The organism is Kitasatospora sp. NPDC041988, from assembly GCF_055588525.1.
Genome location: NZ_JBVJCO010000004.1, coordinates 182,778 through 238,240, shown reverse-complemented (window position 1 = coordinate 238,240; position 55,463 = coordinate 182,778). Strand labels below are relative to the sequence as shown.

50 protein-coding genes and 1 pseudogene are annotated in these 55,463 nt (G+C 73.5%); 22 read left to right on the top strand and 29 right to left on the bottom strand.

Going from position 1 to position 55,463, the window contains the following annotated elements; all coding sequences use genetic code 11:
• Nucleotides 1-71: 71 nt before the first annotated feature.
• Complete coding sequence (locus tag ACZ6NC_RS07075) at nt 72-1,166, bottom strand: C40 family peptidase (RefSeq protein WP_465729776.1); 1,095 nt, start codon at nt 1,164-1,166, stop codon at nt 72-74.
• A 483-nt stretch (nt 1,167-1,649) separates the two neighbouring features.
• On the opposite strand from ACZ6NC_RS07075, the gene ACZ6NC_RS07070 reads away from it, so the two are divergent.
• The 3 genes from ACZ6NC_RS07070 to meaB are packed head-to-tail and all read left to right on the top strand — an operon-like array spanning nt 1,650 to nt 6,805.
• On the top strand, nt 1,650-3,599 hold the full coding sequence (locus ACZ6NC_RS07070) for a methylmalonyl-CoA mutase family protein (protein ID WP_465729774.1): 1,950 nt from the start codon (nt 1,650-1,652) through the stop codon (nt 3,597-3,599).
• Entirely contained in the window at nt 3,599-5,803 is a 2,205-nt protein-coding gene (gene scpA, locus ACZ6NC_RS07065; RefSeq protein ID WP_465729772.1) for a methylmalonyl-CoA mutase, read from the top strand. Before ACZ6NC_RS07070 ends, scpA begins: the two co-directional genes overlap by 1 nt.
• Nucleotides 5,804-5,815: 12 nt before the next feature.
• Nucleotides 5,816-6,805, top strand: a complete 990-nt coding sequence (meaB, locus tag ACZ6NC_RS07060; protein WP_465729770.1) for a methylmalonyl Co-A mutase-associated GTPase MeaB — start codon at nt 5,816-5,818, stop codon at nt 6,803-6,805.
• A 135-nt stretch (nt 6,806-6,940) separates the two neighbouring features.
• On the opposite strand, the gene ACZ6NC_RS07055 is transcribed toward meaB, so the two are convergent.
• The gene (locus tag ACZ6NC_RS07055; RefSeq protein ID WP_465729768.1) at nt 6,941-7,543 is read right to left on the bottom strand and encodes a superoxide dismutase; all 603 of its coding nucleotides are present in this window, start codon (nt 7,541-7,543) and stop codon (nt 6,941-6,943) included.
• A 163-nt stretch (nt 7,544-7,706) separates the two neighbouring features.
• Between ACZ6NC_RS07055 and tsaD the strand changes: the two genes are divergently transcribed.
• Nucleotides 7,707-8,768, top strand: a complete 1,062-nt coding sequence (tsaD, locus tag ACZ6NC_RS07050) for a tRNA (adenosine(37)-N6)-threonylcarbamoyltransferase complex transferase subunit TsaD (RefSeq protein ID WP_465729766.1) — start codon at nt 7,707-7,709, stop codon at nt 8,766-8,768.
• A 186-nt stretch (nt 8,769-8,954) separates the two neighbouring features.
• Complete coding sequence (locus ACZ6NC_RS07045) at nt 8,955-11,249, top strand: M9 family metallopeptidase (protein ID WP_465729764.1); 2,295 nt, start codon at nt 8,955-8,957, stop codon at nt 11,247-11,249.
• Nucleotides 11,250-11,393: 144 nt separating this feature from the next.
• On the opposite strand, the gene ACZ6NC_RS07040 is transcribed toward ACZ6NC_RS07045, so the two are convergent.
• The 8 genes from ACZ6NC_RS07040 to paaK form a co-directional block, all read right to left on the bottom strand.
• Entirely contained in the window at nt 11,394-11,861 is a 468-nt protein-coding gene (locus ACZ6NC_RS07040) for a DUF5990 family protein (protein WP_465729762.1), read from the bottom strand.
• A gap of 112 nt (nt 11,862-11,973) precedes the next feature.
• Nucleotides 11,974-12,825 carry a helix-turn-helix domain-containing protein gene (locus tag ACZ6NC_RS07035; RefSeq protein WP_465729760.1) on the bottom strand — a complete coding sequence of 284 codons (852 nt, stop codon included), beginning with the start codon at nt 12,823-12,825 and terminating at the stop codon, nt 11,974-11,976.
• A gap of 42 nt (nt 12,826-12,867) precedes the next feature.
• On the bottom strand, nt 12,868-13,230 hold the full coding sequence (locus tag ACZ6NC_RS07030; protein WP_465729758.1) for an SDR family NAD(P)-dependent oxidoreductase: 363 nt from the start codon (nt 13,228-13,230) through the stop codon (nt 12,868-12,870).
• Between the two features lie 153 nt (nt 13,231-13,383).
• The gene (locus ACZ6NC_RS07025; protein WP_465729756.1) at nt 13,384-14,577 is read right to left on the bottom strand and encodes a serine hydrolase domain-containing protein; all 1,194 of its coding nucleotides are present in this window, start codon (nt 14,575-14,577) and stop codon (nt 13,384-13,386) included.
• Nucleotides 14,578-14,978: 401 nt separating this feature from the next.
• On the bottom strand, nt 14,979-16,253 hold the full coding sequence (locus tag ACZ6NC_RS07020; RefSeq protein WP_465729754.1) for an MFS transporter: 1,275 nt from the start codon (nt 16,251-16,253) through the stop codon (nt 14,979-14,981).
• A 178-nt stretch (nt 16,254-16,431) separates the two neighbouring features.
• Complete coding sequence (locus tag ACZ6NC_RS07015; protein ID WP_465729752.1) at nt 16,432-16,806, bottom strand: ArsR/SmtB family transcription factor; 375 nt, start codon at nt 16,804-16,806, stop codon at nt 16,432-16,434.
• A gap of 413 nt (nt 16,807-17,219) precedes the next feature.
• Nucleotides 17,220-17,825: a mycothiol-dependent nitroreductase Rv2466c family protein gene (locus tag ACZ6NC_RS07010; protein WP_465729750.1), complete on the bottom strand. Its 606-nt coding sequence runs from the start codon at nt 17,823-17,825 to the stop codon at nt 17,220-17,222.
• Nucleotides 17,826-17,972: 147 nt separating this feature from the next.
• Nucleotides 17,973-19,319, bottom strand: coding sequence for a phenylacetate--CoA ligase PaaK (paaK, locus tag ACZ6NC_RS07005; protein WP_465729748.1), 1,347 nt, complete (start codon nt 19,317-19,319; stop codon nt 17,973-17,975).
• 336 nt (nt 19,320-19,655) lie between these two features.
• Between paaK and ACZ6NC_RS07000 the strand changes: the two genes are divergently transcribed.
• Both ACZ6NC_RS07000 and ACZ6NC_RS06995 read left to right on the top strand, forming a co-directional pair.
• Complete coding sequence (locus ACZ6NC_RS07000; RefSeq protein ID WP_465729746.1) at nt 19,656-20,573, top strand: ABC transporter ATP-binding protein; 918 nt, start codon at nt 19,656-19,658, stop codon at nt 20,571-20,573.
• Nucleotides 20,570-22,156: a hypothetical protein gene (locus ACZ6NC_RS06995; RefSeq protein ID WP_465729743.1), complete on the top strand. Its 1,587-nt coding sequence runs from the start codon at nt 20,570-20,572 to the stop codon at nt 22,154-22,156. Before ACZ6NC_RS07000 ends, ACZ6NC_RS06995 begins: the two co-directional genes overlap by 4 nt.
• A gap of 84 nt (nt 22,157-22,240) precedes the next feature.
• Here the strand turns inward: ACZ6NC_RS06995 and ACZ6NC_RS06990 are convergent, their stop codons facing one another.
• Complete coding sequence (locus ACZ6NC_RS06990; protein ID WP_465729741.1) at nt 22,241-23,194, bottom strand: LysR family transcriptional regulator; 954 nt, start codon at nt 23,192-23,194, stop codon at nt 22,241-22,243.
• 144 nt (nt 23,195-23,338) lie between these two features.
• Between ACZ6NC_RS06990 and ACZ6NC_RS06985 the strand changes: the two genes are divergently transcribed.
• Nucleotides 23,339-24,034, top strand: a complete 696-nt coding sequence (locus ACZ6NC_RS06985) for a type 1 glutamine amidotransferase domain-containing protein (RefSeq protein ID WP_465729739.1) — start codon at nt 23,339-23,341, stop codon at nt 24,032-24,034.
• Nucleotides 24,035-24,158: 124 nt separating this feature from the next.
• On the opposite strand, the gene ACZ6NC_RS06980 is transcribed toward ACZ6NC_RS06985, so the two are convergent.
• The 5 genes from ACZ6NC_RS06980 to ACZ6NC_RS06960 form a co-directional block, all read right to left on the bottom strand.
• On the bottom strand, nt 24,159-25,676 hold the full coding sequence (locus tag ACZ6NC_RS06980; RefSeq protein WP_465729737.1) for an MBL fold metallo-hydrolase: 1,518 nt from the start codon (nt 25,674-25,676) through the stop codon (nt 24,159-24,161).
• Between the two features lie 5 nt (nt 25,677-25,681).
• Entirely contained in the window at nt 25,682-26,824 is a 1,143-nt protein-coding gene (locus ACZ6NC_RS06975; RefSeq protein WP_465729735.1) for a molybdopterin-dependent oxidoreductase, read from the bottom strand.
• A 173-nt stretch (nt 26,825-26,997) separates the two neighbouring features.
• Nucleotides 26,998-29,199 (bottom strand): BTAD domain-containing putative transcriptional regulator, encoded by a 2,202-nt coding sequence (locus tag ACZ6NC_RS06970; protein ID WP_465729733.1) that lies wholly within the window; start codon nt 29,197-29,199, stop codon nt 26,998-27,000.
• Between the two features lie 196 nt (nt 29,200-29,395).
• Nucleotides 29,396-30,136: a Mut7-C RNAse domain-containing protein gene (locus ACZ6NC_RS06965; RefSeq protein ID WP_465729731.1), complete on the bottom strand. Its 741-nt coding sequence runs from the start codon at nt 30,134-30,136 to the stop codon at nt 29,396-29,398.
• A gap of 57 nt (nt 30,137-30,193) precedes the next feature.
• Nucleotides 30,194-31,234 (bottom strand): GlxA family transcriptional regulator, encoded by a 1,041-nt coding sequence (locus ACZ6NC_RS06960; protein WP_465729729.1) that lies wholly within the window; start codon nt 31,232-31,234, stop codon nt 30,194-30,196.
• Nucleotides 31,235-31,471: 237 nt separating this feature from the next.
• Between ACZ6NC_RS06960 and ACZ6NC_RS06955 the strand changes: the two genes are divergently transcribed.
• Together ACZ6NC_RS06955 and ACZ6NC_RS06950 are read left to right on the top strand one after the other, a co-directional pair.
• Nucleotides 31,472-32,350 (top strand): NAD(P)-dependent oxidoreductase, encoded by an 879-nt coding sequence (locus ACZ6NC_RS06955; RefSeq protein ID WP_465729727.1) that lies wholly within the window; start codon nt 31,472-31,474, stop codon nt 32,348-32,350.
• Nucleotides 32,347-32,964: a maleylpyruvate isomerase N-terminal domain-containing protein gene (locus ACZ6NC_RS06950; protein WP_465729725.1), complete on the top strand. Its 618-nt coding sequence runs from the start codon at nt 32,347-32,349 to the stop codon at nt 32,962-32,964. The genes ACZ6NC_RS06955 and ACZ6NC_RS06950 overlap by 4 nt, the downstream gene beginning before the upstream one ends.
• A gap of 6 nt (nt 32,965-32,970) precedes the next feature.
• Here ACZ6NC_RS06950 and ACZ6NC_RS06945 read toward each other — a convergent pair whose 3' ends face one another.
• The 3 genes from ACZ6NC_RS06945 to ACZ6NC_RS06935 form a co-directional block, all read right to left on the bottom strand.
• On the bottom strand, nt 32,971-33,516 hold the full coding sequence (locus ACZ6NC_RS06945; protein ID WP_465729723.1) for a SixA phosphatase family protein: 546 nt from the start codon (nt 33,514-33,516) through the stop codon (nt 32,971-32,973).
• A gap of 96 nt (nt 33,517-33,612) precedes the next feature.
• Nucleotides 33,613-35,856: a heavy metal translocating P-type ATPase gene (locus tag ACZ6NC_RS06940; protein ID WP_465729721.1), complete on the bottom strand. Its 2,244-nt coding sequence runs from the start codon at nt 35,854-35,856 to the stop codon at nt 33,613-33,615.
• A gap of 122 nt (nt 35,857-35,978) precedes the next feature.
• Nucleotides 35,979-36,254 carry a heavy-metal-associated domain-containing protein gene (locus ACZ6NC_RS06935; protein WP_465729719.1) on the bottom strand — a complete coding sequence of 92 codons (276 nt, stop codon included), beginning with the start codon at nt 36,252-36,254 and terminating at the stop codon, nt 35,979-35,981.
• 217 nt (nt 36,255-36,471) lie between these two features.
• On the opposite strand from ACZ6NC_RS06935, the gene ACZ6NC_RS06930 reads away from it, so the two are divergent.
• Nucleotides 36,472-37,395: a hypothetical protein gene (locus ACZ6NC_RS06930; RefSeq protein WP_465729717.1), complete on the top strand. Its 924-nt coding sequence runs from the start codon at nt 36,472-36,474 to the stop codon at nt 37,393-37,395.
• 66 nt (nt 37,396-37,461) lie between these two features.
• Here ACZ6NC_RS06930 and ACZ6NC_RS06925 read toward each other — a convergent pair whose 3' ends face one another.
• Both ACZ6NC_RS06925 and ACZ6NC_RS06920 read right to left on the bottom strand, forming a co-directional pair.
• The gene (locus ACZ6NC_RS06925; RefSeq protein WP_465729715.1) at nt 37,462-38,460 is read right to left on the bottom strand and encodes a phosphotransferase family protein; all 999 of its coding nucleotides are present in this window, start codon (nt 38,458-38,460) and stop codon (nt 37,462-37,464) included.
• Nucleotides 38,461-38,523: 63 nt separating this feature from the next.
• Nucleotides 38,524-39,372 (bottom strand): LysR family substrate-binding domain-containing protein, encoded by an 849-nt coding sequence (locus ACZ6NC_RS06920; RefSeq protein ID WP_465729713.1) that lies wholly within the window; start codon nt 39,370-39,372, stop codon nt 38,524-38,526.
• Between the two features lie 57 nt (nt 39,373-39,429).
• On the opposite strand from ACZ6NC_RS06920, the gene ACZ6NC_RS06915 reads away from it, so the two are divergent.
• From ACZ6NC_RS06915 to ACZ6NC_RS06900, 4 genes and pseudogenes are all read left to right on the top strand, one after another.
• Nucleotides 39,430-39,870 (top strand): DUF5997 family protein, encoded by a 441-nt coding sequence (locus ACZ6NC_RS06915; RefSeq protein WP_465729711.1) that lies wholly within the window; start codon nt 39,430-39,432, stop codon nt 39,868-39,870.
• Between the two features lie 605 nt (nt 39,871-40,475).
• Nucleotides 40,476-40,880 (top strand): annotated as a pseudogene (locus tag ACZ6NC_RS06910) (permease); the annotation flags it as partial.
• Between the two features lie 82 nt (nt 40,881-40,962).
• Nucleotides 40,963-41,487 carry an Imm50 family immunity protein gene (locus tag ACZ6NC_RS06905; protein WP_465729824.1) on the top strand — a complete coding sequence of 175 codons (525 nt, stop codon included), beginning with the start codon at nt 40,963-40,965 and terminating at the stop codon, nt 41,485-41,487.
• Nucleotides 41,474-41,872, top strand: a complete 399-nt coding sequence (locus ACZ6NC_RS06900) for an Imm50 family immunity protein (protein WP_465729709.1) — start codon at nt 41,474-41,476, stop codon at nt 41,870-41,872. The genes ACZ6NC_RS06905 and ACZ6NC_RS06900 overlap by 14 nt, the downstream gene beginning before the upstream one ends.
• A gap of 128 nt (nt 41,873-42,000) precedes the next feature.
• Here the strand turns inward: ACZ6NC_RS06900 and ACZ6NC_RS06895 are convergent, their stop codons facing one another.
• Together ACZ6NC_RS06895 and ACZ6NC_RS06890 are read right to left on the bottom strand one after the other, a co-directional pair.
• Entirely contained in the window at nt 42,001-42,399 is a 399-nt protein-coding gene (locus tag ACZ6NC_RS06895; RefSeq protein WP_465729707.1) for a nuclear transport factor 2 family protein, read from the bottom strand.
• A gap of 242 nt (nt 42,400-42,641) precedes the next feature.
• Entirely contained in the window at nt 42,642-43,205 is a 564-nt protein-coding gene (locus tag ACZ6NC_RS06890; protein WP_465729705.1) for a GNAT family N-acetyltransferase, read from the bottom strand.
• Between the two features lie 86 nt (nt 43,206-43,291).
• Between ACZ6NC_RS06890 and ACZ6NC_RS06885 the strand changes: the two genes are divergently transcribed.
• The gene (locus ACZ6NC_RS06885) at nt 43,292-44,044 is read left to right on the top strand and encodes a class I SAM-dependent methyltransferase (RefSeq protein WP_465729703.1); all 753 of its coding nucleotides are present in this window, start codon (nt 43,292-43,294) and stop codon (nt 44,042-44,044) included.
• A gap of 100 nt (nt 44,045-44,144) precedes the next feature.
• On the opposite strand, the gene ACZ6NC_RS06880 is transcribed toward ACZ6NC_RS06885, so the two are convergent.
• Complete coding sequence (locus ACZ6NC_RS06880) at nt 44,145-44,870, bottom strand: dienelactone hydrolase family protein (RefSeq protein ID WP_465729702.1); 726 nt, start codon at nt 44,868-44,870, stop codon at nt 44,145-44,147.
• 295 nt (nt 44,871-45,165) lie between these two features.
• The gene (locus tag ACZ6NC_RS06875) at nt 45,166-45,978 is read right to left on the bottom strand and encodes a leucine-rich repeat domain-containing protein (protein ID WP_465729700.1); all 813 of its coding nucleotides are present in this window, start codon (nt 45,976-45,978) and stop codon (nt 45,166-45,168) included.
• A gap of 192 nt (nt 45,979-46,170) precedes the next feature.
• Between ACZ6NC_RS06875 and ACZ6NC_RS06870 the strand changes: the two genes are divergently transcribed.
• Together ACZ6NC_RS06870 and ACZ6NC_RS06865 are read left to right on the top strand one after the other, a co-directional pair.
• Nucleotides 46,171-46,545, top strand: a complete 375-nt coding sequence (locus ACZ6NC_RS06870; protein ID WP_465729698.1) for a hypothetical protein — start codon at nt 46,171-46,173, stop codon at nt 46,543-46,545.
• A 243-nt stretch (nt 46,546-46,788) separates the two neighbouring features.
• On the top strand, nt 46,789-47,286 hold the full coding sequence (locus tag ACZ6NC_RS06865) for an LGFP repeat-containing protein (RefSeq protein WP_465729696.1): 498 nt from the start codon (nt 46,789-46,791) through the stop codon (nt 47,284-47,286).
• 76 nt (nt 47,287-47,362) lie between these two features.
• On the opposite strand, the gene ACZ6NC_RS06860 is transcribed toward ACZ6NC_RS06865, so the two are convergent.
• A complete protein-coding gene (locus tag ACZ6NC_RS06860; RefSeq protein WP_465729694.1) occupies nt 47,363-47,569 on the bottom strand; it encodes a DUF397 domain-containing protein in 207 nt (68 codons plus the stop codon).
• Nucleotides 47,566-48,399, bottom strand: a complete 834-nt coding sequence (locus ACZ6NC_RS06855; protein WP_465729692.1) for a helix-turn-helix domain-containing protein — start codon at nt 48,397-48,399, stop codon at nt 47,566-47,568. The genes ACZ6NC_RS06860 and ACZ6NC_RS06855 overlap by 4 nt, the downstream gene beginning before the upstream one ends.
• A gap of 126 nt (nt 48,400-48,525) precedes the next feature.
• Here ACZ6NC_RS06855 and ACZ6NC_RS06850 point away from each other — a divergent pair, with 126 nt between their 5' ends.
• Together ACZ6NC_RS06850 and ACZ6NC_RS06845 are read left to right on the top strand one after the other, a co-directional pair.
• Nucleotides 48,526-48,780 (top strand): hypothetical protein, encoded by a 255-nt coding sequence (locus ACZ6NC_RS06850; protein ID WP_465729690.1) that lies wholly within the window; start codon nt 48,526-48,528, stop codon nt 48,778-48,780.
• Entirely contained in the window at nt 48,777-49,556 is a 780-nt protein-coding gene (locus ACZ6NC_RS06845; protein WP_465729688.1) for an NUDIX domain-containing protein, read from the top strand. The genes ACZ6NC_RS06850 and ACZ6NC_RS06845 overlap by 4 nt, the downstream gene beginning before the upstream one ends.
• A gap of 45 nt (nt 49,557-49,601) precedes the next feature.
• On the opposite strand, the gene ACZ6NC_RS06840 is transcribed toward ACZ6NC_RS06845, so the two are convergent.
• Both ACZ6NC_RS06840 and ACZ6NC_RS06835 read right to left on the bottom strand, forming a co-directional pair.
• Nucleotides 49,602-50,420 (bottom strand): class I SAM-dependent methyltransferase, encoded by an 819-nt coding sequence (locus ACZ6NC_RS06840; protein WP_465729686.1) that lies wholly within the window; start codon nt 50,418-50,420, stop codon nt 49,602-49,604.
• 180 nt (nt 50,421-50,600) lie between these two features.
• Nucleotides 50,601-51,467 (bottom strand): S-methyl-5'-thioadenosine phosphorylase, encoded by an 867-nt coding sequence (locus ACZ6NC_RS06835; RefSeq protein ID WP_465729684.1) that lies wholly within the window; start codon nt 51,465-51,467, stop codon nt 50,601-50,603.
• 310 nt (nt 51,468-51,777) lie between these two features.
• Here ACZ6NC_RS06835 and ACZ6NC_RS06830 point away from each other — a divergent pair, with 310 nt between their 5' ends.
• Nucleotides 51,778-52,569, top strand: coding sequence for an ABC transporter ATP-binding protein (locus tag ACZ6NC_RS06830; protein ID WP_465729682.1), 792 nt, complete (start codon nt 51,778-51,780; stop codon nt 52,567-52,569).
• Nucleotides 52,566-55,307: an FtsX-like permease family protein gene (locus ACZ6NC_RS06825; protein ID WP_465729680.1), complete on the top strand. Its 2,742-nt coding sequence runs from the start codon at nt 52,566-52,568 to the stop codon at nt 55,305-55,307. Before ACZ6NC_RS06830 ends, ACZ6NC_RS06825 begins: the two co-directional genes overlap by 4 nt.
• The last annotated feature ends 156 nt before the right edge of the window (nt 55,308-55,463 follow it).

Below are 55,463 nucleotides of genomic sequence, written 5' to 3'. Positions count from 1 at the left end.
GGGCTCCACCTCGCGCCGGTCGGTGTCCTCCTGCGACGGATCCGGTTGGAAACCACACGTCGCGTACGCGGTCAGGCCGGGCGGACGGCGCCCATGTACTTCATCGCGGAGATCGGGAGCACCTCGATGTTCTTGCCGGTGCGCGGCGCGTGGATCATCTTGCCGTCGCCGATGTACAGGCCGACGTGGTGCAGGTCGTCGTAGAAGAAGACCAGGTCGCCGGGTTGTAGGTTGGCGCGGTCGACGTGTGGGCCGTCGTTCCACTGGTCCTGGGAGATCCTGGAGATCCTGACGCCCGCCGCGCGGTAGGCCATGCTGGTGAGGCCGGAGCAGTCGAATCTGTCGGGACCGGTCATGCTCCAGCCGTACGGCTTGCCGAGCTGGGCCTGGGCGAACGCGATGATGCTGGCGGCCCGGCCGCCGGCGGCCGGCACCGGGGCGCTCATGTCGGGGCGCTCGGCGGCGCGGGAGGCGCGGTCGGCGGCGGACGCGGCGGCCGACGCGGCGGCCTGCTTGGCCTCGGCCTTGGCCTTCTCGGCGGACTGCTGGGCGTTGATCTTGGCGCGGTCCTCGGCGCTGAGCTTGTTGAGCGTCGCCTGGGCCTGGGCCAGCTTGGTCTGGATCTCCTTCTTCTGCTCCGCGAGCTGGGTGCCGACCGAGTCGAGCGCGGCGAGGGTCGTGGTGGCCTCGGCGCGGTCCTGGTCGAGCTTGCGCTGCTCGTCCTGGGCCTGCTTGAGCAGGTTCGCCTGGGTGCCGGAGACCTGGTTCTGCACCGAGGCGCGCTCCAGGTAGCCGTCCGGGTCGGAGCTGAGCATCAGCTGGACCGAGAGGTCTATGCCGTTGGTCCGGTACTGGTCGGCGGCCACCGCACCGAGGCGGGTGCGCAGCTCGTTCATCGCCTCCTGGCCGCGGGCGACCTTCTCCTGGAGCTGACTGGCCTCGCGCTGGAGCTTCTGCTGTTTCTGCTGGAAGCCGTTGTGGCGCTCGACGGCCTGCTCGGCCTGCTCGTTGAGCTGGTCCACCTGCTCCTTGACGGAGGCGAGGGTCGGCGTGGGCTCGGCGTGGGCGGTGCCGGAGGCGAGGACCGCGCCGCCGGCCGCCATGGCCGTGGTGAGGACCGCCATGCGGGCCCGGCTCGGGGGGCTGGGCTTGCGACGCTTTCCCATGGGCGGTCGGCTCTCCTTCGGGGGAATCCGCGGAATCCGGGGACGGCTTCGCGGGGGCCGGGGACGGGCAGAGGCAGGCAGACAGACAGGACGAACAACCGGGGGATGCTGCCCCGCCCACCTTCTACGAAGTAACTTAATAGATGAGTGGTGGTGTTCCGCAATCCTCCTGATCACGGCCTTACAGGGCCATGACGGGACATCGATCGCGTTCCACGCCATCGGTATTGACTACGGATGACACTCGGGCACCGGTTCACCCACCGCCGCATTTCCGCAACCCACCCGGAACCCGGCCACCCGTCACCCGCGACTCGTCACCCGACTCGTCACCCCACCCGTCACCCCACCCGTCACCCCTAAGAAGCCCTAGGGGGTAGCTAGGGGTCACCCCCTCTGAAGTGCAACGAAGTGCAAAGCGAGGGCAAGGTCACACCTTCCGCCCCTGCTGCGCGCCCGCCGCCGGGCGCTAACCTGCGGGGCATGACGGTCCCGCCCGAAGGGCTCCCCCTGGCCGCCGAATTCCCGGCAGCACACCGTGAGCAGTGGCAGCACCTCGTCGAGGGCGTGCTGCGCAAGTCGGGTGCGCAGCCCGCGGACGGCGAAGCGGCCGAGCAGGCGCTCACCACCGCACTCCAGGACGGGCTGCGCGCCCGCCCGCTGTACACCGCCGAGGACTCCTCGGCCGAGCCCGGCTACCCCGGCTTCCCCCCGTTCGTCCGCGGCGGCCGGCCGCAGGGCTCCTCGGTCGCCGGCTGGGACGTCCGCCAGCGGCACGCCGACCCCGACCCGCGCCGCGCCAACGAGGCGGTCCTCGCCGATCTGGAGAACGGCGGCAGCTCGCTCTGGCTCGAACTGGGCGGCGACGGCCTGCCGGTCTCGGCACTGCCCGAGGTGCTGACCGGCGTCTACCTCGACCTGGCCGGTGTGGTGCTCGACGCGGGCGCCGAATTCGCCGAGGCCGCCGAGCAGTTGTTCAAGCTGTACCAGGAGCGCGAGGTCTCCCCCGGCGCCGCCGCCGGCAGCCTGGGCGCCGACCCGCTGGGCCTGGCGGCCCGGACCGGTGAGGCCGGGCGCACCGACGCGCTGCTCGCCGACGCCGCCACGCTCGCCGCGCGTTGCGCCGACGGCTACCCGGGCCTGCGCGCGCTGACGGTCGACTCCCTGCCGTACCACGAGGCCGGTGCTTCGCCCGCGCAGGAGCTGGGCTGCTCGCTGGCCACCGGTGTCGCCTACCTGCGTGCGCTGACCGGTGCCGGGCTCTCCGTCGACGCCGCGCTCGGCCAGCTGGAGTTCCGTTACGCGGCCGACGCCGACCAGTTCCTGACGATCGCCAAGTTCCGTGCGGCGCGCCGGCTGTGGGCCCGGGTGGCCGAGGTGTCGGGGGCCGCGCCGGACGCTTCGGCGCAGCGCCAGCACGCCGTCACCTCCGCCGTGATGATGACCGCGCGCGACCCGTGGGTGAACATGCTGCGCACCACGGTGGCCTGCCTGGCCGCCGGGGTCGGCGGCGCGGACGCGGTCAGCGTTCAGCCGTTCGACAGCGCGCTCGGGCTGCCCGACGCGTTCGCCCGCCGGATCGCCCGCAACACGCAGTCCGTCCTGCTGGAGGAGTCGCACCTGGCGCGGGTGGTCGACCCGGCCGGCGGCTCCTGGTACGTGGAGCAGCTGACGGACGAGCTGGCGCACGCCGCCTGGGCCTGGTTCCAGGAGATCGAGCGGGCGGGCGGCCAGCAGGCCGCGCTGGCCTCGGGCCTGGTCGGCGAGCGGATCGCCGCGACCTGGGCGGAGCGCTCGGTCAAGCTGGCCAAGCGGCGCGAACCCATCACCGGCGTCAGCGAGTTCCCGCACCTGGACGAGCAGCCGCTGGTCCGCGAGCCGGCCCCGGCCGTGCCCGGCGGCGGACTGCCGCGGGTGCGGCGCGCCGAGGCGTACGAGGCGCTGCGGGACCGCTCGGACTCCTACCTCGCCGCCACGGGGGCCCGCCCCCGGCTCTTCCTCGCCTCGATCGGGACGGCCGCCGCGCACACCGCGCGGACCACCTTCGCGGCCAACCTGTTCCAGGCCGGCGGCATCGCGACCACGGCCACCGAGTCCACCGACCCGGCCGCGTTCGCCGAGGCGTTCACCGCCTCCGGCGCCCGGGTGGCCTGCCTCTGCTCCAGCGACCAGCTGTACGACGAGCACGCCGAGGCGGTGGCCGCGGCGCTGAAGGCCGCGGGCGCCCGCCGGGTCCTGCTGGCCGGCCGGCCCGGCGAGCGGCGCGAGGCCTACGAGGCGGCCGGGGTGGACGAGTTCGTGGTCGCGGGCGGCGACGCCGTCGCGACCCTGACCGGCCTGCTGGACGAGATCACCGACGAGAACCCCGAAGCGACGAGCCCCGGAACGACGGGCCTGGGAGCGACGAGCCTCGCAGAAAGCGGAGTGGCGTGATGATCCCCGACTTCACCGGAATCGGGCTGGACGGGGACGCCCCCGCGGACGTCACCGCCGGGCAGTGGCGCGGTGCCTGGCGGCAGGCCACCGGCAAGGACGTCGACGAGCTGCTCTGGGAGACCCCGGAGGGCATCGGCGTCAAGCCGCTGTACACCGCGGACGACCTGGCCGGCCTGGACTTCCTGGGCACCTACCCGGGCGTCGCCCCGTACCTGCGCGGCCCGTACCCGACGATGTACGTCAACCAGCCGTGGACGGTCCGGCAGTACGCCGGCTTCTCCACTGCCGAGGAGTCCAACGCCTTCTACCGCCGCAACCTGGCGGCCGGCCAGAAGGGCCTCTCGGTCGCCTTCGACCTGCCGACCCACCGCGGCTACGACAGCGACCACCCGCGGGTGACCGGCGACGTCGGCATGGCGGGCGTGGCGATCGACTCCATCTACGACATGCGCCAGCTCTTCGACGGCATCCCGCTGGACAAGATGTCGGTGTCGATGACCATGAACGGCGCGGTGCTGCCGGTCCTGGCGCTGTACATCGTGGCGGCCGAGGAGCAGGGGGTGCCGCCCGAGAAGTTGGCGGGGACCATCCAGAACGACATCCTCAAGGAGTTCATGGTCCGCAACACCTACATCTACCCGCCGCAGCCGTCGATGCGGATCATCTCGGACATCTTCGCGTACACCTCGCAGAAGATGCCGCGGTACAACTCGATCTCCATCTCCGGCTACCACATCCAGGAGGCCGGGGCCACGGCCGACCTGGAGCTGGCCTACACCCTGGCCGACGGCGTCGAGTACCTGCGCGCCGGGCTGGACGTCGGGCTGGACGTCGACGCCTTCGCGCCGCGGCTGTCGTTCTTCTGGGCGATCGGCATGAACTTCTTCATGGAGGTCGCCAAGCTGCGCGCGGCCCGGCTGCTCTGGGCCAAGCTGGTCAAGCAGTTCGACCCGCAGAACGCCAAGTCGCTCTCGCTGCGCACCCATTCGCAGACCTCCGGCTGGTCGCTGACCGCGCAGGACGTGTTCAACAACGTCACCCGCACCTGTGTGGAGGCGATGGCCGCGACCCAGGGGCACACCCAGTCGCTGCACACCAACGCCCTCGACGAGGCGCTGGCGCTGCCGACCGACTTCTCGGCCCGGATCGCCCGCAACACCCAGCTGCTGCTCCAGCAGGAGTCCGGCACCTGCCGGTCCATCGACCCGTGGGGCGGCTCCGCCTACGTCGAGAAGCTCACCCACGACCTGGCCCGCCGCGCCTGGCAGCACATCCAGGAGGTGGAGGCGGCCGGCGGCATGGCCAAGGCGATCGACGCGGGCATCCCCAAGCTGCGCGTGGAGGAGGCCGCGGCCCGTACCCAGGCCAGGATCGACTCCGGCCGGCAGCCGGTGATCGGCGTCAACAAGTACCGGGTGGAGAGCGACGAACAGATCGACGTGCTCAAGGTCGACAACTCCTCGGTGCGGACCCGGCAGATCGAGAAGCTGCGCCGGCTGCGCGACGAGCGCGACGAGGCCGCCACCCAGGATGCGCTGCACGCGCTGACCCGGGCCGCCGAGGCCGGTCCCCAGCGCGGCGGTTCGCTGGACGGCAACCTGCTCCACCTGGCGGTGAACGCGGCCCGGGCCAAGGCCACCGTCGGCGAGATCTCGGACGCCCTGGAGAAGGTGTACGGCCGGCACTCGGGCCAGATCCGTACCATCTCGGGTGTGTACCGAGACGAAGCCGGGGCATCGGCCCCGCTCCAGCGCACCCGCGACCTGGTCGAGCGGTTCGAGCAGGCCGAGGGCCGGCGGCCGCGCATCCTGGTCGCCAAGATGGGCCAGGACGGCCACGACCGCGGCCAGAAGGTGATCGCCACCGCCTTCGCCGACCTCGGCTTCACGGTGGACGTCGGCCCGCTGTTCCAGACCCCGGCCGAGGTGGCCCGCCAGGCCGTCGAGGCGGACGTGCACATCGTCGGCGTCTCCTCGCTGGCCGCCGGGCACCTCACCCTGGTGCCGGCCCTGCGCACCGAGCTGGCCGAGGCCGGCCGGGAGGACATCACCATCGTGGTCGGCGGGGTCATCCCCCCGGGCGACTTCGACGCCCTGTACGAGGCGGGCGCCGCGGCGGTCTTCCCGCCCGGCACGGTGATCCCGGACGCCGCCTACGACCTGCTGAAGTCGCTGGCCGCCGACCTCGGCCACGAGCTCTGAGGCGCTGAGCCGATGGCGCCCCGGACGATCGACCTCGACAGCTATGTGAACGGCGTACGGGAGGGCTCGCGCGCGTACATCGCGCGGGCCATCACCCTCGTCGAGTCCACCCGGCCCGACCACCGCGCGCTGGCGCAGCAGCTGCTCACCATGCTGCTGCCGCACGCGGGCGGGGCGGTCCGGGTGGGCATCACCGGCGTCCCCGGTGTCGGCAAGTCGACTTTCATCGACGCGTTCGGCACCATGCTCACCGGCCTGGGCCACCGCGTCGCGGTGCTGGCCGTCGACCCGACGTCCAGCCGCACCGGCGGCTCCATCCTGGGCGACAAGACCCGGATGGAGCGGCTGGCGGTCGACCCGAACGCCTTCGTCCGCCCCTCCCCCACCTCCGGCACCCTCGGCGGCGTGGCCCGGGCCACCCGCGAGTCGATGGTGGTGATGGAGGCGGCCGGCCACGACGTCGTGCTGATCGAGACGGTCGGCGTCGGGCAGTCGGAGACCACGGTCGCCGGCATGGTCGACTCCTTCCTGCTGCTCTCGCTGGCCCGGACCGGGGACCAGCTCCAGGGCATCAAGAAGGGCGTACTGGAGCTCGCCGACGTCATCGCCGTCAACAAGGCGGACGGCCCGCACGAGACCGACGCGAAGGCCGCCGCTCGCGAACTCGCGGGCGCGCTACGGCTGTTGCAGGCCCCGGACGCGCCGTGGACGCCGCCGGTGCTCACCTGCAGCGGCCGCGACGGCGCCGGGCTCGACGTGCTGTGGGAGCGGCTGCAGCAACACCGCAAGGTGCTCGACGCGACCGGCGCGCTCCAGGCCAAGCGCCGCGACCAGCAGGTGGAGTGGACGTGGGCGATGGTCCACGACCAGCTCTTCGCCCGCCTGCACGCCCACCCCGAGGTCCAGCGCCTCGCGCCAGAGTTGGAGCAGCAGGTCCGCGACGGCTCCCTGCCGGCCGGGCTCGCGGCTCAGCGCATCCTGGACGGCTTCCAGACGGGCTGACAGGCCTGCCGACAGACACGGGGAAGGCTCCGGACCGGGTATGGAACCGGTCCGGGGCCTTCCTGCTGCCGTGCGCCGGTCAGGCGGTCGGGCGGTCGGGCGGTCGGGCGGTCACTCAATCAAGCAAACAGATGATCAGGCGGTCGTGACGGCGGCGAAGCGCTGCGACACGTCCTGCCAGTTGACGACGTCCCAGAGCTTCTCGACGTAGTCCGGGCGGACGTTGCGGTACTGCAGGTAGTAGGCGTGCTCCCAGGCGTCGAACGCCAGCAGCGGGGTGGTGCCCTGGCCGACGTTGCCGTGGTGGTCGTAGACCTGCTCGACGATCAGGCGCTTGCCGAGCGGCTCCCAGGAGAGGATGCCCCAGCCGGAGCCCTGGACGCCGGTGGTGGCGGTGGTGAGCTGCTTGCGGAAGGCCTCGAAGCTGCCGAAGTGCTCGGTGATGGCGTCGGCGAGGGCGCCGTCGGGGCGGTCGCCGCCCTCCGGGGAGAGGTTCTCCCAGAAGAGGGAGTGCAGCACGTGGCCGGACAGGTGGAACGCGAAGGTCTTCTGCAGGCCGACCAGGCCGCCGAACTGCTCCTTGTCGCGCGCCTCGGCGAGCTGGTCCAGGGTGTCGTTCGCGCCCTTGACGTAGGCGGCGTGGTGCTTGGAGTGGTGCAGCTCCAGGATCTCGGGGGACATCGCCCGCTCGAGTGCGGAGTAGTCGTACGGCAGGTCGGGAAGCGAGTAGGTGCCCATCAGGACACGGCCCCTTTCGGCGGGTTGAACGATGACGATCGTGCCGGAAACACACTATTGCGTATCAGTTGCAGAAACGAAGCATGGGCTCCTGCATATTCCTCACACCCCGTCGGGCACAATGGTCGCACGCATGTGTAATGACCGATGAGGGTGAGTGACCATGACAGGATCGCCGGTGGTGCTGGGGATCGAGTCCTCGTGCGACGAGACCGGCGCGGGCCTGGTCCGCGACGGGCGGCTGCTCGGCCAGGCGGTGGCCTCCTCCAGGGACGAACACGCCCGCTACGGCGGCGTGGTGCCCGAGATCGCCGCCCGCGCGCACGTCCATGCGACGGCCCCGGTGGTCCGCGAGGCGCTGGACCGGGCCGGGCTGACCCTCGCCGACGTCGGGGCCGTCACGGTGACGGCCGGCCCGGGGCTCTCCGGCGCGCTCCAGGTCGGCGTGGCCGCCGCGAAGAGCTACGCCTTCGCGCTCGACGTCCCGCTCTTCGGGGTGCACCACCTGGCCGGCCACGTCGCCGCCGCCACGCTGGACGGCGGGCCGCTGCCGAACCCGTGCGTGGTCCTGATCGTCTCCGGCGGGCACACCTCGCTACTGCTGGTCCGCGACCTCGCCCGGGACCGGATCGTCCACCTCGGCGACACCCTGGACGACGCGGCCGGCGAGTGCTTCGACAAGGTCGCCCGCATCCTGCACCTGCCCTACCCCGGCGGGCCCGCGATCGACCGCGCCGCCCGCGACGGCGACCCGCGGGCCGTCCTCCTGCCGCGTCCGCTCACCGGGCCGCGCGACGACCCGTACGCCTTCTCCTTCTCCGGCCTCAAGACCGCCACCGCCCGCTGGGTGGAGGCCCACCGCGCGGCCGGCACCGAACCGCACGTCCCCGACGCGGCCGCAGCCCTTCAGGAGGCGATCGCCGACGTGCTCACCCGCAAGGCCGTCCGGGCCTGCACCGACCACGGCATCGCCACCCTGGTGGTGGTGGGCGGCGTGGCCGCCAACTCCCGCGTCCGGGCGCTCGCCGAGCAGCGCTGCGCGGCCGCCGGGATCACCCTGCGGGTGCCGCCGCTGCGGCTCTGCACGGACAACGGTGCGATGGTCGCCGCCATCGGTGACCTGCTGGTCCGCTCCGGGGCGGCGCCGGCACCGGCGGACCTGTCGATCGACCCGTCGGCCCCACTGGAGTACGCGGCGCTGACGCCGCTCGCGCGGGTCTCCTGAGCACGGTCTGACCGTCGACCACCCGGCGCCCTCTGACCGGCTTCTGACAACGTTTCGGTTTCGCCGGACCCCAATCCGAGCCGGGGCCTTCCCCGCACAGTGGACCATGTGCCATTTTACATGTCACACATCGAGCGGTCGCGCCCCCAAACACGCGACCCCGAACGGCCCCGGAGGCCCCCACAGATGCGTCCCTTCCGGATATCCAAGGCCCAGGCACGGAGAGCACCGGCGCTCGGCGTCGCGTTCTTCCTCGCCCTCGGCCTGTTCGCACCGCAGAGCCACGCCACCCCGGTCGGCCAGGCGTCCGCCGCCACGCCGCCGGCCGCCAAGGCCACAGCTCCGCGGGCGATCCCGGTCCCCAAGTCCCCCGAGGCCACGACCGGAGGCCGTCCGCTCGCCTCGGAGGCCGACCGCACCCCCGCCACCCCGAAGGCAGCCGCCGCCACCACGCCGGCCAAGGCCGCCAAGCAGTTCTCGGCCGCCGCCGCGGGCACCGGCTGCGACACCTCCGCCTTCACCAGCGCCACGGGCAGCGCGCTGGTCGCCAACGTCAAGGCCGCGAGCCTCGACTGCATCAACTCGCTCTTCCTGCTCACCGGCACCGACGCGACCAAGGCGTTCCGCGAGGCCCAGATGGCCTCCGTCGCCAACGGCCTGCGCGACGCCTCCGCCGCGTACCCGGGCGACAACTCCACCTCCGTCGGACAGTTGGTGCTCTTCCTGCGCGCCGGCTACTACGTGCAGTGGAAGTACCCGAACGACGTCGGCCAGTACGGCAGCACCCTGCAGACCGCGATCCGCGGCGGGCTCGACGCCTTCTACGCCGCCCCGCACAGCAAGGACGCCACCCAGGCCAACGGCGACACCCTCGCCGAGGCCGTCACCCTGATCGACAGCGCCTACGAGAACGGCCGGTACACCGGCGTCGTGAAGCGGCTGCTCGCCGACTACACCACCAGCTGGCCGAGCTCGATGACCACGGCCGTCGCCAACACCGAGACGGTCATCGAGAACGGCTTCGGCCGGGACGGCTTCGTCCCCGCCCTCCAGGCCGACCCGGGCTTCGCCACCACCATGTCCTCGTTCGTGACGCGGAACGCCTCGCTGATCAACGGCGGCGACATGGTCACCTCGATCGGCATCCAGATCGGCAACCTCGTCGCCCACGACGAGCTCAAGGCCCAGGGCCGGCCGATCATCAAGGACCTGGTCAGCCGCTTCCCGCTGGTCGGCGCCACCGCCCCGCTCACCATGAACCTGGTCTGGTTCACGGAGAACAAGGACAAGGGCAACTGCGCCGTCTACGGCCTCTGCGACCTGCCCACCCGGCTCCCCCCGCTGGTGCTCACCAACGAGCGCACCTGCAACGCCAACCTGCGCGTCCGCGCCCAGGAGATGACCGCGCAGCAGCTGGCGGACACCTGCACCAGCCTGATCAACGAGGACGCCCTGTTCCACAAGGTGATCCAGGACAACGGCGCGATCCCCGGTGACGTCAACACCAACCTCGAGGTCGTCGTCTTCGACGACTACTACGAGTACAGCCTCTACGCGGGGTCGATGTACGGCATCGCCGTCGACAACGGCGGCATGTACGAGGAGGGCAACCCGGCCAAGGTCGGCAACCAGGCCCGCTTCATCGCCCACGAGGCCAGCTGGCTGCGCCCGGACTTCCAGATCTGGAACCTCAACCACGAGTACACCCACTACCTCGACGGCCGCTACAACATGTACGGCGACTTCGACGCCGGCATGGTCACCCCGACCATCTGGTGGGTCGAGGGCATCGCCGAGTACATCTCCTACAGCTACCGCAACGTGCGCAACGCCGACGCGATCGCCGAGGCCGGCAAGAAGACCTACAAGCTCAGCGAGCTCTTCGACACCGTCTACGACCAGACCCCCGACGCCAACGTCAACTCGAACCGGGTCTACCGGTGGGGCTACCTGGCCGTGCGCTACATGCTGCAGTCGCACCCGGACGACGTGAAGGCGGTGCTCGCCAAGTACCGCACCGGCGACTGGAACGGCGCCCGCACCCTGCTCAAGAACACCATCGGCACCAAGTACGACGCCGACTTCGCCACCTGGCTCACCGCGTGCGCGGCCGACAACTGCGGCACCCTGCCGCCCGTCAACCAGGCCCCGCTCTGCACCGCCGCCGACACCCGGCAGTTCGACAAGAACTGCCGCCGTGACAACGTCGCGGCCACCACCGGCAACTACAGCTACCACTTCCTGTACCTGCCCGCCGGCGTCAAGCAGCTGACCATCACCAGCAGCGGCGGCACCGGCAACGCCGACCTCTACTACGGCGGTAGCAGCTGGGCCACCACCAGCAGCTACCAGGCGAAGTCCGCCAACGCCGGCAACGGCGAGAGCCTCACCATCGCCAACCCGCCGTCCGGCTGGGTCTACTTCAGCCTCTACGGCCAGCAGGCCTTCAGCGGCGCCAGCGTCACCACGCAGTACCAGTAGGCCAGTTGTGAATGGTGCGCCCCGCCCGTGCTCGCCACGGCGCGGGGCGCACGCGCATGGCGGCGAGGTGCACCTCATCGCGGCAAGGTGCATGCATCCTCATCTCGACGTGGCGCACCCTCGTCGCGGCAGGTGCATGCACCCTCACGCGGACCAGGTGACCAGCGGCGGCCGGACAGCGGCGCAGAGCGGGTGGCCCTTGGCGTCGGTCAGGCCGAGCCGGGCCACCAGCAGGCCGCTGCGGACGGCCGCCTCGGCGGTTTCGGCCGGCACCGCGTCCAGCATCAGCTTGGCGCGGCGGAACATGGAGAAGCCGTCCGCGCCGGCGTTGACCCAGGTCAGGTACACGAATCGGGCACCCGGGCCGCCCTGGACGTACGGACCGAGAAAGTCCGGCCCCGCCTTGGCCGTGCATTCCAGCGTCCAGACGGCACGCGGCGCGTCACCGGGCACCGGGTCGAGCAACTCGCCAGGCTTTCCCCGGCGTTGGACGGCGACATGGATGTCGTCGTAGCCCGGGAAGCCGGGCGCCCCGGCACAGCTGCGCCCCGGCAGGCCGGTCGCCTCGATCCTCATCCGCACGGTGCTGCTCGGCATGCTGCTGTTCCGCATGCCTCCATCCTGCCCTTCCCCGCGCCCCGCGGGACGCAGGCTCCAGCCAGGACGGACGATGCCGGTCCTTCCCCGGAAGATCAGTTCGTTCACGGCTAGCACACAGGCGTGTTCAGGACACCGGGGTGGCCGCCCAGGCGAGGAGCATGCGCAGGGCGTCGTCGGACGGCGTGCCGGGCTCGGCGGCGTAGGTGATCAGGGCCTGGTCGGGGTCGGAGGCCGGGCGCAGGGTGTCGTAGTCCAGCTCCAGCGAGCCGACCAGCGGGTGGTGGAAGACCTTGCGGCCAGAGGTCTTGTCGCGGACCGGGTGCTCGGCCCACCAGTGCCTGAACTCCTCGCTCTGCATGGAGAGTTCGCCGATCAGCTCGGCGAGCCGGGGGTCGTCGGGGCGGCGGCCGGCCTCCAGGTGGAGGAAGGCGACGCTCTCCCGGGCGCAGGTGGTCCAGTCCGCGTAGAGCGAGCGCGAGGCCGGGTCGAGGAAGGTGATGCGGGGGATGTTCCGCTCGTTCGGGGCGAGCGCGCCGTAGTCGCCGAGCAGGGCCGTGGCGGCGCGGTTCCAGGCCAGGACGTCCATCCGCCGGCCGATCACCAGGGCCGGCACGTCCGGCAGTTCGGCCAGCAGCCGGGCCAGCATCGGGCGGACCCGCTGCGGGGCGGACGGTGTGCGCCCGGCGCGGCCGTCCGCCCGGGTGCGGGCGAGCCGGTGCAGGTGGCGGGCCTCCTCCGGGTCGAGCTGCAGTGCGCGGGCCACCGCGTCGAGCACGGCGTCGGAAGGGTTGCGCACCCGGCCCTGTTCGAGCCGGGTGTAGTAGTCGACGCTGACCCCGGCGAGCTGGGCGAGCTCCTCGCGGCGCAGACCGGCCACCCGGCGGCGGCCGCCGAAGTCCGGCAGGGCGACGTCCTCGGGCCGGAGCCGGGAGCGGCGGGTCCGCAGGAACTCGTTGAGGCTGATCGCGGTGGTCATAGGAGGATTCTCGCCTCCCGGCAGCCGGGCAGCCTGGCCCTGTCAGGGCCAGGCTGCCGAGGCCGGTTCGGGCACGGCGGCGCGGACCGGGAGAACGCGGACGGGGGGAACACCGACGGGAAGACCGCCGACGGAGGCAACGCCGACGGGGAGACCGCGGGCCGGGACGGCGCTCGTCGGGGATCCGTGCTCGCCGCCGCGCAGTTCGGCCGCGGCCCGCGCCAGCCGGGCCTCGTCGCGTCCGGTGATCACCACGCTCGCGCCGCCCGCCAGCAGCAGCCGCGCGGTGGCGAGGCCCATCCCGCCGCTGCCGCCGGTGATCAGCACCACCCGGCCGTCGAACTCGCGGGCGTCGTAGGAGTTCTGGTTGTTCTCGTGCGGAGAGGTCAGCTTCTCGAAGGTCATGCACCCACCCTCGCGGCCGCCCGCCCCCGCCCACCAGGCCCGCCCCGACCGGGGTCTGCCAGGACCACCCTGCCGGTTCACGGGGCCGGGAGGCCGGCCCGGATCCCTCCGGGCCGGCGGAGGTGGCGGGTCAGCCGGACGAGGCGCCGGACGTCACTGGCACAGCGCGGCGTCGAGGAGCGCGCCGACGTGGGCGGGGCCCTGCGGGGTGGGCGGCGCGAAGTCGGCGGTGACGGCGATCGTGGCGGCGCGGCCGCCGTCGGTGACGGCCGGTCGGGTGTGGTAGCCGGGGATGGAGCCGCCGTGCCCCCACATCAGCCCTCCGCAGCTCAACGGCGTGCTGATCACCCCCAGCCCGTACCTGTCACCGGTGCCCGTCGCGTCGGGAATGGCCACCGTGGTACGCATCTCGGCGAGCTGGGCGGGGTCGAGGAGCCGGCCGCCGAACAGTGCGCCGAAGAACCGGTTCAGGTCGCTCGGGGTGGACACCAGCTGTCCGGCGGCCCATCCCCAGGACGGGTCCAGCTCCGTGATCCTCTCCAGCGGAGCCCCCGGCTTCGCCGCGAAGTAGCCCTGGGGGTGGGCCTCCCGGATGCTCTCGTCGCCCACACCGGGGAAGTAGGTGTGGCGCAGCCCGATGCGGTCGATGACCCGCCGGGTGATCTGCTCGGCCAGCGGGCGGCCGGTCACCTTCTCGATGACCAGGCCCGCCAGCACGTAGTTGGTGTTGCTGTAGTTCCAGCCGGTCCCCGGGTCGAAGTCCGCCTTGTGCGCCAGTGCCAGGTCGAGCAGATCGCGCGGCTGGCGGTAGGTGTGGCGGCCCGTGCCGGTGAGGTCGCCCAGGTGGTCGGTGTAGTTGGGCAGTCCGCTGGTGTGCTGCAGGAGCTGGCGGACCGTGATGTGACGGCCGTCGATGCCCTCGCCCCGCACCAGGTCCGGCAGGTGGCGCTCGACCGGCTCGTCCAGGCCGACCTTGCCCTCGCCGACCAGCTGCAGGACGACCGTGGCGACGAAGGTCTTGGTGTTGCTGCCCGCCCGTACCTGCCCGTCCACCGGCACCTTCGCCCCGGTCTTCAGGTCCGCGACGCCGGCGGTGTAGTTGCGGGTGTGCCCGCCCCGGTCGACGGTGGCGGCCAGGACGGCGGGGTAACCGTCGTCCCGCACCAGGCGGTCCATCCCCTGCTGGACGACGCCGCCGGAGCCGCGGGCCTGTGCCGTCGCCCCGGGCAGGGCGACGGCGACGGCAACGGCCAGGGCGGCGGCCGTCGCGGCCACCGGCGCGATCCCACGCCGCGGCCCGGAGGACGAGGTACGGGCACGCTGGGGCCGGCGGGAACGGTCGGTCATGGGGCCCTCCTTGTGCGACCGGTGGGTCGCGTCGGATCGTTCGGACCCGTTCAGCCTGCGTGCCCGGGAGCTGACGATCCATCCGGGCAGCCTGCCCGTGCGATGGGGGTTACCCCCCGACTTTTCGGGCAGCTTCTCGGGCAACCCGACAGCTCTTCGGGCAACCCGACGGCTCCTCGGGTCGGAGGCCGGCCCCGGGGCGCTCCTTCCCCGGGACTGCCGATCCGCTGCGCCCATGCCCCTGGGCCGGCCGGCCGGCCGGCCGACCACGCCGCCCGCCACGACGAGCGGCTCCGCCGCGCCGTCCTCACAGCACCTGGGACTCCCCCAACCGGACGGTGCCGCCCGGGAGATGGTGCGTGTCGTGCGCGCCTGACGCCAGGTCGCACGCCCGGGGCTCCCTATCGGGCCCGGCCGACAACGGCGGACGGACCCGGGGCGACGCGCGTCCGGGTGTCCGCGACGGGCCCCGGGCGCCAGCCGCGGGCCGCCGCCGCACCCGCCACCAGCGCGAGCGCGCCCAGGACCGCCGTGGCGGCCGGGAGGCCGGCGGTGGCTCCGAGCCAGCCGGCCAACGGGTAGGTGAGCAGCCAGCAGCCGTGCGAGAGGGAGAACTGGGCGGCGAAGACGGCGGGCAGGTCGGCCGGGGCCACCGCGTCGCGCAGGAGGCGTCCGGTCGGGGTGAGGATCAGCGAGCCGGCGGCGCCGAAGGCGGCCCAGAGCGCGAGCAGTGCGGGCCAGCGCCAGCCGGCCGTACCGCCCTGGCCGGCCATCGTGAGGGCCGCCAGCGCGCCGAGGAGTCCGGCGGTGCCGAACGCCGCCGGGAGCATCACCGCGCGGTCGGTCACCCGGTCCAGGACGCGGGGCAGCAGCAGGGCGACGGCCATCGAGCCGCCGCCGTACGCGCCCAGCGCGAGGGGGACGTCGCCGGCCGGACGCCCGAGCTGGTCACGGACGTAGACGACGGTGTTGACGATCACCATGGCGCCGCCGGCGGCGACCGCGAGGTCGAGCGCGAGCAGCGCGCGCAGCCGGGGGGCGGCCAGGAAGAGGCGCGCGCCCCGGGCCGAGCGTTCCAGGACGCCGCCGGGGCGGGCGGGCGGCACCGGCTTGGGGAGGACGGCAGAGACGACCAGGGCGGCCGAGGCGAGGAATCCGGCCGTGGTGCCCCAGAACAGCCACTGGTACCCGACCAGCGCCAGCAGTCCGGCCGCGAACATCGGCCCGGCAAGGCTCTCCAGGTCGTAGGCGAGCCGGGAGAGCGACAGTGCGCGGGTGTAGTCGCGTTCCGCCGGCAGCACCTCGGGGATCACCGACTGGAACGCCGGGGTGAACGCCGCCGAGGCGGACTGGAGCAGGAAGATCAGCAGGTAGACCTGCCAGACCGCGGAGACGAACGGCAGCGCGAGGGCGACCGCCGCCCGGGTCAGGTCGGAGGCGACCATCAGCCGGCGGCGCGGGATCCGGTGGGCCAGCGCGCCGACGACCGGCGCGATCCCGACGTAGGCGACCATCTTGATCGCCAACGCCGTGCCGAGCACCGAGCCGGCGTCCGCCCCCGCGAGGTCGTAGGCGAGCAGGCCGAGGGCGACCGTGGCGAGGCCGGTGCCCACCAGGGCGACGACCTGGGCGGCGAACAGGTGCCGGTAGGTGGGCTCGCGCAGCACGGACAGCATGGGGACACCCCGCTCGGACTCGGCGCGCGCGGCGGCGGGCGCAGGACGACAGGGCACCGGCGCGGAAGCTCGGACGGAGCGGCAGGCGCCGGGGCGACAGCCTCAGCATAGGACAACATGTGCATACGTGTGCACCTATTGGCCGGAAGAGATCCCGCCCCGCAGCAGCCGGGCCCGCTCAGTCGTGCGGCGGCAGTCCGCTGATCTGGTGGTCGGCGACGTTCAGCGCCTCGTTGACCAGCCGGCGCAGGTGTCCGTGCCGCAACGCGTAGACGACCCGCCGGCCGTCCTTGCGGGTGGTGACCAGGCCGGCCAGCCGGAGCTTGCTCAGGTGCTGGCTCACCGAGGGCCGCGCCGCGCCGCAGGCCTCGGTCAGCGTCGTCACGTCGGCCTCCCCCTCGCCCAGCCGCTGCATCAGCGCGAGCCGGGTGCGGTCGGCGAGCAGGGCGAGGATCCCGGCGGCCGTGTCCAGCCGCTCGTCGTTGCGCAGCCGCTCGTCGGCGTCCGGCTGCTGCGACCGATGCGCACCTGATAGCTGAAGGCTCCCGCTCATGGCCTCATCGTAGAGGGCGCACCGCGGCGGCTCACCCGCTCGCACACGGCGCCACCGGCCGACCCGCACGCCCCCGGCCCGACACCCAGCCGATCGAGCAGAGCGGCGTCGTCGGGAAGTGACCTGCCCTCGCACCGGAGCGGAGGCCCCCGGTTCCGGCGCTGAGGGCCGCTGAGGTTCACCCGGTGCCGGTGGCACGCGACACCGGGTGGGTCATCGGGTCACTGCCCCGGCTTGCGGCACCGGGTCGCTGCCCCGGCTTGCGGCCAGGCAGCGCCGGACCACGGCGGCCGCGCCCCCGGCCGCCGGCGCGCCGACCCGGCCGTACAGCGGGAGCAGCGCGGTGTCGCACAGGCCGGGGTTGAGGCCGACGGCCTTGACGGCGTCTCACTCTCCCGGCGTGCAGCGCCTCCTCAGGAGAAGTCGAGCGGCCCGGTGCGAGTGCGCTTGAGCTCGAAGAAGTTCGGGTGGCCGGCCAGCAGCCGCACGCCGTCGAAGACCCTCACGGCGTCCTCGCCGCGCGGGATCGCGGTGAGCACCGGGCCGAAGAACGCGGTGCCGTCGACGTGGATGGTGGGCGTCCCGACCTCCTCGCCGACCGGGTCCATGCCCTCGTGGTGGCTCTTGCGCAGCGCGACGTCGAACGCGGTGCTGTGGGCCGCGTCGGCCAGTTCCTCGGGGAGGCCCGCCTCGACCAGGGCCTCGCGGAGCACCTTCTCGTCGACGGCCCGGTCCTGATCGTGCAGGCGGGTGCCGAGCGCGGTGTAGAGGTCGCGCAGCACGTGCTCGCCGTGCTGTTCGGCGGCGGCGATGCAGACCCGCACCGGGCCCCAACCGATGTCGAACAGCCGGCGGTAGCGCTCGGGGAGGTCCTCGCGGCCCTCGTTGAGGACGGAGAGGCTCATCACGCGGAAGGTGAGGTCGAGTTCGCGGTGGCGCTCGACCTCAAGGATCCAGCGGGAGGTGATCCAGGCGAACGGGCAGATCGGGTCGAAGTAGAAGTCGACTTTGTTGGTCACGTTGCCGATCCTAGGGAGCAAGTGGTTCGGCAGACAGGTCCGATTCGACTCATGATCCATGGGCCACTTGAAGCACGCGGACGGCTATGGCGTGCCCGGCGTGCGCGGCGCGCCCCGGGGTGCCCGGGGTGCCCGGGGTGCCCGGCGTCAGCCCTCGCGCAGGTCCGCGATCCGGCGGATCTTGCCGACCGAGCGCTCCAGGCTGTACGGGTCCAGCACCTCGGCCTCCACCGTCAGCCCGACCCCGTCCTTGACCGCCCGGACGATCGCCGCGGCGGCGGCCTCCCGCTGTTCGGGCACCGCGTCCGGGCGGGCCTCGACCCGCACCGTCATGTGGTCCAGCCGGCCGCGGCGGGTCAGGCGCAGCTGGAAGTGCGGCGCCACGGCGGGGGTGCGGAGCAGGATCTCCTCGATCTGGGTGGGGAAGACGTTCACCCCGCGCAGGATGATCATGTCGTCGCTGCGGCCGGTGACCTTCTCCATCCGCCGGAACGCCGGGCGGGCGGTGCCGGGCAGCAGCCGGGTGAGGTCGCGGGTGCGGTAGCGGATGACCGGCACGGCCTCCTTGGTGAGCGAGGTGAAGACGATCTCGCCGCCCTCGCCGTCGGGCAGCACCTCGTCGGTGATCGGGTCCACCACCTCGGGAAAGAAGTGGTCCTCCCAGATGTGCAGGCCGTCCTTGGTCTCCACGCACTCCTGGGCGACGCCCGGGCCCATCACCTCGGAGAGGCCGTAGATGTCGACGGCGTGGAGATCCATCCGCTCCTCGATCTCGCGTCGCATCTCCTCCGTCCACGGCTCGGCGCCGAAGATGCCGACCTTCAGCGAGGTGCCGCGCGGGTCCACGCCCTGCTTGTCGAACTCGTCGAGCAGGGTGAGCAGATAGGACGGGGTGACCATGATGATCTCGGGCCGGAAGTCCCGGATCAGCTGCACCTGGCGGGCCGTCATGCCGCCCGAGGCGGGGATGACCGTGCAACCGGCCCGCTCGGCGCCGTAGTGCGCGCCCAGGCCGCCGGTGAACAGCCCGTACCCGTAGGCGATGTGCACCTTGTGGCCGGCCCGGCCGCCGGCCGCGCGGATCGAGCGCGCGACCACATCGGCCCAGACCGAGAGGTCGTGCTCGGTGTAACCGACCACGGTCGGCAGGCCGGTGGTGCCGCTGGAGGCGTGGATCCGGCGGACCTCCTCCATCGGGACGGCGAACATGCCGAAGGGGTAGGTCTCCCGCAGGTCGGCCTTGGTGGTGAACGGGAAGCGGGCCAGGTCCGCGAGGGTCCGGCAGTCCTCCGGCCGCACACCGGCCGCGTCGAACTTGCGCCGGTACAGCTCGACGTTGTCGTAGGCGTGGCGCAGCGTGCGACGCAGGTGCGTGAGCTGGTGCGCCCGCAGCTCCTCGCCGGTCATCCGCTCGCCGGCGTCCAGCAGCTCGTCCGGGAGCGGCTCGCCCAGGCGCGTCCGCGCGGGCGCCGGGCCGGTCGGTCTGCTGCTCATCGTGTCTCCTCCGCCGTCCGAGGGCCCGACTGCGCCGTGTGCCGACCGACCATTCGGTCAGCACTCGGGCATGGCCAAGTAATCCAGCACCCGCACCGGCTGTCAAGGGCTGCCGCGCAGGTCGGGGGCCCACCGGGGCGCCGGGTTGCCGGGCACCGGGGTCGCCGGGCGCCGAGGTAGCCGGGCGCCGAAACCATGACGAACGACCGGGGCACGGAGCGCCCGGGGTCTGTCGAAAGTCCTGTACGCATCTCTGCCGAACGGCAGATGGCAGCGGGCCGCCGATCCGGAAGGCTCGACCGCGTCACCACCGGCCCGACCGAGAAAGCGGAGCACATGCTCGAACTGATCGACGTCACCAAGGTCTACAAGGGCGGGAAACGGGCCGTCGACGGCCTCTCCCTGCACTTGGGCCCCGGCATGCTGGGCCTGCTCGGCCCCAACGGCGCGGGCAAGTCCTCGCTGATGCGGATCGTCTCCACGGTGACCAGGCCCACCTCCGGCGGGCTCCGCTACCGGGGCGCCGACGCCCTTGCCCAGCCCGGCCTGCTGCGCCGTCACCTCGGCTATCTGCCACAGGACTTCGGCGTCTACCCCAACCTGACCGCACGTGAGTTCCTCAGCTACCTCGCCGCCGCCAAGGGGCTCTCGGCCCGCTCGGCGCGGGCCCGGATCGAGGAGCTGCTCGCCCTGGTCAACCTCACCGAAGCGGTGAAGCGGCCGCTCGGCGCGTACTCGGGCGGCATGCTGCGCCGGGTCGGCATCGCCCAGGCGCTGCTGGCCGACCCCCAGGTGATCGTGGTCGACGAACCCACCGCCGGCCTCGACCCGGAGGAGCGGGTGCGCTTTCGCAACCTGCTCAGCGAGCTCTCCGCGGACCGCGTGGTCCTGCTCTCCACCCACATCGTCTCGGACGTCGAGTCCGTCGCCTCCGACATCGCCGTCGTCGCCGGCGGCCGGCTGCTGCGTCGCGGCACCCCCGAGCAGCTGGCAGGCGAGCTGTCCGGGCAGGTGTGGGAGTTGCTCGTGAGCCCGGCCGAGGTCGCCGCCGTGCAGAGCCGCTACCCGGTCAGCCGGATGGTGCGGACGGCGGACGGCGTCCGGCTCCGGGTACTCACCGACCGGGCCCCGGCCGGTGACGCCGCCCCGGCCGCGCCGGACTTGGAGGACGCCTACCTGGGCATCGTCCGGCAGGCGGTCCCCGGCCCCGGTACCCTCAGCGACCCGCTCCGGCAGCAGGCGGTGCGGCGATGACGGCGCGCGCCCTGGCCGGGCTGGCCGTCGGCGACTTCCGCGACCGGGTCCGGCGCCCCGTCTACGCCGTCACGCTGCTGGCCGCCGTCGGGCTCGGCTACCTGGCCGTCCCGCCGGTCGACGGGCACTGGGTGATCCTGGCGGTCGGCCGCTACCGGGGCGAGTACAACAGCGCGTACGTCGGGCTGGCGACGGCCCTCGCGGGCGCGCTCTGGCTCACCCTCGGCGGGTTCTACGTCGTACGCAAGGGGATCGGCCGGGACGAGGAGACCGGGGTCGGCCAGATCCTCGCCGCCACCCCGCTGCGCACCTCCGCCTACCTGGTGGCGAAATTCCTCAGCAACCTGCTGGTGCTCGGCTCGATGCTGGGCGTCCTGGCGCTCACCGCGGCCGTCATGCAGCTGGTCCGGGGCGAGCACCGCACGGTGGACCCGGTGGCGCTGCTCACGCCCTTCGTGGTGACGGCCCTCCCGCTGCTCGCGGTGACCGCCGCGGCGGCCGTCCTCTTCGAGACGCTGCCGCTGCTGCGCAGCGGGACGGGCAACGTGGTCTGGTTCTTCGTCGCCCTGGCCGTCACGATCGGCGGGCAGTCCCCCGGCGCGCCGTTCGGCGGGCTGGGCGTCGGCCAGGCCGCCGAGTCGCTGCGCGCGGCGGCCCTGACCGCCGGTGCAGGCCCGGTCGAGGGCCAGGAGTTCAGCCTCGGGCTGACCAAGGTGGACACTCCGCTGGTGCCGTTCCACTGGGCCGGCGCCGGCTTCGACGGCGGCTTCCTCCTCCAGCGGCTGCTCCTGGTGCTGGTCTCGGTGGCGCTGGTGGCGCTCCCGGCGCTCTGGTTCGGCCGCTTCGACCCGGCCCGCGGCCGTCCGGCCACCGCTGCCGCCCCGCCGTCCGGCCGGGAGTCAGCCGGGGAGGCCGCGCCGTCCGCCCCCGTTCCGGTGGCTGTCGCGCTGCCCCGCACGGCCCCCGCGTTCGGCGGCACCTTCGGACGGCTGCTCGCGGGCGAGGTACGCATCCTGGCCGGCGGGGTGTCGCCCTGGTGGTGGCTGGTCACCGCAGGGCTCACGGTGGCCGGCCTGACCGCCCCGCTCCGCGCGGTCACCGGCGTCGTCCTGCCCGCGCTCTGGGTCTGGCCGGTGCTGGTCTGGTCCGGCCTGGGCAGCCGTCATGCCGAGAACGACCTGGAGGTCCTGCTCGGCGCCTACCCGGCCGCCCGCCGTCGGTTGCTGGCCGAGTGGGCCTCCGGCGTGGTCCTCGCCGCAGTGACGGGCGCGGCACCGCTCATACGCCTCGCCGTCGCCGGTGACGCCGCCGGCACGGCTGCCTGGGCCGCGGGCGCCGTCTTCGTCCCCTCCCTGGCGATGGCGCTCGGTGTCCTCTCCCGCACCCACCGGGTCTTCCAGGCCCTCTATCTCCCGCTCTGGTACCTGGTGGTCAACCAGGTCGCCGCCCTCGACTACATGGGCGCCGTCCGCGCCGACGGCCACCCCGCCGGCCCCGCCCCACTGTTCGTCCTCGCCGCCGCACTCGCCCTGCTGGGCACCGCCTTCCTGGCCGGCGCGGCCCGCCGGGAGGTGAAGGGGTGAAGGGGTGAAGGGATAGGGCATGCCGCCGGCGGCTCCGCCCCGTCGGCCACCCCGCTCACGGGTCGCCGGGCCCGCCCGCGCGGGTCACCAGGTGCGGGCGGCAGCCAGGAGGTGGTCCCGGACGTGGACGAGGTGGGGGTTGGTGGGGGTGCCGGGGCGTTGGACGAGGTAGCCGGTGTTGATGGGCGGGTCCTCGGGGTCGTCCAGTCGGACGAGGGCGCCGGAGTCGAGCAGGGGTGCGCAGAGGTAGCGCGGCACGACCGCGAAGCCGGCTCCGGCGGCCACCGCGGAGACGACCCCGCGCAGGTCAGGGATGGTGAGCGCGGCGCGGCAGTTGAGGCGCCGGCCGAAGACATGGCGCCAGTACCGGCGCACGATCGGCAGGTCCTCGGCGTAGGCGACCAGCGGCACCTCGTGCAGCGCGGCCGGCCCCTCCACGGCGAGCCGGCCGCTCAGGCGGCCGGCCCAACCGGGCGCGGCGACGAGGACGAACTCCTCGTCGGCCAGCGGCACGGCGGTCAGGGTGCGACCGCGCGGGCGGGAGGTGGCGATCACCAGGTCGTGGCGGCCTGCCCGCAGCTCCTCCAGCAGCGGGTCGGTGAGCCCGGCGGTGACCCGCAGCCGGATGCCGTCGGCGACCAGCGGGGCGAGGGCGGGCAGTACGAGGGTGCAGAGCAGTTCGGCGGGGCCGGCCAGGTGGACCGGTTCCGCACCGGCGTCGGGCCGGGTGCCCGGTCCGGCGGCGGCCGCGAGCGCGTCGAGCGGTGCGGAGATCCGGGCGGCCAGCTCGTCGGCGACGGGGGTCGGGGCGACGCCGCGCGGCCGTCGCTCGAACAGCTCGCGCCCGCCCTGCCGTTCCAGCGTGCGGATCTGGGTGGTCACGGTGGGCTGGGACAGGCCGAGCACCTGGGCGGCGGCAGTGAACGAGCCGGCCCGGTAGACGGCCAGGAAGGTGCGCAGCAGGTTGAGGTCGGAGGGTCCGGCGGGCTCGGGAGGCCCGGTGGGCAGGCCGGCCTCGGCGGGGTCGTGGTCGTTCACCCGGCCAGCCTACGACCCGGTACCCATAGGTATGCCTATGGCAGCCATCGGCTCTGCCATTGGTGGACTGCAGATTGCGCGGCCTATGGTCGGTTCCATCCTCCGGACCCCGCCGGGGCCCGCCTGCAGAGAAGAGCTCCCAGCATGTCGAAGATCCTGTTCGTCGTCACCGGCGCCACCTACTGGACGCTCGCCGACGGCACCCAGCACCCCACGGGCTTCTGGGCCGAGGAGGCCGTCGCCCCGTACGAGGCGTTCACCGCCGCCGGTCACGAGGTAACCGTCGCCACCCCGGGCGGTGTGGTCCCGACGGTCGACCAGGGCAGCCTGGCCCCCGCGGTGAACGGCGGGCCGGAGGGCGCCGCGCGGATCGCGGCCGGCCTGGAGGCCTTCGCGGGGCTGCGGCACCCGGTCAAGCTGGAGGAGGTGGACCTGGCCGACTACGACGCCGTCTTCTACCCCGGCGGCCACGGCCCGATGGAGGACCTCGCCGTCGACCCGGTCTCCGGCCGGCTGCTCGCGGACACCCTGGCCTCCGGCAAGCCGCTCGGTGTGGTCTGCCACGGCCCGGCCGCGCTGCTGGCCGCCACCCGCGCCGACGGCACCAACGCCTTCGCCGGCTACCGGCTGACCGGCTTCACCGACGCCGAGGAGACCCAGGCCGGCCTGGCCGACAAGGCGAAGTGGCTGCTCCAGACCCGCCTGGTGGAGGCCGGCACCGACTTCCAGGAGGGCGAGCCGTGGGCCCCGCACGTGGTCGTCGACCGCAACCTGGTCACCGGCCAGAACCCGGCTTCCTCCGCCCCGCTCGCGGCCGAGCTGCTCAAGAAGCTGGCCTGAGGCCTGCGGCACAGGCCACATCACCGGCCCCGGCGCCGACCCCAGCGCCGGCTGCTGCCCCGGCGACGCCACCTGCTGCGGCATCGGCCCGGGGTGCACTCCGGCCACTGGGCGCCGGGCGGACTCACCGCCGGAGTTCGTCCACCAGATCCTGGGCGCCGCCGCTGACCACGGCCGTCACCGGGATGCCCGCGGCGGCCAGCAGGCTGGCCGCGACGGTGGCCCGGCGGCCCCGGCCGCAGACCGTCCAGTACTCCCGGGCGGGCGGCAACTCGCCGATCCGGTCGGGCAGTTCGGTGAGCGGGATGGCGAGGGCACCGGGCACCGGCGGATCGGCGGCAGGCCGCACGTCGAGCACCTGGACCACTCGCCCGCCGTCCGGCCCGCCAGGCCCGAGCGAGCCGGGAGATCCGGGAAGCCCGGGAGGCCCGGGAGACCCGCGCGCGAGGGCCCCGCGCACCTCGGAGATGTCGGCCGTCCGGATCGCGGCGAGCGGGCGCCCGCTCGCCCGCCAGCGTTCCACGCCGCCGTCCAACTGCCCTACCAGCCAGGCGTCGTAGCCGATCCGCAGCAGCTGCAGGACGGCTTCGCGGGCCGCGTCGGCGAGCGGCTCCGGCAGCACCAGGACCAGCGGGGTGCCGAACGGCACCACCTCGCCGACCAGCGCCGCGAAGGAGCCGTCCAGCTCGTCACCGAGCGAGCCCGGCAGGTGGGCGTCGGCGAACGCCCGGCGGTCCCGCGCGTCGACCACCAACGCATCGCGCCACAGGGCCTGTTGAACCTCCTCGGGAGTCAGCGGCAGCAACCCGGGCGGGCCGCCGAGGACGGCCGGGCCGGCCCGGTTCAGCGGCCCCATCCGCCGGTAGTAGGCGGGCGCGGGCGGCAGGCCGAGCAGGCGGGCGGCCACGAACGCGTCCTCGTCACCGGCCAGCAGCGCCGGGTTGGCGAGCCGCTGGTCGCCGACCGTACTGGTCCGTTCGCCGGCCGCCGCGCCGATCGAGCAGGAGCTGCCGGCCCCGTGCGTGGGCAGCACCCGGGTGTCGGGGGGCAGTTGGGCGAGCCGCCGGAGCGATCGGTACTGGGCGCGGGCCAGTTGCTCCGTCCGGTCCGCGCCGGAGAGGTCGGTCCGGCCGGCGCTGCCGACCAGCAGGCTGCCGCCGGTGAACACCGCTGCGGGACGGCCCCCGCCCGAGCCCCGAGCCCCGCCCCCGGCACCGCCACCTCCCCCGACACCTCCACCGTCCAGCACCAGGTAGGCGGTGTGCTCGGCGGTGTGGCCGGGTGTCTCCAGCGCCTGGACGCGCAGTCCGCCGAGGGTGAGCTCGTCGCCCTCGGCCAGCGGCAGGTGGTCGAACCCGTACCCGGCGCGGGCCGGCCCCGCCACCGTCGCCCCGGTCGCGGCCCGCACCTCCAGGGCGCCGGAGAGGTAGTCGTTGTGGACGTGGGTCTCCAGGACGTACCTGATCCGCAGCCCGCGCGCCGCGCAGGAGGCGAGCAGCGGCCAGCAGTCCCGCTGCGGGTCCACCACCAGGGCCTCGTCGCCGGAGGTCAGCAGGTAACTGGTGTCGCCGAGGGCCGCGGTGGTGACGGGTTCGATGGTGTTCCCGCCGGTGCCGCCCCTCGCGCCGGGGCCGCCGCCCATGGCCCTCACGCTCCGCCGAGCCCGTTTCCGGGCCGTTCCCGTCCGTGGTCCGCCCCGCCGGCGGTGGCGGCCGTGACCACCACGACCTCCACCCCGGCCACCGGATTGCACCCGTACCCCTGCTCGTTCCACGGCGCCCGCAGCGGCTGGGTGCGCCCCTCGGCGTCGGTCGCCCGCGCCAGCAGCAGCCGGGGCCCTGGCACCCTCGGCGTCCACCGGTACGCCCACTCCGCCCAGGCGTACGGGCCCCGGGCAGGCGCCAGCTCGGCCGGCCGCCACCCGGCGCTGCCGACCCGCACCTCCACCCGGCGCACCGGCACCCCGCCCGACCAGGCCCGCCCGCGCACCGTGCAGAGCAGACCCAGCGGCAGACGGGCCCCCGGCGCCGGCCCGGTGATCAGCGACTTCACCCGGATCTCCCCCACCGGCCCTTCGGGTGTGCCGCCGCGGACGCCGCGCGAGCCCCGGTAGACGTACTCCTCGGCCTGGAACGGACCGGTGAACGGCCGCGCCACCGCCCGCACCCCGACCAGCCACTTGACGTCCGCCACCCCGTACCGGCCGGGCACCAGCAGCCGGACGGGCGCGCCGTGGCCGGGGGTGAGCGGGGCGTCGTTCATGTGCGTGGCGAGCAGGGTGTCGGGGTGCAGGGCGAGGCCGGCCGGCAGGCTCCGTTCGAAGGCGGTGCGGCGGCCGTGCAACGCGCCCTCGTCCGCCCCGGTGAACACCAGCTCCACCGCCTCCGGCCGCAGCCCGGCACGCTCCAGCACCGCTCGCAGCGGCACCCCGGCGAACCGGGCGCACCCTACCGCCCGCTGCCCCCACGGCAGGCCGGGCGGGCGCGGCTCCATCAGGCTGCGGCCGTTCCCGGCGCACTCCACCACCACGTCCAGCCCACGCGCCGGCAGTGCGCGCAACTCCTCGTAGCCGAGGTCGAGTTCGGCGTCCACCAGCCCGCTGACCCGCAACCGCCAGCCGGCCCGGCGCAGGTGCGGCACGCCGAAGTGGTCGCGGACGAAGAAGGCGCGGGTGGGCGTGAGCGGCTCGGCCAGCGCCGCCGCCGGCGTCTGGGCGTTGTACGGCTCGGCGGTGACCGTCTCGGGTGCCCAGTGCGGGGCGGTCGTCCCGTTGCGGGCTGTCGTCGTCATCCCGGCTCACCACCTGTGTGTGTCGCTTGTGCCCGTCCGCCGTACCGCCCTGCCGGCCGTACCGCCGTACCACCCTGCAGCCCTGCAGCCCTGCAGCCCTGCAGCCCACGATCCGGCGAACCGCGAGCCACGAGCCGCCACCCGAGGGCCACCGTCGATCGTCCCGACCGTCCTCACCCCGGCCCACCCCCCACCGTCACCCGCCCCGCCAGCCGCCCCGGCTCCCGCACGCGGGCCAGGGCACGGCGGGCGCCGAGCGTCTCGAACACCGCCGCCGCCTCCGCCCGAAGCCGCCGGTCCGCCTCCCCCGTGCCTGACCCGACGGCCACCGCCACCGCCTGGGCCTTGGCCCGCGCCGCCCAGTACGGCTGCCGCGCCCGGCCGTACAGCCCGGCCGCCGCCACGTGGTGGGCCCGGGCGCCCTCAGGGTCGCCCCGCGCCGAGGCCAGTGAGCCGAGCGCCGACTGCGCCATCGCCCGCCAGGCCGAACTGTCGGACCGGGCGGCCATCCGCTGCGCCGCCTCGGCGTGCTCGGCCGCGCCGTCGGCATCGCCGAGGGCCGCGAACGCCTCCGCCGCCACCGGGTAGAGCGGCGCCGTGCAGCTCGGGCACTCGCCGTGCCGGGCCGCGACGGCCGAAGCGGCCAGCGCCGCGCGGACGGCCTCGCCGGGTTCGCCCCGCTCGACGGCGTCCAGTGCAGCAGTCGCGTAGAGCCGCCCGAAGGCGTGCCGGGCCGGTGGGGAGACGGCGGCGACGGCCATGCCCTGCCGCAGACAGGCCGCCGCGTCGGCGCTGTCGCCGCGCGCGGCCGCGTATTCGGCGAGCCGCTGCCAGGGCACGGCGCCGCCGCGGCCGCCGCGCTCCTCGTACAGGTGGGCGCTGCGTTCGAGGCAGCCGGGCGCGTCGTCCCAGTGCCCGCGCAGCAGGAACGACTCGCCGAGCAGGCACCAGGCGAAGGCCTCGGCCCGGCGCGCACCGCGGGCGATCGCCAGGTCGAGGGTGTGCCGGGCGTGCTCCTCGACGCCGTCGCTGAGCCCGTCCCCGTAGAGGTGGTACTGGCCGAGACAGCAGTGGATGTCGAAGATCCGGGCGATCCGGGCGTCCTCGTCGGCGGCGGCGCCGAACCGGTCGATCTCGCGCCGCAGGCCCTCCCACCAGTCGCCGCGGAGGTGGTGGACGATGGCGAGCGCCTCGTGGGCGGCGGCGAGGTCGTCGGCGGTGCCGTGTTCCCCGGCGAGGGTCAGGCCGGCTTCGGCCGCCCGCTGGGCCTCCTCGTAACGGCCGGACGCCGAGAGCCAGTTCGCCCGTGCGCTGAGCAGCCGGCCGGTCTCGGCGGGGTCGCCGCCGGCCTCGGCGAGCGCGGTCTCGGCGGCGGCCAGGTGCGGTTCGGCGGCGGCCGGGGCTTCTCCGGCCAGGTGGGCGGTGGCCGCCTTGCGGTGCAGCCGGACGGCCCGCAGGCCGGTGCCGTCGGCCGCCCGCCCGGTGAGGACGCCCGGCGAGGCCGGCAGGTCCACCACGCCCGGGTCGAGGGCGGAGCCGTACGCGGCGGCGGCGCCCACGGTGTCGCCGGTCGGCATCCGCTGGTCCCCGACGTGTTCCCAGAGTTCGCCGGCGAGTTCGGCCCGGACGTCGCCGCCGGTCCGGACCTGTTCACGGAGCCGCTGGGCGGCGGGCCCCGGCCCCTCGGCGCCGTCCGGGGCACGGTGGAGCGCGGCCGACAACCGGTCGTACTCGTGCAACACCTCGTGTCGCCGCCCGGCCAGCGCGTAGACCCGCATCAGTGACAGCGACGCCTCCTCGTGCAGCGGGTCGGCGGCCACCGCGCGGCGCAGCACGGCCGCGGCACCGTCCGTGTCGGCGCGCGCCTCGCGCAGCCCGCCGAGCTCGACCAGCAGCGCCAGGTACTCGGCGTGCAGGGCCTGTTCGCGCTCGACAGCCCACTCCTCGTACCGGTCCTCGGGCAGGAGGTCGCCGCCGTACCGGGCGACGGCCCGCTCGTACGCGTCGGGGTCACGGCTGCGGCGGGCGTGCAGTACGGCCTGCTCGAACTCCTGGACGTCGACCCGCAGCGGGCCGCCGTGCAGGGCGAGGCTCTCTCCCGACTCCAGGTAGCGCTGGACGGCGGCCGGGTCCGGGTCGAGGGTGTGCCGGGCCTCGTGCAGGGCAGTGCGCAGCCGGCCGGCGCCCGCCTCGGGCGGCAGGTCGGGCCAGAGCGCCGCGAGCACCTGGTCCCGGTGCAGCCGGTGGCCGGGGGCGAGCGCGAGCAGCTTCACGAGGTTCCGGGGCTTCCGCAGGCGCCAGGCGTCGGCGGCGATCTCGCGCGGGCCCACCCGTGCCCGGAAACCGCCGAGGAGGCGGATACGCAGTTCGAGCATGCGCCGGACGCCTTCCGTACGGACACTACGAACCTACGTCGGCAGCGGCCCACCGGCGAGTCCGGGAAGCCCGCGAGACCTCGCGGGAACGCACCGCCTACGCGCAGGGCTACACGTCACGCCCCGCGCAGGCCTACACGTCACGCCCCGCGCAGGTCGACACGTCACACCGTGCCCACGCCTCACGCCCTTGGCGTCACGCCTCGGAGAGCGCCGGGTTGCCGAACTCGCGCACGGCGTCGGCCACGATGGCGTCCAGGCTGGCATGGTGGGCGCCCCGCCAGTAGGCCTGCCCGCACTCGGTGCACTGCGCGAACGCGTCGTAGGAGCGCTCGGTGCCGTCCCGTAGCTGGTCCTGCACCGACGTCTTGGTGACGGTGCGCAGCGTCCCGTTGCAGGTGGTGCACCGGCTCCAGGGGGCGAGCGGCGGCGCGAACCGGGACAGGACGTCCCGCAGCTGTTCGGCGGGCCGGTGGCTGTAGACGTAGGCGCCGGCCCAGAGTTCGCGGCGGCGCAGCAGCCCGCGGTCGCGCGAGAGCATGACGCGCTGCTCGGCGGCCGAGCGGGCGGCAAGCGCGGCGTCGCCGATGTCCGGGTTCTCGTAGGCGGCGTCGATGCCCAGCAGCCGCAGCCGGCGCGCGAGCGTGCCGAGGTGCACGTCGAGCAGGAACCGGACCGGGGCGGGCGAGGGCTGCGGCCGGGGCACGGCCTCCACGGAGATCCGCTCCCCGCCGGCGGGGACGTGCGCGACGCCCACCGGCCGCCCGTCCGCGACCAGCGCGCCGACCTCGGTGAGCGGGACGCCGAGCGACTCCACGACATGCCCGAGCGTCGAGGCTCCGTCGGTACGCAGCGCCGTTGGTGCCCCCCGCCGCGCCGAGGCGACGAAGAGGTGCAGCTCGGGCGCGAAACTGAGCCAGATCTCCGGTCTCTCCACCTGGCCAGCATGCCAGCGGGCGGCCGGCGCCGGCCAGCGTTTTTCCCGGTGACGGCGCTATCGGCTGCCCACGGGTGTCCGCGCCGCGAAGGCCCGCCGGTAGTCGGTCGGCGTCACCCCGACCCGGGCGGTGAAGTGGCGGCGCAGGTTGGTGGCGCTGCCGAGGCCGCTGCGCTCGCCGACCTGCTCGACGGGCAGGTCGGTCGCCTCCAGCAGTGCCTGGGCGCGGGCGAGCCGCTGGTTGAGCAGCCACTGCAGCGGGGTGGTGCCGGTGGCGGCCTGCAGCCGGCGGAAGAAGGTACGCGGGCTCATCCGGGCGCGCCGGGCCAACTCCTCGACCGTCAGTGGTCGTTCGAGGTTGGCGGCGGCCCACTCCAGGACCGGTGCCAGGCTGTCGTCGTCCGTGACCGGCACCGAGAGGTCCACGAACTGCGCCTGCCCGCCGGGCCGGTGAGCGGGGACGACCATCTTCCGGGCGAGCTGGTTGGCCACGTGCGCGCCGAAGTCGCGACGGACGATGTGCAGGCAGAGGTCGAGCCCGGCCGCGACGCCCGCGCTGGTCAGCACCTCCCCGTCGTCCACGTAGAGCACGCTCTCGTCCACGGTGACCCGCGGGTACCGGCGGGCCAGGTCGGCGGTGTGCGACCAGTGCGCGGTGGCCCGGCGCCCGTCCAGGATGCCGGCGGCGGCGAGCGCGAACGCGCCGGTGCAGAGCGACACCATCCGCGCCCCCGCCTGCGCCGCGCGCCGCAGCTCCGCCACCAGCGCCGGCGGCACCTCGCGTTCCCCCGCCACGCAGGCGTCCGGCACCGAGGTGACGATCACGGTGTCGGCGTCGGCGAGCGCGTCCCAGCCGTACTCGGCGCGTAGCGAGAAGCCGAAGCCGCCGGGGAGACGGGGCGGAGCCTCGGCGTCGGGGGTCTCGGCGCAGAGCCGCAGCTCGTACCAGCGGTCGGCGAGTTCGGGCTGAGGGATGCCGAAGACGGCGCAGGCCATGCCGAGTTCGTACAGGTCCCAGAGCGGGAGCTCGGCGTGGTCGAGCACGGCGACGGCCACCGTGCCGGGGCCGCGTCCAGCGGTGGGCAAGAGGTCGCTCATGCCCGGCAGCCTACTGGCAGGAACCGTGCGACGAAGGGCGATTCTGCCACTGTCGGCGCCCCCGGCGCGGAGCGAGGGTAGGTGCTGTCGATCAAGACCTCCACCGGCAGAAGCAGCACCGCCAGATCCGGAACCACGACCGCCGGAACCACGACCGACAGCCCACCTCCGCCAAGACCTCCACCCACAAGACCGCCACCGGCGAGACCCGCCGTCGAACCTCTGGGGACCACCTCCATGCCACACACCCCTGCCCGCGAGCCCGTCACCGTCCTCGGCCTGGGCTCGATGGGCACCGCGCTCGCCGCTGCCTTCCTCGCCGCCGGCCACCCCACCACCGTCTGGAACCGCTCCGCCGCCAAGGCCGACCCGCTGGTCGCCCGCGGCGCCGTCCGGGCGGGAACGCCGGCCGAGGCGGTCACGGCCAACCCGCTGATCGTCGCCTGCGTCCTCGACTACGACGCCCTGCGAACCGTCCTCGCCGGAGCGGAACAGCTGCTCGCCGGGCGGACGCTGGTCAACCTCACCTCCGGCTCGCCCGAGCAGGCCCGCGAACTGGCCGGCTGGGCCGCCGGCCATGGCCTCGCCTACCTCGACGGCGCCATCATGATCACCCCACCCGGCATCGGCGGCCCCGACGCGACGCTGCTCTACAGCGGCGCGCCCGAAGCGCTCGACCGCCACCGCGCCACCCTCGCCGTCCTCGGGGACCCGGTCGGTCTCGGTCCCGACGCCGGGATCGCCGGCCTCTACGACACCGCGCTGCTCGGCCTGATGTGGTCCGCCCTCAGCGGCTGGCTGCAGGGCGTCGCCCTGGTCGGCGCGGACGGCGTCCGGGCCGCCGACTTCACCCCGGTCGCCACCCGCTGGCTGTCCGGCGCCGTCGCCGGCTTCATCGGCGGCTACGCCGCCCAGGCGGACGCCCGCGAGTACCCCGGGGACGACGCCAGCCTCACCGTCCACCTCGCCGCCATGGAACACCTGCTGCACGCCGCCGAGGCCCGCGGCATCGACACCGCCCTGCCCGAACTCCTCGCCCGGCAGGTCGAACGGGCGATCGCCGCCGGCCACGGAGCCGACGGCTACGCCCGCCTGATCGAGGGGATCCGAAAGTGACCACCGCCGCCCCGGCCCCCGTCGCCCTCGCCACCGACTGGCCCGCGCTGGTCACCGAGGCCGCCGACCGGACCACCGGCCTGCTCGCCCGCGCGGCCGACGCGGACTGGTCCCGCCGCCCGGAGGGCAGCGACTGGACCTACCGGGCCACCCTCGACCACCTCGCCCTCGGCGTCCTCGGCTACGCCGGCCTGCTGACGGCCCGTCCGACGGACCGGTACATCACCCTGTTCGGCTCCCTCGACCCGGCCGCACCGATCCCGCACTGCCTGGAGGGCCTGCGGATCGCCGCCGCCCTGCTGGCGTGCACGGTGCGCGACGCGACGCCGGAGGTGCGGGCCTGGCACCCGTGGGGGCACTCGGACGGCCCGGGGTTCGCGGCCATGGGAGTGGTCGAACTCCTTCTCCACACCTGGGACTTGGCCGGACCGCTCGGCCTCGGACGGTCGATGCCGGACGACCTCGCCGCGCCGGCCCTCGCCCGTCTCTTCCCGGACGCCCCCACCGGCCACGCTCCCGGGGACACCCTCCTCTGGTGCACCGGCCGCGCCCCCCTCCCCGGCCGGCCCCGGCTCCCCGCCGGGGCGTGGGCCTGGGACGGGCGGGTGCGGTAGCCGGGGTCAGGCGTGGGGTGCCCAGAACGCGACGAGGCGGGCGACGCCGTGTTCGAGGCCCTTCCACGAACCGGTGAAGGTCAGCACCGCGATGGCGGAGGTCGGGAACCCGGAGCGGTTCATCCGGGGCAGCAGGTCGGCCTCGGCCTCGCCGGCGAGGGCGTCGGCGAGGGCGTGGACACCGGGGTTGTGGCCGACCAGCAGCAGGTCGGCCACCTCGTCGGACGTCTCGTTGAGCACGGCGATCAGTTCGCCGAGGCTCGCCTCGTAGAGCCGGTCCTCGAAGAGGGTCCTGGGCCGCTGGGGCAGCTCGGGGACGATCAGCTTCCAGGTCTCCCGCGTGCGCGCCGAGGTGGAGACGAGTGCGAGGTCCGGCACGATGCCCGTACCGGCCAGCCAGCGGCCCGCGACGGGAGCGTCCTTGCGGCCGCGCTCGGCCAGCGGGCGCTCGTGGTCATCGGCGTCGCTCCACTCGGCCTTGGCGTGCCGGACCAGGACGATCCTGCGGGTCGGTTCGCTGCTCACGACGGTCTCCTCCTCCACACGGGACATCGGTACCCGGCCGACGCTAGCCACCCATCGGCCGGGCCGCGGACATGACATCCGCCCCTCACTCGAAGGAGTGAGGGGCGGACGGCGGACGGGGCGTCAGCGGAAGGTGCGCAGGCGCAGGCTGTTGCCGACGACGAAGACCGAGGAGAAGGCCATCGCCGCCCCCGCGATCATCGGGTTGAGCAGTCCGGCGGCGGCCAGCGGCAGGGCGGCGACGTTGTAGCCGAAGGCCCAGAACAGGTTGCCCTTGATGGTGGCCAGGGTCCGGCGGGAGAGCCGGATGGCGTCGGCGGCGGCGAGCAGGTCGCCGCGGACGAGGGTGAGGTCGCCGGCCTCGATGGCGGCGTCGGTGCCGGTGCCCATGGCCAGGCCCAGGTCGGCCCGGGCGAGGGCGGCCGCGTCGTTGACGCCGTCGCCGACCATGGCCACGACCCGGCCCTCGGCCTGGAGGCGCTGGACCGTGGCGACCTTGTCCTGCGGCAGCACCTCGGCGATCACGTCCGCCGGCTTGATGCCGACCTCGGCTGCAACGGCCCGGGCCACGGCGGCGTTGTCGCCGGTGAGCAGCATCGGGGTGAGCCCGAGGGCGCGCAGCCGGGCGATGGCCTCGGCACTGGTGGGCTTGACGGCGTCGGCGACCTCCAGCACGGCCCGCGCCTCGCCGTCCCAGCCGACGGCGATGGCGGTCCGCCCGGCGGCCTCGGCCGCGCGCTTGGCCTCGGCGAGCCGGGCCGGCAGGTACTGCGACCAGTCGGCGAGCAACTGCTCGCGGCCGACCAGGACGGCGTGCCCGTCCACCACACCCTGGACGCCGAGGCCGGGGACGTTCTCGAAGCCCTCCACGGCGGGCAGTTCGCCCGTCTTCTGGGCGGCGGCGGTGGCGACGGCCCGGGCGATCGGGTGTTCGGAGGCGTGCTCCAGGGCGCCGGCCAGGCGCAGCGCCTCGGTCTCGGTGACGCCCTCAGCGGTGTGGACGGCGAGCAGGGTCATCCGGCCGGTGGTGACGGTGCCGGTCTTGTCCAGCACGATGGTGTCCACCCGCCGGGTCGACTCCAGCACCTCCGGGCCCTTGATCAGGATGCCGAGCTGGGCGCCGCGCCCGGTGCCGACCAGCAGGGCGGTCGGGGTGGCCAGGCCCAGGGCGCACGGGCAGGCGATGATCAGCACGGCGACCGCGGCGGTGAAGGCGGCGCTCCACCCCTCGCCGGTGCCGAGCCAGTAGCCGAGGGTGGCGAGGGCCAGGGTGATGACGATCGGGACGAAGACGGCGGAGATGCGGTCGGCGAGCCGCTGGGCGGCCGCCTTGCCGTTCTGCGCGTCCTCCACCAGCTTGGCCATCCGGGCGAGTTGGGTGTCGGCGCCGATGCGGGTGGCGCGGACCACGAGCCGGCCGCCGGCGTTGAGGGTGGCACCGGTGACGGCGTCGCCGACGGCGACCTCGACCGGCACCGACTCGCCGGTCAGCATCGAGGCGTCCACGGCGGAGGCGCCCTGTTCGACCAGGCCGTCGGTGGCGACCTTCTCGCCGGGGCGGACCACGAACAGCTCGCCGACGGCGAGTTCACCGGTCGGGATGCGGACCTCGGCGCCGCCGCGCAGCACGGTGACCTCCTTGGCGCCGAGTTCGAGCAGCGCCTTCAGGGCGGCACCGGCGGTGCGCTTGGACCGCGCCTCGAAGTAGCGCCCGGCCAGGATGAACGCGGTGACACCGGCCGCGGCCTCCAGGTAGATGTTGGACGAGCCGTCGCTGCGGGCGATGGTGAACTCGAAGCCGTGCCGCATGCCGGGCATGCCGGCGTGGCCGAGGAACAGTGCCCAGAGCGACCAGAGGAACGCGGCGCCGGTACCGAGCGAGACCAGGGTGTCCATGGTCGCGGCGCCGTGCCGGGCGTTGGTCCAGGCGGCCCGGTGGAAGGGCCAGGCGGCATAGGTGACGACGGGCGCGGCGAGGGTGAGCGAGAGCCACTGCCAGTTGTCGAACTGCAGCGCCGGCACCATGGCCATCGCGATGACGGGGACGGCGAGGGCGAGCGCGGTGATCAGCCTTTGCCGCAGCGGGGCGAGTTCGTCCGGCGCCTCCGCGAGGTCACCGGACGGTTCGGCGACCGCGGGCCTCGGCAGGGCGGCGGTGTAGCCGGTGGCCTCGACGGTGGCGATCAGGTCGGCGACCTCGATGCCGTCCGCGACCATGACCCTGGCCTTCTCGGTGGCGTAGTTGACGGTGGCCTCGACGCCGTCCATGCGGTTGAGCTTCTTCTCGATCCGGGCGGCGCACGAGGCGCAGGTCATGCCGCCGATCTGGAGTTCCACCTCGGTGGAGGCGGGTGCCTGGGTGGTCATCTGGGCTCCTCGCGGGTCGTGGATCAGGGTGGGTCGGGTCCGGGGCCGGGGTCCGGATACCCCCAGGGGGTTGCAGGGGGGCGTCCGGACCCCGGATGCCGGGGCGAATCGGACAGCTGCCGTCAGGCGCGACCGGTCAGCTCGTAGCCCGCGTCGTCGATGGCCGCGCGCAGGGCCTCTTCATCCGGCTCGGCCTCGGCGGAGACGGTGACCAGGCCGGCCGTGACGTCCACGCGCACGGCGGTGACGCCGGCCAGGGCGGAGACCGCCTTGCCGACGGTCTGCTCGCAGTGGCCGCAGGTCATCCCGGCGACCGCGTAGACGGCGGTGACGGCGGCGGGGGCCGTCTCGACGGTGGCGGTGGTGGAGCAGGTGCCGTCGGTGGAGCAGCAGGACATGGGTTCCTCCGGTGGGTTCAGTGGCGGTCAGCAGTGCCCCTCAGATACCCGGTGGGGGTATCGGTCGGTGCATGCTTCGTTTATACCCATGGGGGGTATCGAGCGCAACCCCTCCCCCCGACCGCCGGAACCACTTGACTCCATACCCCCTAGGGGTATCTACTCCAGATCTCGGAGCCCCACCCGAAGATCCGATCAGCACCGAAGGAGCCCCGCCATGAACACCGCGCTGAAGATCGCCGCCTTCGCCACCGGCCTCACCACCGCGTTCGGCGCCGCGTACGGGGTCGGCCACGCCACCGGCACCGGCCCGCGCCCGGCCGCCTCCACCGCCGCCTCAGCCTCAGCCGCCTCAGCCGCCGCGCATGCGGGCCACACCCCGGAGGCGGCGAACCCCGCCGACCACCTGCCCGGCGGACTCCAGGTCTCCGAACGCGGCTACACACTCAGCCTCGACAACCCCTTCGTCACCGCCGGCGCCCCCACCGACCTGCGGTTCCGCATCCTCGGCACGGACGGCCGCCCGGTCACCGACTACCGCCCGGCGCACGAGAAGGAACTGCACCTGATCGTCGCCCCGCGCGACCTCACGACCTTCCAGCACCTGCACCCGACCCGGGCCGCCGACGGCGCCTGGAGCGCGGCGGCCGCCCTCCCGGCCGCGGGCGAGTACCGGGTCTTCGCCGACTTCACCCCGGCCGGCGCGGCCGAGGGGCTCACCCTCGGCGCCGACCTCCACGCGGCCGGGGACCTGCGCCCCGCGCCCCTGCCGGAGACCGGCCGCAGCGTCACCGTCGACGGCTACACCGTCACCCTCGGCGGCGACCTCACCCCCGGCCGGCCCGCCCGGCTCACCCTCACCGTCACCCGGGACGGCCGGCCCGTCACCGACCTCCAGCCCTACCTCGGCGCCTACGGCCACCTGGTCGCCCTGCGCGCCGGCGACCTCGCCTACCTGCACGTCCACCCGGAGAGCACGACGCCCGGGCCGGAGGTCGCCTTCACCGCGACCGCACCCAGCCCGGGCGCCTACCGCCTCTTCCTCGACTTCCGGCACGGGGACACCGTCCGCACCGCGGCCTTCACCGTCACCACCCAGGGCGGCGACGCGCCCACCGAGGCCGACGCCCACCGGCACTGAGCGGCCACCGTCACCGAGCAGCCACCGTCACCGCGCAGCCGCAGCACCTCAGGTACCTCAAGTGCCTCAGCCGTAGCGCTTCAGCAACTCCTCGACGTAGTCCTCCAGCCGTTCGGCCAGCAGCGCGGGGGTCAGGTCCGCCCGGCCGAGCTCACGCCAGCTCACCCCGACCTTCTCCGCGTCCGGCGCGAAGGCCAGGGCGTCGAGCAGGCGCCAGTAGAGGTGGTCGGACGGATCCTCGGCCAAGCCACCGCCGGCGGCCAGGTAGCGGTCGGCGAACCCCATCCCGACCGGGACCCCGTACAGCAGGGCCAACGCGGTGGAGCAGTGCGCGACGTCCAGGTCGGCGGGACCCCAGGAGGTCTCCACCCAGTCCACCACGCCGGTGATCCGCAGCTCGCCCGCGTCACGGCCACCCTCGCCGCTCCCGCCTCTACCGAAGAGCACGTTGCCCGGGTGGTAGTCCCGGTGCAGGAAGCGACCCGGGAACGGCGGAGGTGGGCGGCGGATGACCCCGGCGGCCCGCTCCCACGCCCCCGGACGCGCGCTCTCCGCCGGACGCCGCACGCCCTCTGCGGTCACCCACGCCTGGTAGGCCCGCGGGCGCGCATGCTCTGGCACGTCGACGCGGTGGATCCGGACCAGCTGCTCGGCCAGCAGCCGGCAGCGCTGGTCCAGCTCCTCCTCGTCCACCCGGACGGTGCCCGGCAGCAACGTCATCAGCAGCGACGGGTACGCGCAGAACTCCCCCGTCGCGTCCACCCCGCGGAGCGCGGCCACCGGCACTCCGGTGCCGTCCGCGCGGAGCAGTGTGAGGATGTCGGCCTCCCGGGTGAGCAGGCCTTCGGCATGCCGGAGGTAGAACGGTTCGACGAACGACCGGAGCACCAACTCCCGCACCCCGCCGGGCCCTTCGAGCCGGAGCCGACGCATCTGCGAGGTGAATCCGCCGCGCAGCCGGGTACTCCCGACCACCCTGCTGCCGTCCGCCAGCCGCCCCTCGACCCACGCCCAGGTCGCGACCCGGTCGCGCTGCCCGCCGCCCTGAGTCACTAATTCGCTCATGGCTCGCCAGCCTAGGACGTGCCGGGCTCACGACATACCCGGCTCACGACGGCCGGGAGCCGCCTACCGGCCCGGGCGGCCCCGGCGGGCGCCGCCGGACTTGCCGCCCGACGCCTTCCCCGTGCCCGGCCTGCCGCCGCCCGACCTGCCGCCGGCGGACTTCCCGCCCGCCGCCTTGCCACCGGTCGCCCTGCCGCCCGTCGGCTTCGCACCCGTCGACTTGCCACCGGCCGGCTTGCCCGAGCCGCCGCGCGGGCGGCCGGCCGCCGTGGCGGGCTTCTCCTCGGGCTGCGCCGCGCCGGCCCGGCCGCGCGAGCTGTTGACCGTCCGGCCGCGGACGATGCCGATGAACTCCTCCACCAGGTCGGTCGTCCGGTCCTGCAGCCAGGAGAGCACCACCTGCGACTGCGGCGCGTCCGGGACCGGGCGGTAGGTGAGGTCCCGGCGGTGGTGCAGCCGGGCGAGCGACTGCGGCACGAGCAGGACACCGACGTTCGCCGCGACCAGCTCGATCGCGTCCCCCGTCGTCGCCGGGCGCTCGATCGCGGGCCGCCCGGGGAGGGTCTGCCAGCCGAGGGAGTCGTCCATCGGGTGGAAGACGACCTCGTCGGCCAGGTCCGCGACCGGCACCTCCTCGGCCGCCGCCAGCCAGTGGTCCTTCGGGAAGACGACCACGGTGGTCTCGGTGTAGAGGGGGATCGCGCTGAGACTGTCCCGGTCCACCGGCAGCCGGACCAGCCCGGCGTCCGCACCGCCGCCCAGCAGCGTCGACTCGCCCTCCTCCACCGGTACCGCGACCAGGGTGAGCGGGACGTCGGGCAGCCGCTGCTCCCAGACGCGCACCCATTTACCGGGCGTCACGCCGGGAACATACACCAGCCGGAACGAGGGGTTCGCCTGCATCTCTGTCACGCAGCAAGGCTACCGACCGTGATCGGGGCCGCCACTCACTCGCTTACCCTAGTGACCATGACATCGCTCAAGCCGAAGACCACCCAGACCATGAAGCCGGCCACGGCGGCCAAGAAACTGGGCATCTACCTCGACGCCGCCCCCGCCGACTTCCGGGAGGGCGTGGTTTCCCGCGAGGAGCTGAACGCCCTGCAGACCGAGCCGCCGCAGTGGCTCCAGGACCTGCGTCGCAACGGCCCGCACCCGCGCCCGGTCGTCGCGGCCAAGCTCGGCATCTCCGTCTCCGGCCTGGCCCGCGGCGGAGTCACCGAGGCCCTCACCACGGAGCAGATCGACGCGCTGAAGGAGTCCAACCCCACCTGGCTGGAGCGCGAGCGCACCGTCCAGGCCGAGGTCCGCAAGGAGTCCGTGCGGATCAAGGAGAAGCAGGAGAAGGACCAGCAGAAGGAGCAGCAGAAGCAGGCGGCCCCCCAGGCCAAGCCCGCCAAGAAGCGCTGACACCGCCCGGAAGCACCGGCACCGCCGGGTACGTGCGGTCGCCGCCGAGGCACCGATACCACCGGGAACCTGCCGGTACCCCCGGGGGGCTTCCGGAGCCGACGGCCGGGGCGGCGGCGCGCACGTCCGCAGGGGGGATCCGCCCGACGAGGGAACGCGTCGGCCTGGCCGGCCCGCCCGGCTCTTCCGCTCGGACGGGCTCGCCGGGCAGCGCTCTCCGCCGGCCTGGCCAGCGCGGAGCCACCCGGCAGAGCCGCCCGGCGGGGCACCCCGGCCGGACCGCCCTGGCGGCGTAGCGCGCGACCTCTCATCAATCGATCAACTCGCCCTGAAATCAAGCCAGTTGACGTATCACCGGCATTGCCGACGCGCATCCGTCCGAACGGAACCCTACCCAAGAGCGACGCGCCGGTGAAGCCCTAGATGAAAGTGATTATCACCGCTACTCTGTCCCCGGCTCGCCACATGACGGTGAGCAGACAGAGCTTGCCGCCCACCGGCGGCGAGCGGGCTGAGGGGCGGTCACCGTGGTGGAGACGAGTCTCGGCAGCGTCCGGCACACCCCCCGTACCGCAGGCGGCCGACCCGCCGCGGCGGGTCCGGGGCTGCTGACCGGAGCGGCGGCCCTGGTGGCCACCGCGGCGGTACTGGCCCTGGCGAGCGGGTGGGACTCCGGTGGCGTGCGGGCCTGGCGGACCCTCCTGGTGGCCATCGTCGTGCAGGGCCTGCCGTTCCTGGTGCTGGGCACCGTCGTCTCGGCGGCGATCGGGGCGTTCGTGCCGCCCAGGGTCTTCACCCGGCTGCTGCCGGCCAACCCCGCGCTCGCCGTACCGGTCGCCGGGGTCGCCGGGGCCGTGCTCCCCGGCTGCGAGTGCGCCTCCGTCCCGGTGGCCGGCAGCCTGATGAGACGCGGGGTGGCACCCGCCGCGGCACTCGCCTTCCTCCTCTCGGCGCCCGCCGTCAACCCGGTCGTCCTGGTCGCGACGGCCATCACCTTCCCCGGGAAGCCCACTTGACGGGCAGGCCACCCCAGGGGCGCCCCTCGCGACGCTACGGTGTGTCAGGACCGCCCCGGAGGAGAGGAGCACGACCATCACGACCCCGACCTGGGACGAGCTGCTGCTGCACAACCGGGAGACGCTGGCCGGCCTGTACACCGAGGTGCCGCCCCTGGAGGACGTGGTCCTCCGGTCGGTGCACTTCAACGTCTACGGCCCGACGCTCGTCTGCCGCCTCGAACTCCCCCGCTTCCCGGATCTGGCACCGGACGACTGGCGCGCGGCGGGCTGCGACCGGTTCGAGCTCCAGCTGCACTTCATCCTCGGCCCGCAGGATGACCTCCGGATGCACGGCATGCCGACCGGCCGCACCGTGACCGTCCGCCACGAGCGGTCGGGGCGTCTCGGGCAGCGGTTGCTGCGGGTCTCGATCGACGGGGAGGGTTGCGCCATCCGCTTCAGCTGTTACGAGGAACTCCAGGCCGCGCACCTCAGTGCCTACAACTCCTCGGACGGCGACGCCTCCAGCGCACCCCGTCGGTTCGCCGGCCGCGTCGACCAGCGCCTGTACGACACCCTTCCCCCGCCGACCAGGATGCCCTTCTATGACTCCCTCTGATGCCGACTGGTCGGCCGCGCTGCTCAACCCGGAGGACGTCCGCGCGGTGCTGGGCACGCCACCGCCGCCCCTGACGGACTACGCACTGACCACCGTGCACCTCGACGAGCGCGAGGCCTCCGTCACCCTGCGCTTCTTCGCCTTCGGTGTCCCGGCGGGGGCGGCGGCCACCTGGGAGGAGGCCGGGTACAACGCCGTCACGTTCTTCCTGCTCTGCACCGGCGTGCGGAACCTCGTGGTGGACGGCTGGAGCACGGACCCGCTCACCGGCATCGCCCTGACCTCCGACTCCGTCGAACTGTCCGGCAGTGGCAAGCGGATGACGTTCGAGGCCGGCACGATCACCGCCACCGCGCCCACCGGCTCCCGCGCCGGTGGCTTCTGAGCCGACGACCCCCGAGCCGACGGGTCACCGCTGCTGATACGCGCAGACCCCCGGGCGGACGTCCGCCCGGGGGTCGCGTCAGGGCCGGTCAGGGCCGGTCAGGGCCGGTCAGGGGCGGTAAGGGGCGGTCAGGGCCGGTCGGACCAGGAGAAGGCGACGATCCGCCAGCCCTCGGGGGTGCGGACGAACTGGAAGACCTTCGTCCCGCTGCCCTCGTAGGGCTCGCCGTTCATCAGCCCGGATTTGCTGTACTCGCCGACCCGCGACGCGACGTTGCCCGCGATCTCGGTGCGCTCGGACGTCTCCCACTCGGAGAATTCGACCAACCGGCCGTCGCTCAGCAGCTTTTCGCGCGGCTCGACGAACTCGTCCACGGTGTAGACGGTGAGGGCCGGTCCGGTGTTGACGATCACTCCCCCCGGAATCAGCAGCCGGCGGAGCCGGGCCACGTCGGCGGGCTTGCCGCCCCGGTTGTCGAATGCGCCGAAGAACTCGGCGGTCAGCGCGTCAATCTCGACCTTGGACATGATCCGACAGTAACAGTGCAATGGCACCGCAGGAACGGAGTCGTCACAACTGCCGGGCCACGTCGACGGCGAACGCGGACCTGTGGGTCGGCCCGCCCTTACGGCCCGGTGCCCCATCACCTCCGGGCGGAGCAGGAAGTCGCGAGGCCGACTTCCTGCTCGCTGCCGAGTGCGCCCGGCGAGAGGAGCCATCGCCGAACCCACTCAAGGTCGGGCCGCCCAGCCGGCAAGCGGCCGAACGATCACTTGTCAGACGGCTCTCGTACTTCCGCCGCCGCCGCACGCCGGAGCGTGATCCAGTAGCGCCGCACCGCGCCGACCTCCGTCTCGCGGATGTCCTCGAAGACACCGCCGTGATGCGTGATCGTCCTCACCGAGGCCGTGTTCTCGACCGCGCAGGCGAGCAGTATCCGGTCCAGGCCCAGCTGCCGCGCCTCGTCCAGCATCCGGCCCAGCGCCCAGGTGGCGAGCCCGCGCCGGCGCGCGGACGGGCGGATGCCGTAGCCGATATGGCCGTACAGCGGGACGTAGCCGTCGGGACCGTGCCGCAGCGCGATCCCGCCGAGCACTTGGTCGCCCTCGACGATCCACCGGTAGGTGCAGCTCTTCCCGCCGTGCTCGGCGCGCTTCGCCGGATCCGACGCGTCGGCCAGCCGCGCCACCCAAGCCGCGAACCCGGCCGGCGAGCCGGTCTCGTCGGCCGGCAACAGCCCGAACCCGTCCTCGTGACTGCCGGGGCCCCATTCGTCGTAGGCCTCCGTCCAGGCGGCGTGAAGGCGGGCTGTCGGCGCGATCAGTTCGGGCATGAGGCGACGATAGCGACCCGGCCGGCCACGATCCACGGCCGCAAAACCGTTGGACAACTCGCCTCCCCGGTCTGATCGTTGACCGAATGGAACAGGAGAAGATCTGGGACGCCGATGCCGCCCGGAGCTACGACACCCCCGGCACCGGCATGTTCGCACCCGAGGTCCTGGGCCCGACTGCCGGCCGCCTCGCCGAGCTCGCGGGCGACGGCCGGGCACTCGAATTCGCCATCGGCACCGGGCGCGTGGCCGTTGCGCTCGCCGAGCGCGGCGTGTCCGTGACCGGCATCGAGCTGTCGCAGCCCATGATCGACCGACTCCGGTCGAAGGTGGACGAGGCAACGATCCCGGTGACCGTCGGCGACATGGCGACCGCCCGGGCCCCGGGGACGTACACGCTCGTCTACCTCGTCTACAACACCATCTCCAACCTGCTCACCCAGGCCGAACAGGTCGCATGCTTCCGCAACGCCGCCCGCCACCTCGCGCCCGGCGGCCGGTTCGTGATCGAGCTCTGGGTCCCCGAGCTGCGCAAGCTCCCGCCGGGGCAGGAGGCCACCGTCTGGCACTCCGAGCCCGGCTACATCGGCCTGGACACCTACGACGTCCTGCGGCAGCACGTCGTCTCGCACCACTTCAGGTTCGACGACAGCCGGCAGGCCGAACTCCTCCGCAGCCCCCACCGCTACATCTGGCCGGCCGAACTCGACCTCATGGCCCAGCTGGCCGGGTTCGAGCTGGAGACCAGGCACGCGGACTGGACCGGGGCCGACTTCACCGCCGACTCGCGTTCCCACGTGTCCGTCTACCGCCTCCCGCCGTCCGGCCCGGATCTGTAGGGCTCAGGGGAGACGGTCTCCACCACGTCAACGCCCGTCGGTCAGCAGGGGACCGTAGTGAGCCGGCTGGTCGGCGGGGGGCCGAGCTGGACCGGCCGGATCACTCCGTCACGGGCACGCACTCGGCGAGCAGGTCGACGACGTCGCGCCAGGCTCGCTGCGCGTGCCGTGGGTGGTAGCCGACGCCGGGGACCACGGTGTGGTCGACCGGTGGGTGGTGGAAGGCGTGTAAGGCGCCGCCGTAGAGCGCGAGGCGCCAGTCGACGCCCGCGGCCTGCATCTCAGCGGTGAACGCGTCCCGTTGCGCGGGCGGCATGATGGGGTCTTCCGACCCGACACCGGCCCACACCGGGCAGCGAATGCGCGCCGCCTCGCCCGGTCGGCCCGTGGTCAGTGCGTTGACCGTCCCGATCGCCCGCAGGTCGACGCCGTCGCGCCCGAGTTCCAGCGCGATCGCGCCCCCGGTGCCGTAGCCGACGGCGGCGATCCGGTCGGGGTCGGTCCGCGGCTCGGCGCGGAGCACGTCGAGCGCCGCGTGGCCGATGCCCCGCATCCGGTCGGGGTCGGCGAGCAGCGGCATGCAACGGGCAAGCATCTCCTCAGGGTCGCCCAAATAGCGCCCGCCGTGGAGGTCGAAGGCCAGCGCCACGTATCCCAGCTCAGCGAGTACATCGGCCCGGCGGCGCTCGACGTCGCTGAGCCCCATCCCCTCAGGCCCGAGCAGGACCGCGGGCCGGCGGTCGACACCCGCCGGGAGCGCGAGGTGCCCGATCATCGTCAGGCCGTCGGCCGGGTACTCGACCGTGCGCGTAGTAATCGTGGTCATGGGACCGGACCGTAGTGATCGCCGCGCCCGGTCGGGCCGGTGTTCACCGCCGGCAGAACAGCGCGGGTGCGCCTCTGAAACGCGGCGCCGGCTCCCACGAGGCCACACCCGAGAATCAGGGCACTGCATCCCCGGGTCAGCGTTGAAGATCCTTCGGTTTCCGCGAACTCGCGGAGGTCCAGGGGTCCGGCCGAGGTGCCTGAAAAACCGGCTCTGTCGCAGATCTTGGATGGCCAGGATGCCGGAGCCGGGCCGGCATCCGGCGGCGAAGTCGCGGCTCGCTGGTATGACACAGTCAGGCGTAGTCAGCGGTGGGCTGGGCAAGGCCGGGACCACCTGCGTGCGGGGACTGGACATAGTCCTGCGGCGGCTTGGGAAGGTCCTGCAGGCAGGATGCGGAGCAGGCGTTGACCAGAAGCGGCAAGACGTCGGTGGCAACGCGCAGCGAGATCCATGCCTGGTGGATCTCGGCTCCCTCCAGTGACCGGTCGCACACGCTGCACCTGCGAACGGCTGCAGCACCCCATTCTCCGGGGTCGACGTCGTCGAGGCCGAGGTCCGTGGCCACCACGCGGGCGGGCTGGAGCGGGGGGAACGGTGGGCGGAGCTTCTCGTTGCCGAACAGGGCGCGCGTGCTCACGGTGCTGCGCTTCAAACTCGGGCACCTGGTCAGCTCGTACGGGAACCAGTGCAGCCGGTAGGACGTGTACGGCGTGAATTCCTGCAGGCTGCTCATGGCGCCGATCTCCGGAGGGATCCGAACCAGGTTGCTGCCGTAGAGGTTGAACTGCTTGACGGTGGTGAGCTTGGCGATGCTGGGCGGCAGGGTGACGATCTGGCGCCGCTCTTGGGGGCTCATCTCCGCAAGTGGTCGAAACACCTCCCGTCCGTCCGCGGCGGCTTCCTCAATCAGCGCCAGGAGGTGCTGCCAGGCCGGCGACGATGTGTCCTGTCGCTCATTGTGGAAGCGGACCCGCTGTCGGTTGCTCACCCGGCCCTGGTCGAAGCAGGTGCAGACATCTCGGTGGGAGGCGCTGCTGCCCGGGGCCGAGTCCGAGGTGTCGCCCCGCCTGTTGGTGTGGGATGCCAGCTCTGGTTCGTTCGCCATGGCACACACGATAGGAAGACGCGGGTGAGCCGGATCAGTTGGGGGTTGCGGCTCGACCCGAAAAGCCCACCCTGAGATGATCACGGCCAGGGGGCCGGGGCCCGCCGGGGGCCTGGGCACCAGCCGCTCGTCGTCGAGGCGGACGGCTTCCGGTTCGGCTTCGCGCTGTGCATCGAAGCCAGATTTCCGGAGGTGTTCGCCGAGTACGAGCGTCTGGACGTCGACTGTGTCCTGCTGTCGGTGATGGCTGACGACGCGCCCAGGGCCCGTGTCGCCCAGGCGTACGGGACGCTCCACAACTACTGGCTCGGCTACTCCATCCCGGCGCAGTACAGCGCCACGGTGCCGTCCGGGATCGTGGCGCCCGGCGGACGGTGGCCGGCGCGCTGTCCCGCGGACGGACGTCCCGCCCTGGCGGCCGCGGACATCGACCTCGACTCGCAGGACAGGGACATCGATCTGGCTGTTCGTCACGCCCGCCCGTGGCGCCGCGCAGCCCGGGCCGGGCTCTACGACGAGCACATCCCGGTCGGCGACGCCCGCAGCGACACCCGCACAGCCTTCTGACACCGCCGCCTATCGGCCCGGCCCCGCCCGGCGTCCCAACGCCGGTGGCACCGCTCCTCGTTGCTCTGGGGCCCGGGCCTCAGAGCAACGGCCTCGCCCTTCCGCGATCATCTCACTATCGGTTTTTACGGCTTTGGCCGGAATTGCCGCACCCCGCCCTCGGTGCTCTTGTAAGGACCACGCAGCCGCAATGACAATTGCACACCGATCGCGAGCAGCCCTGAAAGCGGAAGGTGGGACGTGATGCACCTCGGTACAGCCCTCCAGCGAAGGATTCGAGACCGGATCGGCGCAGGACTTGGAGTACTGACCCTGCTGGCGAGCCTGATCGTCGTCGCGGCCGCGTCGCCCGCGCAGGCCGGCGACTCCTACTGCAACAACGGCAAGAACGTTGTCGGTGACATCGAGAAGAGGTACATCGAGATGAAGGGTCCCGACGGGCCGCTCGGGTGCCCTCTCACGGACGAGCTGGTCAACCCCGACGGGTTCGGCCGACGAACGCAGTTCCAGAACGGCACGATCTACTGGTCCCCGCGCAGTGGCGCCTGGCCGGTCTGGGGAGCCATCGGCGGCGCCTGGTGCGACCTCGGATGCGAGCGGGGATGGCCCGGCTACCCCACCTCCTACGAGGTCAAGGCGGGCGACCAGATCCGCCAGAACTTCCAGTGCGCGGTGATCTACTTCCAAGCCGTTGGCGGCGGGGCATCGAAGACCTGGACAAGCGAGAACCTCTGCCTCTGACGCTTCGCACAGGCCACCAGTGAAGCATCAGTGCCCCGGCCGGGATTCCGGTCGGGGCACTGAGGCGCAGGCAGGGTCAGACGGTGCCGAACTCGCCGGCCTGGACGCCGGTGACGAACGACTGCCAGGCGTCGGCAGGGAAGACGAGTGCAGGGCCCTCGGGGTCCTTGGAGTCGCGGACGGGAACGGTACCCGGGAAGCTTGCGGAAACCTCAACACAGTTGCCGCCGTTGTTGCTGTACGACGACTTGAACCAGGAAGCACCACGCAGGTCAAGGTTCATGAGGCCAGCTCCTTTCGAGCCTTGCGGATCAGTGCGAGGGATGCCGCCTTGGGCAACGCTTCCACCACGAGCTGATCGTACTCTCTCTCCCAGCCCGTGACCGTTGAACGGGTGCGTTCAAGGTGGCCCCGAGCTTGGGATTCGGCGTACCCGACGACCGAGTGGTCCGGAAGGTCCAGCAGGACCACGGGGAGAGTGAACGGCAGGTTCTCACCGAGACTGAAAGGGGCCACCTGGATGGTGATGTTCGGTCGAGCCGCCAACTCCTCCAAGTGGTCGAGCTGGCCGAACATCACCTCCCTTCCGCCGACTGGACGGAGCAAGGAACTCTCGTCCAGTACCGCGTGAATGACAGGTGGAGACTGCTGGCCCAGCACGCGCTGCTGACGGAAGGCCAGAAAGTCGACGCGCTCCTCTGCCTCACTCTGCGAGATGGCACCCCGATGAGCGGCGGCCTGAGCCAGCGCCCTGGCATAGGCAGGTATCTGGAACAAGCCTGGAACCACGGTCAGCTCCAGGGTACGAAGGCGGCGGCATCGCGCCTCGGCGTCCGCGAACTCAGGGAAACCCTCCAACAGACTGGCGCGCGAGTAGCGCCGCCAGAGCTCGTAGAAGGTACCCCCGGTCGCGAACACCTCGTCGGCTTTAACAGCGAATTTCCTTGTTGGAGGACGCTTCGCTCGTTCGACGTACGACACAAGCGTGTTGGAGTACCCCATGCGCTTCGACAAGCCGACCTGGGACCAGCCTCTTGCCCGCCGTGACCTGTGAAGTTCCTGACCGAACCGCACGGCCGGAGATGACGCTGCATCAAGTTCCTGATCAACCATGACAGATGAGACCTTTCACTTGACGGAACGGTCAACAGTGAAACCCTGGCCATCGTAAAACCATTCGGGCCATCATGGCTACACCCGGTAAGAGATCGGGAACCCAGAGCAACCACTGGAGCCGACATGCCCAGCCGCCCCCGTATGCCCGCGTACAGGCCCAAGGTCGGAGAAGTCGTCCGCGACCTCGCCCAGCGCACGGCCACCGGCGAGCCCTCCGAAGGCGTCTACATGGACACCCTCGGCGGCCTCGCCTACCTGCGCCCCGCCGGCGGCGGCTGCGAGTGGACCACCAAGCCCGAGCACCTCCAACGGCTCGACCACCCCCGCCACCTCACCGTGCAGCACCCCAGCAGGCCCCGCGCGCACGGCGCCGCGTGAACCCGACCCTCAGACTCCTCGCGGCCGTCACGGCCGTGCCCGCCGTCAGCGCCGGCGCCGCCGTCCTCGCCTGCTGGCCGATCCGCGACGGGCCCTGCGGCCCGCGACTGCTCATCCTCGGCCTCATCGTCGCGACCGGCATCGTCGCCGGCCTCCCCGCCTGCTTCACCTGGCTCTCGATGCCAACGGAACCCGACCGAGCCACACCCCCGACTCCCGTCCGGCTCGCGGCCCCCGCGCGAGCCGGGCGGGTCACCTACATCCAACTCATCGCACAGGAGCCCGACTTGCTGTACCCACTCCCTGGGATCCTCACCAACCCGCCCCGCCGCCGGCTCGGCCACCAGGCCCTCGTCCTCAACTCCGACGGAGCCGTCCTCCTCCTCGAAACCACCTACAAGAACGGCCACACCCTCCCCGGCGGCAGCGCCGAGCGCGACGAACTCCCCCACCTCGCCGCCCGCCGTCACACCGAGGCCCAGACCGGCCTCGTCCTCCCGCTCCGCAGCCTGCTCGCCACCGACTACACTGACACCCAACTCCTGCCCGAGGCCGTCCACTTCGTCTACTGGGGAGGCCGTCTCACCCGGGCCCAGGAGGTGACCCTCGCGCGCCACCTGCCACCCCCGCACGTCATCGGCCTGCACTGGGTCCCCGAGGCCCGGCTCCCCGACGTCATGGCCACCGAGCAGCACCGCCGCACCACCCAGGCCCTCACCGCCCTCGCCCGCGGCGCCCACCTCCCCTTCCTCCTCCGCGGAATCCCCGCCGAGTAGCCCGACGATCAGCCCCGACGAACAGCCCCCCGAACAGCCCCCGACTCACCGCGCCCGGGCGAGGAAGAGGTCGCTGAGGAGGTCCATGTCGATGCCGCCGTCGTGGGCGTCCAGGACGCGGGCGGTGTCGGCAAGGACCTGCTCGCGCCGGCCGGGGGCAAGGAGGCGGTAGCGCGAGAGCGAGGCCAGGTATCCCAGGTAGCGGTCGGTGTCGTAGTGCTGCTCCTGCCGGTACCGGACGCTGCGCAGGTCGGTGAAACGGCCGTCGCGGCGGCACTCGTCCTCGGGCCAGCCGGGCAGCCCGGCCCAGTTCCCGGCTTCCTCACCGTAGGCCGAGGTCAGGTCCCTGTGCGGGGAGTCGGTGATCCCGTGCCGGTGGTCGACCTCGGCCAGGGCGGCGTGCAGCTCCGGATCGCGGATCCCCTGCGGGTTCCAGAACAGTGCCACCGCGCCACCGGGGGCGAGGGCATCGTGGGCGAGCTCCCAACGCCGCTGCTGGTCCACCCAGTGCCAGGACATCGCGGCGAGGAGCAGCCCGAAGCTCCGGCCGTCCGGCTGCCACTCCTCGAAACTGCCGGCGTGGACCCGAACTCCCGGATACGGCCCGGTGTTTCGTCGTAGCACCTCCGCCATCCGCGGGTCGGGCTCGATGCACACGAGCGGCGTGCCCAGCGCGGCGAACGGCAGCGTGGCCTTTCCGGTTCCGGCGCCGACCTCCACCGCCGCACGGCCGCCCAGTGCCGCGTACGCCAGTACCTCCGCGACCAGCGCGTCCGCGTAGCCCGGACGGGCGGCGTCGTAGAGCTCGGCCACCTCTCCGAACACCTGGCTGCGCGCCGGGTCGACCTGCCCCTGGTCGGTCATGCGCATCCCCTCCGGTTCCCCGATGGTCACGACGCTCCCCCTCGGGTCGTCCAACTACCTTTGACGGTAGGCTGGTTGCGACAAGCAGTGTGACACTCGGGGCCTCCGGCCGGAACAGGGGCGCAGGGGAGGAATCGCGTACCGCGAACGGGCCGCCGCCCGACGGGGCGACGGCGGACGTCAGACGCCCGGCAGGCCGGTCGTGAGCCCGTCAAGGGTGTGCGAGCAGACGCAGTCCCGGGTGGTGGGCAGGCTCTCCAGCGCCTTGAACAGCACGGTGCGCAGCCGGTCGACGTTGCGCGCGAAGACCTCCAGCACCTCGGCGTGGGTGACGCCCTCGCCGCTCTCGACGCCCGCATCCAGGTCGGTGACCAGGGCCATCGAGGTGTAGCAGAGGCCGAGTTCGCGGGCGAGGACGGCCTCGGGGTGGCCGGTCATGCCGACCACCGACCAGCCGCTGGCGGTGTACCAGCGGGATTCGGCGCGGGTGGAGAAGCGCGGGCCCTCGATCACCACCAGGGTGCCGCCGTCGACCGGCTCCCAGGCGGCGTCGCGGGCCGCGGCCTGTGCGGTGTGCCGCCCCGCCGGGCAGTACGGGTCGGCCATCGAGACGTGGACGACCTCGGGCACCTCGCCACCCGGCAGCGGGAGGCCGTCGTAGAAGGTCTGCGTCCGGCCGGAGGTGCGGTCCACGAACTGGTCCGGGACGAGCAGGGTGCCGGGACCGTACTCGGGGCGCAGGCCGCCGACCGCGCACGGCCCGATCACCTGCCGGACGCCGAGGGCGTGCAGCGCCCAGAGGTTGGCGCGGTAGTTGATCCGGTGCGGGGGGATCCGGTGGCCGCGGCCGTGCCGGGGCAGGAACGCGACGGTGCGGCCGGCCACCTCGCCGAGGAACAGGGAGTCGCTGGGCGGGCCGTAGGGGGTGTCGACGGTGATCTCGGTGACGTCGTCGAGCAGCGCGTACAGGCCGGAGCCGCCGATCACGCCGAGCTCGGCGCGCGGGGCCGCGCCGCCGTCGGTGCGATGGGCCGTCATGTCCGCCATGTCGATCAACCTTTCCTCCGATGAACTGGCCCGCCCAGCCTAGGCGGGCAGCGGCGGCGGGGGCGCGGGGGCCCTTCTCACGGTTCGCGGACGGCGGCCGGTCCGGGCCCTTCGTATCGAGCGGACGATGGCCGGTCCGGGCCCTCGCTATCGATATGCCGGTCGACTACATATACTTTTCCCCGACGGGTGCGGTATACATACTGGGTATGCAGGCCGGACCGGCCCGCAGGAGTCCCGACCGGTCCGAGAGCCTTCCGCCGCCATGCCGCATCCCGGGCGCCATGCCACATCCATAGGGGGAACACCCATGCCTCAGACCAGTTCCAGCAGGAGCGCCACCGCTCCCGTGCTGCACCTGGACCACGTCACCCGGGTCCACGGCCGGGGCGCGGCCGAAGTACAGGCACTGCGCGGGGTCGACCTGGCGGTCCAGCCGGGCGAGTTCGTCGCCGTGATGGGCCCGTCCGGCTCCGGAAAGTCCACCCTGCTGAGCCTCGCCGGCGGCCTCGACACCCCCAGCACCGGCCAGGTCCTGGTCGAGGGCGTCGCCCTCGGCGGCCTCAGCCGCAAGAAGCTCGCCGAGGTCCGCCGCCGCTCGGTCGGCTACGTCTTCCAGGACTACAACCTGATCCCGGCGCTCACCGCCGCCGAGAACATCGCCCTGCCGCTCGAACTCGACGGCACCGCCGGGCGGGCGACGCGCCGCAAGGCGGTCGCCGCGCTGGCGGAGATGGGCATCCCCGAGCTCGCCGACCGCTTCCCCGACGACATGTCCGGCGGCCAGCAGCAGCGCGTCGCCATCGCCCGCGCCCTGATCGGCGACCGCCGCCTCGTCCTCGCCGACGAGCCCACCGGCGCCCTTGACTCCGCCACCGGCGAGGCCGTCCTCGCCGTCCTGCGCTCCCGCTGCGACGCCGGCGCCGCCGCCATGATGGTCACCCACGAACCCCGCCACGCCGCCTGGGCCGACCGCGTCGTCTTCCTCAGCGACGGCCGGATCGTGGACGAGTGCGTCGGCCAGGACGCCGACTCCCTGCTGCGGATCGCCGCCCGCCACGGCCGCGCGCGCCAGGCCGACGCGATCGAGGCCGTCCGATGAAGCTCCGTTCCCTCAAGGTCACGCTGCGGATCGCCCGCCGCGACGCCCTGCGCGCCAAGGGCCGCAGCGCCCTCGTCGTCGCCATGGTCGCCCTGCCCGTCCTCGGCGTCGCCGGCGCCGACGTCGTCTACCGCAGCGGCCAGCTCACCCCGGCCGAACGGACCGAGCGCCTGCTCGGCGGGGCCGACGCGTACGTCACCGCCTACGCGCCCGGCAGCACCGTGCACCAGCTCCCGTTCGCCGAGGACGGGGCCTACGCCGTCGCTCCCCGGGAGGGACAGGCACCGACGCCGGAACAGGCCCGCGGCGCCGCCGACGTCCCGGCCGACCTGCTGAAGGAGCTGCTGCCCGGCGGCACCCTGCTGCCGGCCGGCCCCGGCCCCACCGCGAACGCCGCCTCGCGGGACGGCCTGCTCCAGACCGACACCGCCGAGGCCGACCTCACCGACCCGGCCTGGAAGGGCCGGATCACCCTGGTCGAGGGCCGGGCACCGAAGGGAGCGCACGAGGCGGCCGTCACCCGGGCCTTCCTCGACGAGTCCGGGCTCGGCATCGGCTCCACCACCACCCTGAAGGGCTTGGAGAAGGCGCCGTTCACCGTGACCGGCGTGGTGGAGCGCCCCGGTGACCTCGGCAAGGTCGAGTTCGTCGGCCGCCCCGGCGAGGTCCTCGCGCCGCTCGCCGCCCTGGCCCCCGCCGCCAAGGCCCCGACCGGCGTGTCCGAGCAGGCCGCCGACAAGGCTTCCTGGCTGGTCAAGATGCCCGCCGGCAAGCCGCTCGACTGGGCCGGCGTGCAGCGGCTCAACCAGTACGGCTTCACCGCCACCGCGCGCACCGTGGCGCTCTACCCGCCAGCCGACGCTCAGGTGTCGTACCGCGCCCAGAAGGTCAGCCTGAGCGACTCCACGCGCAAGAACACCGCCGTCGTGGTCGCCACCGTCGCCGGCATGGCCTTGCTCGAAGTGGCCCTGCTCGCCGGCCCCGCCTTCGCCGTAGGTGCCCGCCGCTCCCGCCGGCAGCTGGCCCTGCTCGCCGCCGGCGGCGGCGACCGCGGGCACGTCGCGGCCGTCGTCCTCGGTGGCGGCCTGGTGCTCGGCGTGGCCGGCGCGGCCGCCGGTGTGCTGCTCGGTACCGGTCTGGTCGCCGCTCTCCGGCCGTGGATCGAGGAGACCGCGGGCAGCCGGTTCGGCCACTTCGGCCTGCGGGCCGCCGACCTGGCGGCGATCGGCGCCGTCGGCCTCGTCACCGCACTGCTCGCCGCCGCACTGCCCGCCCTCCAGGCCGCCCGGCAGAGCGTCACCGCCGGGCTCAACGACCGCGACACCGTCAAGCCGCCGAACCGCCGGACCACCGCCCTCGGCATCGTCCTCTTCGTCGCCGGCGCGGCCACCGCGCTGCTCGCGGTGGGCACCAACGACGGCACCGGCCGCGGCATCGCCGTCTTCGCCGGCCTCGACAAGATGACCCTGATGGTGCTGACCGGCTCGGCCGCCGCCGAACTCGGCCTGCTCGCCCTCACCCCGCTGCTGATCGCGCTCTGCGGCCGGCTCGCCCGCCACCTGCCGCTCAGCGGACGGCTCGCCCTGCGCGACTCCGCCCGCCACCGCGGGCGCACCGCCCCGGCCATCGCCGCCGTCATGGCCGCCGTCGCCGGCTCGGTGGCCGTCGGCCTCTACACCACCAGCACCGAGGCGCGGGACCGCGAGGCCTACCGGCCGCACAGCCCGGTCAACTCCGTCGTGCTCGCCGTCCCCGCGGGCGACCCGCAGCTCCCCCGGCTGCGGTCGGCCGTCGAACGGGACATGCCCGGTCTCGGCGAACGCGCCGACCTCTCCCAGGCGTTCTACTCCTGGTGCAAGGGCTGCTCCAGCGCGGTCACCCTCAAGGGCGGCGGCGGCCTCGGGCGGAACTCCCTCCTCGTGGGCGACGCGGCCGTCCTGCACAACGCGTTCGACCTCCGTGACCCGGCCGCCGACCAGGCGCTCGCCGCGGGCAAGGCCGTCGTCTTCAACGCCTCCCGGATCCACGACGGCAAGGTGGTGCTCCAGCTCACCGGCGGATTCACCAGCGCCCCGCAGCCGGGTACCACCCCCGGGCAGGACATCAAGGAGATCGCCGTCGACGCCGTCCTGATCGACAACCCCGCCGCCGACCGCTACGGCGCCGGCGTCATCGGCGCCAAGGCGGTCGAGGGCCTCGGCCAGGGCGTGACCGTCACACCCGTCGGCGCGGCCTGGCTGCCCGCCACCGCGCCCGACCACCGGGCACAGCAGCGCGCCGGGGCGACCGCCGACCGGCTCGTGCCGATGGCCCAGATCGAGGTCGAACGCGGCTTCCAGCCCAAGGGCGACCTGCCGACCCTCGCCCTCACCGGTTTCGCCGCGCTGATCGTCCTCGGCGCCGCCTGCATCGCCACCGGCCTCGCCGCCGCCGACTCCCGGCGCGACCAGGCCACCCTGGCCGCCGTCGGCGCTCCGCCTGGCATCCGCCGCCGGCTCTCCGGCGTCCAGTGCGCGGTGATCGCCGTGCTGGGCGCGGTGCTCGGCACCGTCAACGGGTTCGTCCCGGCGCTCGCCCTGCTGAAGACCCGGGACATCGACTACCCGGGCGTGACCAACCCGATCGTCGTCCCCTGGGGCGAGATCGCGCTCACCGCGCTGGTCGTCCCGCTCCTCGCGGGCCTGCTCGCCGGCCTCTTCACCCGCTCCCGCACCCCGCTGACCCGCCGCCTCGGCTGAGGCCGCGGTAGAGACCAGCCCCGCCCGGCCCGGCGGCGCGCCCGATTCCCCGGGCGCGTCTCCGGGCCGCCCCCACCCCCCGCCCACTCCCCCCCCCCCCCCGGGGTGAAGACGGTGGGGAAACCGCCAGGGGGTGTCCGACCCTTCCGGGCCTTG

Coding starts and splice junctions, on each gene's coding strand:
- ACZ6NC_RS06960 (WP_465729729.1), bottom strand. CDS start 31,234: ATGAGCGACCTCTTGCCCACCGCTGGACGCGGCCCCGGCACGGTGGCC.
- ACZ6NC_RS06970 (WP_465729733.1), bottom strand. CDS start 29,199: ATGCTCGAACTGCGTATCCGCCTCCTCGGCGGTTTCCGGGCACGGGTG.
- ACZ6NC_RS06880 (WP_465729702.1), bottom strand. CDS start 44,870: ATGACCACGATTACTACGCGCACGGTCGAGTACCCGGCCGACGGCCTG.
- ACZ6NC_RS06995 (WP_465729743.1), top strand. CDS start 20,570: ATGACGGCGCGCGCCCTGGCCGGGCTGGCCGTCGGCGACTTCCGCGAC.
- ACZ6NC_RS06885 (WP_465729703.1), top strand. CDS start 43,292: ATGGAACAGGAGAAGATCTGGGACGCCGATGCCGCCCGGAGCTACGAC.
- ACZ6NC_RS06980 (WP_465729737.1), bottom strand. CDS start 25,676: ATGGGCGGCGGCCCCGGCGCGAGGGGCGGCACCGGCGGGAACACCATC.
- ACZ6NC_RS06840 (WP_465729686.1), bottom strand. CDS start 50,420: ATGACCGACCAGGGGCAGGTCGACCCGGCGCGCAGCCAGGTGTTCGGA.
- scpA (WP_465729772.1), top strand. CDS start 3,599: ATGATCCCCGACTTCACCGGAATCGGGCTGGACGGGGACGCCCCCGCG.
- ACZ6NC_RS07040 (WP_465729762.1), bottom strand. CDS start 11,861: ATGCGGAACAGCAGCATGCCGAGCAGCACCGTGCGGATGAGGATCGAG.
- ACZ6NC_RS06900 (WP_465729709.1), top strand. CDS start 41,474: ATGACTCCCTCTGATGCCGACTGGTCGGCCGCGCTGCTCAACCCGGAG.
- ACZ6NC_RS07070 (WP_465729774.1), top strand. CDS start 1,650: ATGACGGTCCCGCCCGAAGGGCTCCCCCTGGCCGCCGAATTCCCGGCA.
- ACZ6NC_RS06890 (WP_465729705.1), bottom strand. CDS start 43,205: ATGCCCGAACTGATCGCGCCGACAGCCCGCCTTCACGCCGCCTGGACG.
- ACZ6NC_RS06940 (WP_465729721.1), bottom strand. CDS start 35,856: ATGACCACCCAGGCACCCGCCTCCACCGAGGTGGAACTCCAGATCGGC.
- ACZ6NC_RS07045 (WP_465729764.1), top strand. CDS start 8,955: ATGCGTCCCTTCCGGATATCCAAGGCCCAGGCACGGAGAGCACCGGCG.
- ACZ6NC_RS06850 (WP_465729690.1), top strand. CDS start 48,526: ATGCCCAGCCGCCCCCGTATGCCCGCGTACAGGCCCAAGGTCGGAGAA.
- tsaD (WP_465729766.1), top strand. CDS start 7,707: ATGACAGGATCGCCGGTGGTGCTGGGGATCGAGTCCTCGTGCGACGAG.
- ACZ6NC_RS06830 (WP_465729682.1), top strand. CDS start 51,778: ATGCCTCAGACCAGTTCCAGCAGGAGCGCCACCGCTCCCGTGCTGCAC.
- ACZ6NC_RS07020 (WP_465729754.1), bottom strand. CDS start 16,253: ATGCTGTCCGTGCTGCGCGAGCCCACCTACCGGCACCTGTTCGCCGCC.
- ACZ6NC_RS06855 (WP_465729692.1), bottom strand. CDS start 48,399: ATGGTTGATCAGGAACTTGATGCAGCGTCATCTCCGGCCGTGCGGTTC.
- ACZ6NC_RS07000 (WP_465729746.1), top strand. CDS start 19,656: ATGCTCGAACTGATCGACGTCACCAAGGTCTACAAGGGCGGGAAACGG.
- ACZ6NC_RS06860 (WP_465729694.1), bottom strand. CDS start 47,569: ATGAACCTTGACCTGCGTGGTGCTTCCTGGTTCAAGTCGTCGTACAGC.
- ACZ6NC_RS06975 (WP_465729735.1), bottom strand. CDS start 26,824: ATGACGACGACAGCCCGCAACGGGACGACCGCCCCGCACTGGGCACCC.
- ACZ6NC_RS06865 (WP_465729696.1), top strand. CDS start 46,789: ATGCACCTCGGTACAGCCCTCCAGCGAAGGATTCGAGACCGGATCGGC.
- ACZ6NC_RS07055 (WP_465729768.1), bottom strand. CDS start 7,543: ATGGGCACCTACTCGCTTCCCGACCTGCCGTACGACTACTCCGCACTC.
- ACZ6NC_RS06985 (WP_465729739.1), top strand. CDS start 23,339: ATGTCGAAGATCCTGTTCGTCGTCACCGGCGCCACCTACTGGACGCTC.
- ACZ6NC_RS07025 (WP_465729756.1), bottom strand. CDS start 14,577: ATGACCGACCGTTCCCGCCGGCCCCAGCGTGCCCGTACCTCGTCCTCC.
- ACZ6NC_RS06935 (WP_465729719.1), bottom strand. CDS start 36,254: ATGTCCTGCTGCTCCACCGACGGCACCTGCTCCACCACCGCCACCGTC.
- ACZ6NC_RS06895 (WP_465729707.1), bottom strand. CDS start 42,399: ATGTCCAAGGTCGAGATTGACGCGCTGACCGCCGAGTTCTTCGGCGCA.
- ACZ6NC_RS06925 (WP_465729715.1), bottom strand. CDS start 38,460: ATGAGCGAATTAGTGACTCAGGGCGGCGGGCAGCGCGACCGGGTCGCG.
- ACZ6NC_RS06930 (WP_465729717.1), top strand. CDS start 36,472: ATGAACACCGCGCTGAAGATCGCCGCCTTCGCCACCGGCCTCACCACC.
- ACZ6NC_RS06835 (WP_465729684.1), bottom strand. CDS start 51,467: ATGGCGGACATGACGGCCCATCGCACCGACGGCGGCGCGGCCCCGCGC.
- ACZ6NC_RS07035 (WP_465729760.1), bottom strand. CDS start 12,825: ATGACCACCGCGATCAGCCTCAACGAGTTCCTGCGGACCCGCCGCTCC.
- paaK (WP_465729748.1), bottom strand. CDS start 19,319: ATGAGCAGCAGACCGACCGGCCCGGCGCCCGCGCGGACGCGCCTGGGC.
- ACZ6NC_RS06915 (WP_465729711.1), top strand. CDS start 39,430: ATGACATCGCTCAAGCCGAAGACCACCCAGACCATGAAGCCGGCCACG.
- ACZ6NC_RS07075 (WP_465729776.1), bottom strand. CDS start 1,166: ATGGGAAAGCGTCGCAAGCCCAGCCCCCCGAGCCGGGCCCGCATGGCG.
- ACZ6NC_RS06875 (WP_465729700.1), bottom strand. CDS start 45,978: ATGGCGAACGAACCAGAGCTGGCATCCCACACCAACAGGCGGGGCGAC.
- ACZ6NC_RS06825 (WP_465729680.1), top strand. CDS start 52,566: ATGAAGCTCCGTTCCCTCAAGGTCACGCTGCGGATCGCCCGCCGCGAC.
- ACZ6NC_RS07030 (WP_465729758.1), bottom strand. CDS start 13,230: ATGACCTTCGAGAAGCTGACCTCTCCGCACGAGAACAACCAGAACTCC.
- ACZ6NC_RS06945 (WP_465729723.1), bottom strand. CDS start 33,516: ATGTCCCGTGTGGAGGAGGAGACCGTCGTGAGCAGCGAACCGACCCGC.
- ACZ6NC_RS07015 (WP_465729752.1), bottom strand. CDS start 16,806: ATGAGCGGGAGCCTTCAGCTATCAGGTGCGCATCGGTCGCAGCAGCCG.
- meaB (WP_465729770.1), top strand. CDS start 5,816: ATGGCGCCCCGGACGATCGACCTCGACAGCTATGTGAACGGCGTACGG.
- ACZ6NC_RS06955 (WP_465729727.1), top strand. CDS start 31,472: ATGCCACACACCCCTGCCCGCGAGCCCGTCACCGTCCTCGGCCTGGGC.